40 protein-coding genes, 1 tRNA gene and 3 pseudogenes (1 of these 44 running past the window's edge) are annotated in these 57,671 nt (G+C 58.4%); 15 read left to right on the plus strand and 29 right to left on the minus strand.

What is annotated here, in order from left to right:
• The first annotated feature begins 137 nt into the window (after positions 1 to 137).
• The 4 genes from IPK32_05505 to IPK32_05520 all read left to right on the plus strand — a co-directional run bounded on the left by IPK32_05505 (position 138) and on the right by IPK32_05520 (position 1,935).
• Positions 138 to 938 (plus strand): DUF1670 domain-containing protein, encoded by an 801-nt coding sequence (locus tag IPK32_05505; protein MBK8091449.1) that lies wholly within the window; start codon positions 138 to 140, stop codon positions 936 to 938.
• Positions 935 to 1,306 carry a DUF1670 domain-containing protein gene (locus IPK32_05510; protein ID MBK8091450.1) on the plus strand — a complete coding sequence of 124 codons (372 nt, stop codon included), beginning with the start codon at positions 935 to 937 and terminating at the stop codon, positions 1,304 to 1,306. Before IPK32_05505 ends, IPK32_05510 begins: the two co-directional genes overlap by 4 nt.
• A gap of 94 nt (positions 1,307 to 1,400) precedes the next feature.
• Positions 1,401 to 1,625: a DUF1670 domain-containing protein gene (locus tag IPK32_05515; protein ID MBK8091451.1), complete on the plus strand. Its 225-nt coding sequence runs from the start codon at positions 1,401 to 1,403 to the stop codon at positions 1,623 to 1,625.
• Between the two features lie 61 nt (positions 1,626 to 1,686).
• Positions 1,687 to 1,935, plus strand: coding sequence for a hypothetical protein (locus tag IPK32_05520; protein ID MBK8091452.1), 249 nt, complete (start codon positions 1,687 to 1,689; stop codon positions 1,933 to 1,935).
• Between the two features lie 80 nt (positions 1,936 to 2,015).
• On the opposite strand, the gene IPK32_05525 is transcribed toward IPK32_05520, so the two are convergent.
• The 5 genes and pseudogenes from IPK32_05525 to IPK32_05545 all read right to left on the minus strand — a co-directional run bounded on the left by IPK32_05525 (position 2,016) and on the right by IPK32_05545 (position 10,346).
• The gene (locus IPK32_05525) at positions 2,016 to 3,494 is read right to left on the minus strand and encodes a glutamate synthase subunit beta (protein MBK8091453.1); all 1,479 of its coding nucleotides are present in this window, start codon (positions 3,492 to 3,494) and stop codon (positions 2,016 to 2,018) included.
• A 68-nt stretch (positions 3,495 to 3,562) separates the two neighbouring features.
• Positions 3,563 to 8,149 (minus strand): glutamate synthase large subunit, encoded by a 4,587-nt coding sequence (gene gltB, locus IPK32_05530; protein ID MBK8091454.1) that lies wholly within the window; start codon positions 8,147 to 8,149, stop codon positions 3,563 to 3,565.
• Positions 8,150 to 8,313: 164 nt separating this feature from the next.
• On the minus strand, positions 8,314 to 8,937 hold the full coding sequence (locus tag IPK32_05535; protein ID MBK8091455.1) for a redox-sensing transcriptional repressor Rex: 624 nt from the start codon (positions 8,935 to 8,937) through the stop codon (positions 8,314 to 8,316).
• Between the two features lie 64 nt (positions 8,938 to 9,001).
• Positions 9,002 to 9,078 (minus strand) — tRNA-Pro (locus tag IPK32_05540).
• A gap of 116 nt (positions 9,079 to 9,194) precedes the next feature.
• A pseudogene (locus IPK32_05545) lies at positions 9,195 to 10,346 on the minus strand (ISAs1 family transposase).
• Positions 10,347 to 11,018: 672 nt separating this feature from the next.
• Here IPK32_05545 and IPK32_05550 point away from each other — a divergent pair.
• The gene (locus tag IPK32_05550; GenBank protein MBK8091456.1) at positions 11,019 to 11,471 is read left to right on the plus strand and encodes a transposase; all 453 of its coding nucleotides are present in this window, start codon (positions 11,019 to 11,021) and stop codon (positions 11,469 to 11,471) included.
• 208 nt (positions 11,472 to 11,679) lie between these two features.
• Here IPK32_05550 and IPK32_05555 read toward each other — a convergent pair whose 3' ends face one another.
• From IPK32_05555 to IPK32_05595, 9 genes are all read right to left on the minus strand, one after another.
• Entirely contained in the window at positions 11,680 to 12,114 is a 435-nt protein-coding gene (locus IPK32_05555) for a hypothetical protein (GenBank protein MBK8091457.1), read from the minus strand.
• Positions 12,011 to 12,367 (minus strand): hypothetical protein, encoded by a 357-nt coding sequence (locus tag IPK32_05560; GenBank protein MBK8091458.1) that lies wholly within the window; start codon positions 12,365 to 12,367, stop codon positions 12,011 to 12,013. Before IPK32_05560 ends, IPK32_05555 begins: the two co-directional genes overlap by 104 nt.
• The gene (locus tag IPK32_05565; GenBank protein MBK8091459.1) at positions 12,261 to 12,857 is read right to left on the minus strand and encodes a transposase; all 597 of its coding nucleotides are present in this window, start codon (positions 12,855 to 12,857) and stop codon (positions 12,261 to 12,263) included. The genes IPK32_05560 and IPK32_05565 overlap by 107 nt, the downstream gene beginning before the upstream one ends.
• A gap of 519 nt (positions 12,858 to 13,376) precedes the next feature.
• Positions 13,377 to 15,932 carry a tetratricopeptide repeat protein gene (locus tag IPK32_05570; GenBank protein MBK8091460.1) on the minus strand — a complete coding sequence of 852 codons (2,556 nt, stop codon included), beginning with the start codon at positions 15,930 to 15,932 and terminating at the stop codon, positions 13,377 to 13,379.
• Positions 15,933 to 16,103: 171 nt separating this feature from the next.
• Positions 16,104 to 17,021, minus strand: a complete 918-nt coding sequence (locus tag IPK32_05575; GenBank protein ID MBK8091461.1) for a hypothetical protein — start codon at positions 17,019 to 17,021, stop codon at positions 16,104 to 16,106.
• 139 nt (positions 17,022 to 17,160) lie between these two features.
• Positions 17,161 to 18,216 carry a hypothetical protein gene (locus IPK32_05580; protein ID MBK8091462.1) on the minus strand — a complete coding sequence of 352 codons (1,056 nt, stop codon included), beginning with the start codon at positions 18,214 to 18,216 and terminating at the stop codon, positions 17,161 to 17,163.
• Between the two features lie 8 nt (positions 18,217 to 18,224).
• Positions 18,225 to 19,997 carry a type IV pilus assembly protein PilM gene (gene pilM, locus IPK32_05585; protein MBK8091463.1) on the minus strand — a complete coding sequence of 591 codons (1,773 nt, stop codon included), beginning with the start codon at positions 19,995 to 19,997 and terminating at the stop codon, positions 18,225 to 18,227.
• Positions 19,998 to 20,079: 82 nt separating this feature from the next.
• On the minus strand, positions 20,080 to 20,721 hold the full coding sequence (locus tag IPK32_05590) for a hypothetical protein (GenBank protein ID MBK8091464.1): 642 nt from the start codon (positions 20,719 to 20,721) through the stop codon (positions 20,080 to 20,082).
• 54 nt (positions 20,722 to 20,775) lie between these two features.
• Complete coding sequence (locus IPK32_05595) at positions 20,776 to 21,732, minus strand: SDR family oxidoreductase (GenBank protein MBK8091465.1); 957 nt, start codon at positions 21,730 to 21,732, stop codon at positions 20,776 to 20,778.
• A gap of 273 nt (positions 21,733 to 22,005) precedes the next feature.
• Here IPK32_05595 and IPK32_05600 point away from each other — a divergent pair, with 273 nt between their 5' ends.
• Positions 22,006 to 22,578, plus strand: a complete 573-nt coding sequence (locus IPK32_05600) for a hypothetical protein (protein MBK8091466.1) — start codon at positions 22,006 to 22,008, stop codon at positions 22,576 to 22,578.
• Between the two features lie 270 nt (positions 22,579 to 22,848).
• Here IPK32_05600 and IPK32_05605 read toward each other — a convergent pair.
• The 6 genes and pseudogenes from IPK32_05605 to IPK32_05630 form a co-directional block, all read right to left on the minus strand.
• A pseudogene (locus tag IPK32_05605) lies at positions 22,849 to 24,113 on the minus strand (MFS transporter).
• A gap of 48 nt (positions 24,114 to 24,161) precedes the next feature.
• Complete coding sequence (locus IPK32_05610) at positions 24,162 to 25,433, minus strand: Gfo/Idh/MocA family oxidoreductase (GenBank protein ID MBK8091467.1); 1,272 nt, start codon at positions 25,431 to 25,433, stop codon at positions 24,162 to 24,164.
• Positions 25,434 to 25,601: 168 nt separating this feature from the next.
• Positions 25,602 to 26,534, minus strand: a complete 933-nt coding sequence (gene nadA, locus IPK32_05615) for a quinolinate synthase NadA (protein ID MBK8091468.1) — start codon at positions 26,532 to 26,534, stop codon at positions 25,602 to 25,604.
• A gap of 26 nt (positions 26,535 to 26,560) precedes the next feature.
• Positions 26,561 to 27,805, minus strand: a complete 1,245-nt coding sequence (locus tag IPK32_05620; protein MBK8091469.1) for a 2-oxo acid dehydrogenase subunit E2 — start codon at positions 27,803 to 27,805, stop codon at positions 26,561 to 26,563.
• 1,165 nt (positions 27,806 to 28,970) lie between these two features.
• Positions 28,971 to 29,687, minus strand: a pseudogene (locus IPK32_05625) (alpha-ketoacid dehydrogenase subunit beta).
• The gene (locus tag IPK32_05630; GenBank protein MBK8091470.1) at positions 29,684 to 30,640 is read right to left on the minus strand and encodes a thiamine pyrophosphate-dependent dehydrogenase E1 component subunit alpha; all 957 of its coding nucleotides are present in this window, start codon (positions 30,638 to 30,640) and stop codon (positions 29,684 to 29,686) included. The pseudogene IPK32_05625 and the gene IPK32_05630 overlap by 4 nt, the downstream one beginning before the upstream one ends.
• A 414-nt stretch (positions 30,641 to 31,054) precedes the next feature.
• Between IPK32_05630 and IPK32_05635 the strand changes: the two genes are divergently transcribed.
• Together IPK32_05635 and rfaD are read left to right on the plus strand one after the other, a co-directional pair.
• Positions 31,055 to 31,633, plus strand: coding sequence for a hypothetical protein (locus IPK32_05635; protein MBK8091471.1), 579 nt, complete (start codon positions 31,055 to 31,057; stop codon positions 31,631 to 31,633).
• 37 nt (positions 31,634 to 31,670) lie between these two features.
• Positions 31,671 to 32,675 carry an ADP-glyceromanno-heptose 6-epimerase gene (rfaD, locus tag IPK32_05640; protein ID MBK8091472.1) on the plus strand — a complete coding sequence of 335 codons (1,005 nt, stop codon included), beginning with the start codon at positions 31,671 to 31,673 and terminating at the stop codon, positions 32,673 to 32,675.
• Between the two features lie 33 nt (positions 32,676 to 32,708).
• Here the strand turns inward: rfaD and IPK32_05645 are convergent, their stop codons facing one another.
• From IPK32_05645 to IPK32_05660, 4 genes are read right to left on the minus strand one after another with little or no spacing between them, the layout of a single operon-like run.
• A complete protein-coding gene (locus tag IPK32_05645) occupies positions 32,709 to 35,396 on the minus strand; it encodes a hypothetical protein (protein ID MBK8091473.1) in 2,688 nt (895 codons plus the stop codon).
• A gap of 38 nt (positions 35,397 to 35,434) precedes the next feature.
• Positions 35,435 to 36,292 carry a hypothetical protein gene (locus tag IPK32_05650; protein MBK8091474.1) on the minus strand — a complete coding sequence of 286 codons (858 nt, stop codon included), beginning with the start codon at positions 36,290 to 36,292 and terminating at the stop codon, positions 35,435 to 35,437.
• Between the two features lie 57 nt (positions 36,293 to 36,349).
• Positions 36,350 to 36,919, minus strand: a complete 570-nt coding sequence (locus tag IPK32_05655) for a hypothetical protein (protein MBK8091475.1) — start codon at positions 36,917 to 36,919, stop codon at positions 36,350 to 36,352.
• A 1-nt stretch (position 36,920) separates the two neighbouring features.
• A complete protein-coding gene (locus IPK32_05660; GenBank protein MBK8091476.1) occupies positions 36,921 to 38,132 on the minus strand; it encodes a hypothetical protein in 1,212 nt (403 codons plus the stop codon).
• A 230-nt stretch (positions 38,133 to 38,362) separates the two neighbouring features.
• On the opposite strand from IPK32_05660, the gene IPK32_05665 reads away from it, so the two are divergent.
• Positions 38,363 to 39,223, plus strand: coding sequence for an alpha/beta hydrolase (locus IPK32_05665; GenBank protein MBK8091477.1), 861 nt, complete (start codon positions 38,363 to 38,365; stop codon positions 39,221 to 39,223).
• Positions 39,224 to 39,451: 228 nt separating this feature from the next.
• On the opposite strand, the gene IPK32_05670 is transcribed toward IPK32_05665, so the two are convergent.
• The 3 genes from IPK32_05670 to IPK32_05680 form a co-directional block, all read right to left on the minus strand.
• On the minus strand, positions 39,452 to 42,862 hold the full coding sequence (locus IPK32_05670; GenBank protein ID MBK8091478.1) for a hypothetical protein: 3,411 nt from the start codon (positions 42,860 to 42,862) through the stop codon (positions 39,452 to 39,454).
• 61 nt (positions 42,863 to 42,923) lie between these two features.
• The gene (locus IPK32_05675) at positions 42,924 to 46,334 is read right to left on the minus strand and encodes a hypothetical protein (GenBank protein MBK8091479.1); all 3,411 of its coding nucleotides are present in this window, start codon (positions 46,332 to 46,334) and stop codon (positions 42,924 to 42,926) included.
• Between the two features lie 134 nt (positions 46,335 to 46,468).
• Positions 46,469 to 46,855 (minus strand): BlaI/MecI/CopY family transcriptional regulator, encoded by a 387-nt coding sequence (locus tag IPK32_05680; protein ID MBK8091480.1) that lies wholly within the window; start codon positions 46,853 to 46,855, stop codon positions 46,469 to 46,471.
• Positions 46,856 to 47,320: 465 nt separating this feature from the next.
• On the opposite strand from IPK32_05680, the gene hisA reads away from it, so the two are divergent.
• The gene (gene hisA, locus IPK32_05685) at positions 47,321 to 48,106 is read left to right on the plus strand and encodes a phosphoribosylformimino-5-aminoimidazole carboxamide ribotide isomerase (GenBank protein ID MBK8091481.1); all 786 of its coding nucleotides are present in this window, start codon (positions 47,321 to 47,323) and stop codon (positions 48,104 to 48,106) included.
• Here hisA and IPK32_05690 read toward each other — a convergent pair whose 3' ends face one another.
• Positions 48,107 to 49,309 carry a right-handed parallel beta-helix repeat-containing protein gene (locus tag IPK32_05690; protein ID MBK8091482.1) on the minus strand — a complete coding sequence of 401 codons (1,203 nt, stop codon included), beginning with the start codon at positions 49,307 to 49,309 and terminating at the stop codon, positions 48,107 to 48,109. It abuts the gene before it with no gap.
• Between the two features lie 228 nt (positions 49,310 to 49,537).
• On the opposite strand from IPK32_05690, the gene IPK32_05695 reads away from it, so the two are divergent.
• Entirely contained in the window at positions 49,538 to 53,092 is a 3,555-nt protein-coding gene (locus IPK32_05695; GenBank protein MBK8091483.1) for an NPCBM/NEW2 domain-containing protein, read from the plus strand.
• A gap of 68 nt (positions 53,093 to 53,160) precedes the next feature.
• On the opposite strand, the gene IPK32_05700 is transcribed toward IPK32_05695, so the two are convergent.
• Positions 53,161 to 53,394: a hypothetical protein gene (locus IPK32_05700; protein MBK8091484.1), complete on the minus strand. Its 234-nt coding sequence runs from the start codon at positions 53,392 to 53,394 to the stop codon at positions 53,161 to 53,163.
• Between IPK32_05700 and IPK32_05705 the strand changes: the two genes are divergently transcribed.
• The 4 genes from IPK32_05705 to rpoN all read left to right on the plus strand — a co-directional run.
• Positions 53,393 to 54,292: a cation transporter gene (locus tag IPK32_05705; protein MBK8091485.1), complete on the plus strand. Its 900-nt coding sequence runs from the start codon at positions 53,393 to 53,395 to the stop codon at positions 54,290 to 54,292. The two genes, IPK32_05700 and IPK32_05705, sit on opposite strands and share 2 nt — an antisense overlap.
• Positions 54,289 to 55,062 carry a biotin--[acetyl-CoA-carboxylase] ligase gene (locus tag IPK32_05710; protein ID MBK8091486.1) on the plus strand — a complete coding sequence of 258 codons (774 nt, stop codon included), beginning with the start codon at positions 54,289 to 54,291 and terminating at the stop codon, positions 55,060 to 55,062. The genes IPK32_05705 and IPK32_05710 overlap by 4 nt, the downstream gene beginning before the upstream one ends.
• A gap of 118 nt (positions 55,063 to 55,180) precedes the next feature.
• Entirely contained in the window at positions 55,181 to 56,224 is a 1,044-nt protein-coding gene (locus IPK32_05715; GenBank protein ID MBK8091487.1) for a hypothetical protein, read from the plus strand.
• A gap of 127 nt (positions 56,225 to 56,351) precedes the next feature.
• A protein-coding gene (rpoN, locus tag IPK32_05720) for an RNA polymerase factor sigma-54 (GenBank protein MBK8091488.1) crosses the window boundary here: on the plus strand, positions 56,352 to 57,671 show its 5' portion. Its footprint extends 99 nt past the window's final position; 1,320 of the gene's 1,419 nt are visible here — the first part of the coding sequence; its start codon is at positions 56,352 to 56,354; its stop codon lies off the right edge, out of view.

The following is a 57,671-nucleotide window of genomic DNA, read 5'->3' on the forward strand; positions in this document are numbered from 1 at the left end:
GGTGAACCGGCAGACGATCCGGCTCATGGTGTGTTGGTCAACAAAACCAAAAACATACCACCACCATGAAGATCACTACCCAAGAAAGCCAGACGTAACAAGCCCGCAGACTGGCCGCCAAAACCCAGGACCAGCGCATGCTCAACGAAGTCACCTCCGGCACTGGCATGAGTCCGTGGGAGGCCCAAGTCGTCATTGAGGTCATCCGCGAGGTCTATTTCGCCACCCCGGGCAATGCCCCACTGCGCCACGGCCAGCTTCTTTATACCTGCGTCAAAGTCGAGGCCGGGGCGGGTGTCGCGCTCAAAGACTGCCCGGTGCAAAGCGTCACCCTCAGCATCCTGGGCGAAGGCGACGACCAAGTCCACGGCGCGGAGATGCTGCGCCGCCACCGCATCGGCCGCCTCTGCGAGGAGGCACGCGACCAGGGCGGCTTGCTCACGCAGGAAGACCTCGCGCAGATCCTCTCCTGCGATGCACGAACCGTGCGCCGCGACATCAAGGCGCTCAAAGACCTCGGCATCCACATCCCCACGCGTGGACAGCAAAAAGACATCGGCCCGACACTCACCCACAAAGGTGTAGCCATCCGCCACTGGCTCGAGGGCAAGGAGCCGAAGGAAGTCGCCCGCGCCATCAACCACTCCCTGCGCGCCGTCGAGCGCTACCTCAACCACTTCGCCCGCGTCATCTACTGCGTCCTCCACGGCTTCAGCGTACTGCAAACCGCCTTCGCGCTGGGCATCAGCAACGTTTCCGTCCACGCCTACCTCGACATCTACCAAGAGTTCAAAAGCAAAGAAGGATTCAAGCTGCGAGTCGCAGAACTCGAGGCCATCGGCACGGCGCACCACGAAAGTGGTGATACCAAAACGGGGGCGCTTTTGGCACCCACAAAGTGTATCAACTCATCGCCGAAAGGAGCCACGCAGCCATGAGCGACCGACTCCAACACGCCCGCGACACCTTCGGCCCACAGTGCTACAAAACCTTCGAAGGAGCCCTCAGCGCCTTCATCGCCGCCGAATGCCCCCAGCTCGGAGGACTCCTCACGCGCAAAGCCCTGGCGCAAGCCATCGCCCAGCTCGTCACCGCGCACTATCCCAGCACCACCCACATGGCCCAAGGCCAAGTGCGCTGGACCGCCGTGCATAAAGACGAGACCAGTAGCTACGGTAAAACCATCGCCCAGAGCCAGCTCACCCCCGTCGTGCTCGATCTGCTGCCAAACAGCGAAGTGCAGGCCCGCGCCGAAGGCACCAAGCTACGCAAAGTGAAAAAAGAAGCCGTCGCCCGCCTCTTTTGACTCGCTCCCGCCGCCCATCCCGCTCGCCCTGCGGGCGCTCCTTCGTCGCGTCTGTCTCACTCCGTTCGGCTCCTAAGCCTACGAGCAACACGGCGTGCTCACCAACGCCGAAGTCTCGCAGCTGCTCAAACTCTCACCCAGCACCGTTGGTATCTACCGGCGCGAATGGGAAGACGAGCACCAGCGCATGCTGCCCACCCGCGGCAGCATCCACGACATGGGCACCACGCTCACGCACAAGAAGATCATCCTGCAAAAGCTCATCTTCGAGGGCAAGAACGTGCAGACCGTATGCCGCGAACCGACCGAAGGGAGATAGCCAGCCGCAGGCTGCCCGCAGGGCGAGCGCAGCAAGGCAAACCGACCACAGCCCAGAAGCCGTGCTGCGCTACACCACCAACTTCAAACAAGTGCTCATGTGCAAAAGCAAAGGGCTCGACGTAGCGCAAACCAACTTTGCCACCAAGCTCAGCCCGAGGCTCATCGAAGAGCACCGCGCTCTCATCGAAGAGCACCGCGCCCGTTACTCCAATCTCCCCAACGGAGAGTCCTCCCGTCTGGAGGGCATCATCAAAAAACTCGACCAAAGCACCAACCCCAGCCATCCTATGCCCCAACCAACCCCATGAGCCGCTGACCGCCAGCACTCACAGGACACACACCCACAGCCGGACAGGTGCCCTTATTTAGAATCGACTTTTTCAGCACATCACGGCAAGCTCGTCGCGCCCATGAGGAAGCGGTCGCACTCTCTGGCGGCACCGCGGCCTTCGTTGAAGGCCCAGACGACGAGACTCTGACCGCGGCGGCAGTCGCCGGCGGCGAAGACGCCGGGGATGCTGGTGGTGTATTTCTCGTGCTCGGCTTTGATGTTGCTGCGGGGATCGGTTTCGAGCTTGAGGGCTTCGACGAGGGGCTGCTCGGGGCCGAGGAAGCCCATGGCGAGCATGACGAGCTGCGCGGGGAGGACTTTTTCGGTGCCGGCGACCTTCTGAGGGCCGAAGTTGCCTTTGTCGTCCTTCTTCCACTCGACATCGACGACATGAACGGCTTTCACGTTGCCATCGGCGTCGCCTTCGAAGTGCGTGGCGGTGGTCAGATAGACGCGGGGATCGTCGCCGAACTTCGCGGCGGCTTCTTCCTGGCCGTAGTCCATCTTGTAGGTCTTGGGCCATTCGGGCCACGGATTGTTCGCGGCGCGGGTCATGGGCGGTTTGGCCATGATTTCGAGCTGCGTGACGGTGGTGCAGCCGTGACGGACGCTGGTGCCGACGCAGTCGGTGCCGGTATCGCCGCCGCCGATGATGACGACGTCTTTGCCGTCGGCGGTGATGTATTTGCCGCTCGGGTCGAGCACGGCCTTGGTGTTCGCCGTGAGGAAGTCCATGGCGAAGTGGATGCCCTTCAATTCGCGGCCGGGAATCGGCAGATCGCGCGGCTTGGTGGCTCCGGTGGCGACGATGATGGCGTCGAAGTCTTTGCGGAGCTGCTCGGCGGTGATGTCGGTGCCGACGTTGACGTTGCACTTGAGGGTGACGCCTTCGTCTTCGAGCAGCTTCACGCGGCGGAGGACGACTTCGTTCTTGTCGAGCTTCATGTTGGGGATGCCATACATGAGGAGGCCGCCGGGACGGTCGGCACGCTCAAAGACGGTGACGGTGTGGCCGGCTTTGTTGAGCTGCGCGGCGGCGCTGAGGCCGGCGGGGCCGGAGCCGATGACGGCGACTTTTTTGCCAGTGCGCTTTTCAGGCGGCTGGGGCTTCATCCAGCCTTCTTCCCAGCCTTTGTCGATGATCGAGACTTCGATGTTCTTGATCGTGACGGGCGGGTTGTTGATACCGAGCACGCAGGAGCCTTCGCACGGGGCGGGGCAGACGCGGCCAGTGAACTCGGGGAAGTTGTTCGTCTTGAGGAGGCGGTCGAGCGCTTCTTTCCAAAGGCCGCGATAGACGAGGTCATTCCACTCAGGGATGAGGTTGTTGATCGGGCAGCCGCTGGCCATGCCGCTGATGAGGGTGCCGCTGTGGCAGAACGGGATGCCGCAGTCCATGCAGCGTGCGCCCTGCTTTTTGAGGTTCTCTTCGGGCAGGTGGAGATGAAATTCCTTCCAGTCCTTGATACGCTCGAGCGGATCGCGGTCAGCGGGGAGTTCGCGGGTGAATTCGATGAAGCCGGTTGGTTTTCCCATGGTCTAATAAGTGATGCGTGAGGAGTGATGCGTGAGTCGGTGTCCGTGTTCCAGTTTCAGACTGTGGATTAACCCCCACCCACACGGGCGGCGTCCTTGGAGTTGCTCTCAAAGGCGGCGATGAGGGCGTCGTCGCCGACGAGGCCGTCGTCTTTGGCTTTCTTGAGGGCTTTGAGCACGCGGGCGTAGTCGCGAGGCAGCACTTTGACGAACTGCGGCACGCTCTGCTCCCAGAGGGCGATGACTTTGAAGGCCTTCTGGCTCTTGGTGAGGTCGGCGTGCTTCTTGATGAGTTCGTAGAGGCTGTCGATCTCCTCTTTGTCCTCCAGCTTGAGCAGATCGACCATGCCGGCGTTGCAGCGGGTGGCAAAGTCGCCCTTCTCGTCGAGCACGTAGGCGATACCGCCGGACATGCCTGCGGCGAAGTTGCGGCCCGTGGTGCCGAGCACGACGACGCGGCCACCGGTCATGTATTCGCAGCCGTGGTCACCCACGCCTTCGACGACGGTATCCACACCGCTGTTACGCACGGCGAAGCGTTCACCGGCCATGCCGCGCAGGAAGAGCTCGCCACTGGTGGCGCCATACAGCGCGGTGTTGCCCGCGATGATGTTTTCCTCGGCAACAAAGGTGCTGGCCGCAGGCGGATAGACGAGGAGGCGTCCGCCGCTGAGGCCTTTGCCGATGTAGTCGTTCGTATCGCCTTCGATTTCGAGCGTGACGCCTTTCGGAACGAACGCGCCGAAGCTCTGACCGGCGCTGCCCTGGAAGTGCAGGTGCACGGTGTCGTCCGGCAGGCCCTGCCAGTGACGCTTGGTGATCTCGTTGCCGAGGATGGTGCCGACGGTGCGGTTGACATTGCGGATGGGGAGCGTGGCCTTGACCTTCTCGCCCTTCTCGATGGCGTCTTTGCAAAGCGGCAGCAGCGTGGTGATGTCCATGCTCTTGTCGATGCCGTGGTCCTGGGACTCGGAGCAGAATTTGCCAACTTCGGGACCCACTTTCGGGCTGTAAAGCAAGTTGCTGAGGTCGATGCCGCGAGCTTTCCAATGATCGACGGCGTGACGTGCTTCGAGCATGTCGGTGCGGCCCACCATGTCCTCCAGCTTGCGGAAGCCGAGCTGCGCCATGAGTTCGCGCACTTCCATGGCGATGAACTTCATGAAGTTCACGGCGTATTCGGGATCGCCGCTGAATTTCGCACGGAGCTGCGGGTCCTGCGTGGCGACGCCGACGGGGCAGGTATTTAGATGGCAGACACGCATCATGATACAGCCCATGGTGACGAGCGGCGCGGTGGCAAAGCCAAACTCCTCAGCACCGAGCAGCGCGGCGATGACGATGTCGCGGCCGGTCTTCATCTGGCCATCGGCCTCGACGACGATTTTCGAGCGCAGGTTGTTCAGGAGCAACGTCTGATGCGTTTCAGCGAGACCAAGTTCCCACGGCAGGCCCGCGTGCTTCACCGAGGTTTGCGGCGAGGCGCCCGTGCCGCCGTCGTATCCGGAGATCAGGACGACATCGGCGTGGGCCTTGGCGACGCCCGCGGCGATGGTGCCGACACCGACCTCGGAGACCAGTTTGACGCTGATGCGTGCGGCGCGGTTCGCGTTCTTCAAATCGTGGATGAGCTGAGCCAAATCCTCGATGGAGTAGATGTCATGATGCGGAGGCGGCGAGATGAGGCCCACGCCCGGCGTCGAGTGACGCACCTTCGCGATCCAGGGATACACTTTGCCGCCAGGAAGCTGGCCGCCTTCACCGGGCTTCGCACCCTGGGCCATCTTGATCTGGATTTCCTTTGCCTGGCTCAAGTAGAGGCTGGTGACGCCAAAGCGACCCGAGGCGACCTGCTTGATCGCGGAGTTCTTCGAATCGCCCTTTTCATTGGTCCAAGTGTAGCGCTCGGGGTCTTCGCCACCTTCACCGGTGTTCGATTTACCGCCGATGCGGTTCATGGCGATGGCCAGGGACTCATGCGCTTCGCTGGAGATGGAGCCGTAGCTCATCGCGCCGGTTTTGAAGCGCTTCATGATACTCTCGACGCTCTCGACTTCATCGAGCGGCACCGGAGTCTGCGCCTTGAAATCCAGCAGGCCACGCAGCGTGTAGATCTGCTTCACCTGCGTGTTCACCAGCGAAGAGTATTGCTTGAAGGTCTCGTAGTTACCCGTGCGGACGGCTTTTTGCAGCGTGTGGATCGTCAGCGGGTTGAAGAGGTGAGCTTCACCTACTTTACGCCACTGGTAGTCACCGCCCACATCGAGCGCATGCACCTGCGAATCGCGATCCGGGAAGCCGCGCTGATGACGCTGGATGCACTCCTCGGCGATCACCTTGATGTCGCTGCCTTCCACACGGGTGGCAGTCCAGGTGAAGTATTTTTCCACCACGCTCTTGCAGAGGCCCACGGCTTCAAAAATTTGAGCACCGCGATAACTCTGCATCGTGCTGATGCCGATCTTCGACGCCACTTTGATGACGCCCTTCGTGGCGGCCTTGATGAAGTTATAAACCGCCTTCTTGTGATCGACATTAACGAGCAGACCCTGGCGGATCATGTCGTCGAGCGTTTCAAAGGCGAGGTAAGGATTGATCGCTCCGCAGCCGTAACCGATCAGCGTGCAGAAGTGATGCACTTCACGCGGCTCGCCGGATTCCAGCACGATGTCGCACTGCGTGCGGGTGCCTTGGCGGATCAAATGATGATGCAGACCGCCCACAGCCAGCAAAGCCGGGATCGGAGCCTTCGAGGCCGAAACGGCGCGATCTGTCAAAATGAGGATGTTGCGGCCTTTTTTGATCAAATCGTCTGCTTGGGCGCAAATCGCGTCCATGGCGGCTTCGAGGCCTTTTTCGCCCAATTTCGGGTCAAAGGTGATGTCGAGCGTCGCGGAGGCAAATTCGCCGCTGGCGATGCCTTTGAGCTTCGCGAGCTCCTCGTTGCTGAGGATCGGCGTCTTCAGCTCGATCAAATGGCAGCTTTCCGGCTTCGGATCGAGCAGGTTGCCCTCGCGACCGATGGTCGTGATGGGCGACGTGACGATTTCCTCGCGGATGCAGTCGATGGGCGGATTCGTGACCTGAGCGAAGAGCTGCTTGAAGTAATCGTAGAGCAGCTTGGCCTTGTTCGAGAGCACGGCGATGGGGATGTCCGTTCCCATCGAGCCAATCGCCTCCACGCCATCGCGGGCCATCGGCGTCATCAACATGCGGAGGTCTTCCCAGGTGTAACCAAAGGCCTGCTGGCGCTTCAGCATCGTCTCATGGTCCGGCAGCGGTGCAGGAGCACCTTCGGCGATGTCCGCCAGCTTCACGAGGTTCTTGTCGAGCCACTCGCGGTAGGGCTTCTCGGCGGCGATCTTCTCTTTGATCTCGTCGTCCGGCACGATGCGGCCTTCTTCCATGTTCACGATGAACATTTTCCCGGGCTGCAGACGGCCTTTGAGCTTCACATTGGCCGGATCGACCGGCAGCACGCCCGCTTCCGAACCCATGATGACCAGATCGTCATGCGTCACATAATAACGGGAAGGACGCAGACCATTGCGATCCAGCGTGGCTCCCATCATCGTACCATCGGTGAAGGCCACGGAGGCAGGGCCGTCCCAGGGCTCAATGAGGCAGGAATGATACTCGTAGAAGGCCTTTTTCGCCTCGCTCATCGACTCATGGCCGCTCCACGGCTCAGGAATCATCATCATCATCGAGTGCGGCAGGCTACGACCGCTCAGCACGAGGAGTTCGAGGCAGTTGTCAAAGATGGTCGAGTCCGAGCCGTCCACATTGATGACCGGCTTGATCTTCTGGATGTCATCGCCAAACAGCTCCGACGCAAACAGCGACTGACGAGCCAGCATCCAGCTAATGTTCCCACGCAGCGTGTTGATTTCGCCATTGTGAGCGATGTAGCGGTAAGGGTGCGAGCGCTCCCAGTTCGGGAAGGTATTCGTCGAGAAACGGCTATGAACCAGCGCCAGCGCCGATTCCATAGCCTCATCACTCAGATCGAGGAAATAGCCACCGACCTGATGCGGTGTAAGCATGCCTTTATAGACCAGCGTGCGGCAGGAAAAGCTCGGTGCATACCACACCGGGTCCACTTTGGACACGCGGATGGCATTGTGAGCCACCTTGCGCAGCACATAGAGCTTCCGCTCAAAGGAAAGATCATCCAGCGCCGCCGCATGGCGCTTCACAAACACCTGGCGCACCAGCGGCTCGCTCGCCTTCGCGGATTTGCCCAGCGTCGAGTTATCCACCGGCAGCTCACGCCAGCCGATGACGGGCATACCTTCCGCAGCGGCCACTTTTTCAAATTCCGCCTTCGTTTTCGCCCACGAATCGCCACCACGCGTGGTGAACACATTCGCCACGCCATACTGACCCTGGGCCGGAAGCTCAAAACCCGCCGCATTGGCGACTTTCACGAGGAACTTGTGCGGCGTCTGGATCAGAATGCCAGCGCCGTCACCCGTGTTCTCTTCCACACAAGCGCCACGGTGGTAGAGATTCTCAAGAATCTGCAGAGCATCCGCCACGATCTTGTGAGATTTTTTCCCCTTCATATGACAGACAAAGCCGACGCCGCATGCGTCATGCTCGTTTCGCGGATCGTAGAGACCTTGAGCGGGGGGAAGACCAGGGTTGTTCATCGTTAAATAAGAGGGGAGAAAGTATCGCGACACCCCACCCGCCGACTCTGGGCCAGACGGGAAAGGGGGCGGCATTTAGGCCAGCCGCAAAACCCATGCAACAGCATTCTAGGGGCCAAAAACACCTCGATTTTTTGCGAAATCGGAATTGTCGCCCTCCCCCGTCAGCGGATGAAGTAACTCAGATTCTCGAGTTCCACGGCGAGGTCCACACTATTGACGACCACATTCTCGGGTGTCTCCAGCACAGTGGGGGAGAAATTTAGGATGGCCTGGATGCCGTGGGCGACGAGTTCATTGCACACCGATTGGCCCTGCACAGCAGGCACGGTGAGGATGGCCATTTTGACGCTATTTTTGGTAATATAGTCGGCCAGCCCCGTCATCGGCAGCACCGGCACGGAGAATTGACCACCAGACTTCGGCAGCACATCAAAAGCGGCCGTGATCTCAAAGCCCTCCTTGCGGAAGCCGCCGTAGCGCAGCAGAGCCGAGCCCAGATTCCCCACGCCAATGAGGATCACTGGCTGGAGGCGGTTCTGGCCGAGCACATCACCGATCATTTTGCGCAGTGACTCGACATTATAACCGAGCCCCCGCGTGCCGAGCTGGCCGAAGTAGGCCAAATCCTTTCGCAACTGTGTGGACTTCACTCCGGCAGCCTTTGCCAAGGCCGCAGAGGACACCGTGTCCACGCGATTTTCCTGCAGCTTCTGCAAGCAGCGCAGGTAAATGGAAAGCCGGTAAATGGCCTTCCGTGGCGGCGATGGGGGCTTCGATCCTGGCACGTTTTTTAATTCAAGGAACGACAGATGGCTGGGCAGGGCCCAGAAGTCAATGCGTCAACAACAGTGGTCGGGCTGGCGAGATTCGAACTCACGACCTCTTGCACCCCATGCAAGCGTTCTACCAGGCTGAACTACAGCCCGACCTTGTTGACGCTCCACCACAGGGCTTGCGCCTCGGGCTTTGCGGACGGCGATTCTGGACGCGAGCCGCCGGAATGCAACCGGGAAGATGCGAGAGATTGCACATTGAAAAGGTCTTACGCACCAAAACCGTGGAAATTGGAACGAGTGACTTCGGAGCGGAAGGTTGGGTCAAGGGCGCAGCGCTTGCGCTTGCTGCGCACTGAGCCTTCCAGCGGGCTGGTCTTGAGCACCTTGGCTGATATTTCGCACAGCAAGGTGAGGTTGTGTGCGGCGGTTTTGTCCCGCACTTGGCAGTGATCCTCGTTGTAGGTCACGTCCAGCAGGTGATGGCACTGATTCTCCACCGACCAATGGTTGCGGATGAGTCGGCCCAGTTCGGCAGCAGCGGCCTCCGAGCTGCTGAGGTAATAATGCATTTCGACGGTTGGTTTCTCTGCACTGTGGCGCTGGCGTATCGTCTCGCGCCGCACGCAGATGATGCTTTGAAGTCCCGTCCATTTCCATGACTTGGGCCACCAGCTCATGTCCCGGATAACGACGACTTCACGCTTCTCGTAGCGTCCTCGGTTTTGCTCGCTGGTGGTGATCACTTCGCATCCGGGCTGCCATCCGCCTTGCGTATGGGTTTCGTCCTCCGGCAGGCGCAGGCTTTCAAAATGGGCGACGACGGCTTGGTGCGCATCTTTTTCATTGGCTTTGAGGGCGAGGATATAGTCGGCTCCGCGCTCTTAGATTTGCTTGGCGATGTCGGGGTGGCCGCCCATAGCGTCGATGGTCACGGTGGCTCCGTGGAGTTGGAGCCGGGCGAGTAACCGTGGCAGGACTTCGATCTCATTGCTATTCTCGGCGCAGACTTCGTGGCCGACGCTCAAGGAGGCTTCGCTGACCCAGGCGCGCAGGATGTGCAGGGTGCTTTTTCCTGTGACGGTGTCCTTGGCTCCACGGCTGACTTTGCCGTCGATGGCGACGTGTTTGCCATCGAGTCCGCCGACCCACAGTTCCATGATTTCGAGCAGAAGCTCGGGTTGCAGGGCGAGGAAGACGTTGCGGAACACGTCATGAGAGGGTGGGCCGTGGCGCAGCGGGGTGAACTGACGCAACCACTGAAGCTGGGAGCGGGCGAAGTGCCCCATGTCGGTGAAGTCCTCGCAGTCACTGAGCATGGCGCAAAGGGCGACGAGCAGCACCTCGGGCAGTGGATGCAGCACGCGACCGATGACTCGTGGATCGGGCAGGCTGGCGAAGAGTTGCCGTAGCCGCAGGATGTCTGGCTGCTCGAAGGCTTGCGTGGTGGGGGACAATGAGGAGGTGGGAGTGTGTTCCATCCATATTCTCATCAGTGGTTATGGTAATTTGTACAGCGGTTTCTTCACGACCTTACTTTCCACAACCACTTGCTTATTTCATGCGTAAGCCCTGCACATTGAAAAGGGCTTACGCACCAAAACCGTGGAAATTGGACGAGTAATCTCGGAACGGAAGGCGTGGCCGAGAGCGCAACGCTTTCGCTTGCTGCGAACGGATCCTCTAAGTGGACTCGACTTGAGCGCATTGGCTTTTATTTCGTGCATCAGCTCAAGCTGTGCGCGACGTTTTTCTTTGACCTTGGATTTTGAGGTATAACAGACGACTTCCAGTCTTTATGTCTGCAAACCTGAAGAGCACCTCTTGAAACTTCCTTTCCCCAGGCAATTCATTGATCGAGAGCAAACATAGGCCATAAAAGGGGCCATGAAGCGCTACCGCAAGACAGAACGAGGCGGCGGACTGTTCTCCGCCATTGAACATGAGCAGGCCGTCGCCGCCAAAACCTCGGCATCCTCAAGCTGCGCGACGTTATCTCTTGGGAAAGTTTCCGCCCGCTGCTCGAAGATCTCACTGGCTACGCCACCCGCGACTGGACCAAGGGCGGCAAGCCCCCGTTCGACCCGGTGCTGATGTTCAAAGTCCTTGTGCTACAGAAGTTCCACGGCCTCAGCGACGACGCCAAAACACTCTGGGACTTCAAGCAACGCATCGAAGAGGACGGTCGCGAAGGCGGTCGCAAACTCTTCGACACCTTCGGCCAGATGCTCGAAAGCAAAGGCATCGTCGCGCGAGAAGGCAGCATCGTGGACGCCAGCTTCACGGAAGCCCCACGCCAGCGCAACAGCCGCGAGGCGAACCAGCGCATCAGGCAGGGCGAACGCCCTGAAGAGTTCGACGAGAACCCCGCCGTGGGCCGCCAGAAAGACAGCGAAGCACGCTGGACGAAGAAGAACAACGAGTCGCACTACGGCTGGAAGAACCATGTGAAGGCCGACTTGAAAACCAAGATCATCCTGAACTCCACCACCACGCCCGCCAGCGTGCACGACAGCCAGGTGTTTGAACCCGGATTATGCAATTGAGTAAGCGAACGGCGGTGGGCGAGCCTCGATTTGGCGGAAGATAGCGTCCATCCAGGGACGTTTTTTGCCAGGCAGTGAGAGCTTGAGCACTCGCTTTCGAGCGTGTTGTCTGACCCAACCGCCTATTGCAAAGTAATAGGATCGCAGCGTCGCCAAGGTGGCTTGATTGTGACTATTGAGTCCAAAACGCCGGAACAGACTCATCAGATTATAGGCTACCATGATGAAGCGGAACGAGGCCTCCGTGGCCCAAAGCCGAGCTGCCCGGCGGGCAGCGAGACAGACTGCACGCAGTGCAGCCCGCAGGGCGAGGGAGCCGTGAGGCGGCGACCGAGTCAACTCCTGCAGGCAGAACGCGTCGAGGCCGAAGTCTTGCTGCAACTCTTTGATCCTGTTCTCGCAGTCGGCCCGGAGTGTTGTAGATGTACCATATCTGATCGAGCGGCAGGTCGAGATTGGTCACATACAGGCTAAAGCGGTAGTCGGGCAGGTCGTCGAAGAGCAACTTGCCTCCGGCCTGTGAACGGCGACTGATCTGCTTACGCACCACAATGTGCCGACGCGCCTTGGTCTTCGGATCGGCTGACTGATGCCGCCACTCTTTGACTGCGATGCCGGGGCAGATTTCCACCCAGTCCTTCATGCCGTGGACCTCGTTCTTGATGTTGGAGTAGGCCCGCGCGGCGATGATGTAGTGTGAGGCTGCGCTCTTCCAACGCGCTCAGGATTTCGTCAGTATAAAAACCGCTGTCGCCACGCACGAGGCCCACCTTCACTCCCGCGAGCGCCTCATCGAAAGTCTCGCGCATGAACTCGACGCAATTGGAGCACGCTGCCGTGTTGCCCGGGCGCAGCCATGCGTTGGCTACCATGCGTGTCTGGCTGATGAAGGCCATGAGCGGATGGTGCGAGTTGCGCCCCTTTGCGGTTGGGGTTGCAGCCCTTGGCAGCGCCTTCCTGGCTGCCATCGCGCGTGATGACCGTGCTGTCGAAGTCCACCGTCACTGCTCCCACGTTGATTTGCGCAAAGAACCACTTCTGTAATGCTGGGAACACCACCGTGTTGCGTGCCTGAGAGAACTTGCCGAAGAATCGGCTGTAGGTGCTTTGGCTCGGCAGGCTCTCATAGCCAAAAATGGCTGCGAGCGTTTGATCCTGGCGCAACCAATCGCAGTGGATGTAGCGACTGGCTCCCGTCCAGATGCTGAGCCAAAAGCTTTCGATGATCTGCACCGGATCATACGCTCGATTCGACCCGCCTTGAGGCAGATCCAAGGTGGCCAGATGTTCGCGGATACCAGTCTGATCCACAAAACGCTTCATCAACGCCATGCCGCCAAAGGGCGTCACAGGCTTGTCGGAGTATTCAATCGGTAGATTCACCATCACGGTGATTCTGCCACACGCGTCAATCCTCGTAGTAACACCCCTTCGCTTCACTCCAGCTACTCTATTGCATTATCCAGGTTTAACTCCGTCTTCACACTCGATGAAGACCGTCACTCGCTTCAAAGCTAGCTCCAGCTGCACTTCACGAACCAGCCAGGACTTGCTCAGGCCCAGCACCTGCTGATAGAAATCGGTGTCTTTCACCTCTCTGTTCTACCCAGATACTTCGCCCTTTCCAATCCCAGTCTTTTGCCCCAAGAACCAAGAAAAAAGAGCTGCCTCGTAGAGCCGAAGAGAACCTCCGTGTGCAAAGACTGTGAAAGAGGGGGATAAGGGCGAAAACCATACCGGTGTATATGCAGCCATCGAGCACACCGGGCGGCAAATTCAGTTACCGCCCCCAAATAAACATCCCACCGCCGTGTCAACACAGGAGAACACAGCAGTTTTTCTCATTGGTCGGCACAGTTCACAGTGCCAGGACTAATTTAAAAACGCACTCCTTGCCTCTTCAAATCAAGGGGGAGATACGGAGGGAAGCAGTAGTGATGCTCCAACAGCGGGCGCTGTGGATTGGGTTTGTGGCTTAATTCGTTGCCCTGAGGGATCGATAAGGTTTGCAGTAACAAAAATCATCAAATTTCTTTTGTAATGCTGCTCGGACTCAGATCGAAATAGTCTTCCGACAAATGGTAAGTCTCCAAGGATTGGCAGCTTATCTTCCACATCTTGAACATCTTCGCGTATTAATCCTCCCAGCGCTACAGTTTGCCCATCCCAGACAGTCACTCCAGTTGTGACTTTGCGAACTGAAAAAATTGGCTGATTGATTACGTTTGGAGTAATCAAACGCTCAGGTTGGGATAGAGGAACGTATGCTGTTCCATAATTAAATTCGGTTGTCGTAACCGGGATCTCAACTCGCAAATACGCGAAACTTGATGGCGAATAGATAGGTGAGCCGTAGTTTATAAACCCATCAAATTCCACTACCTCCGGAGATAAGTTAAGTTCGATTGCGTTGCCATCCGGGCCCACCGTTGGCTCTGCTTCTAACTTTACCCCGGTTCCACGCATTTCAAATGCTGTTGGCGTAGTAGGTGTGGCAATCAAAGTCGTTCCACCACCACCAAGCAACCCCCCCCCACCGGAACTATTACCCTGAGGCAGTTGTGGCGGGTCAAATTCGGTAGGATAAATAAATTCGCGAGTAACTTCCATTGTAGCTCTTGTTCCACCTTTTGTTGTGACACTTGGGGCACTCATCAAGTCTACACCTTTTTTCTGACTGAGACCCCTCATCACCATTTGAAACTGTGGATCACTAAAAACACCTGCAACAGATAACAAACCAGGCGCTACCGACGTTGTCCCCAATGCTGTCCCTGTAGAGAGAAGGTTGTCTATGCTGTTGTTATTTAAAGCATAGCCACCTGATCGTAATCCCGCTGTCATCAAGCCGCCGCCTCCTGGACTTGTTGGCGGCACTCCTAAAGGAACTGGCCCCCCTAATACCGAAGCGACGTTTTGGGCTGGGAAAACTTCGGATGTGTTACCTGACTGAGTTATTGAAATCGGAGGAATTGTTGCGGAATTTCCAAATGGAAAATTTGCACTACTAAGAGGGACGCCATTTCCTGAAGAGCCACCTCCTGCAAAAACGTTATTACCGTTCATTCCTACTCCTCCCAAAATCCAATCAAAGCCCAACTCCTCAGTATTTTTTTGTGTAACTTCGACAAACTTGGAAGTTATCACCACCTGTTTAGGTCCTTGTTTGTTCAGCTCTTCAACGTAGGATTCGATGAGGTCTAGGTTGGGCTGGGTGTTGCGAACGACTAAGGTTGAAGTAGAAGCGGTATAGGAGGCTGATGCGCCATCTGGGAAGGTGATACCCTGGGCTGAAAGAACATCTTTCGCAGTGGGTTTCGCGGCTAGGCCAGAACCACCCGCAGCACCACCGGGTGCGGCAAATGGATCTGCGGCAGCAACTGGAGCAGCGGCACCGCCGCCAGCAGCACCGGCATTGAGGAAATCTGGCGGCACACGGTAGGTGCGGTTGAACATTTCTGTGTTGTTATCTGAAAGAGGAACAACAACCACGGCATAGGCTTCCACTTTATACTTCATCTGAGCAAGGTCGCAGATGTAACGAAGAGCCTCAGACATTGGGACGTTGCGCAGATCGAGACTGATTGAAGCTCCGCCGGGAGTTTCGCCTGTGCGGATGATGATATTGACACCTTTGCGTGTTGTATCGGTCTCAAAAACGTCGAGGTCTTTACTCTTGAGACGTAAGTATTCAATAGCTTCATCGACCGTGGCATTTTGAAACTGCACGGTGGGGAAAATGATTTTGTCCATTTTCTCCGTGAGGTAACCGCTTTGACTGCGGTTCGTGGTGGTGGCCACCTGTTGCTGAGGCAGCGCCGAAGGGACTTTATCTTCCCACATTTCATCGACCTGAGCGAGGAGCTTGGCACGCTGGTGGTCGTAGGCAGTCTTGAAATACTGCATGCGTTTGCGCTCAGCGTTTTCCATGCCACGGCGGGCAGCTGAGTTGTAAGGATCCACACGAAGAACGTCCTGGAAGTTGGCGATGCCTTGATCGTAATTGCCAATTTCGACAGCGCTGTGACCAAGAAGGAGACCTTTTTCGACTTTGCCGACGTTTTCGACGTGCTGTGAGGTGAGTGCAGGCGGCCAGCGATCTGGATCGTCTAGCTCTTTGAGGAGGAGTCTGGCACCCTTATGATTAGGGAAGTAGCCCAGTGCTTCATTGAGAAGTTGGCGAGCTTCTTCGTAACGTCCGTTTTTGGCACGCTCCTTGGCGACTACGACGGCGCAGTCTGCGTACTTCAGACGGGCATATTCGAGCCACTCTTGGGTGTATGGCGCATCCGGGATGGCGGAGAGTGCTGCTTTATAAGAGGCAAGAGCTCCCTCATAGTCACCTTCCAGGAAGAGGCTATCGCCACGGGCGATGGCAGCTTTCGCGTCTTCGATGCGTGCGTAGCGGCGCATGATTTCACGGCCAGCTAAACCAGAAACACTCGAGCCGTCACCGGCCATAGCCAGTTGCGGTGCAAAAGCGGTTAAGCAGGCGAGGGAGATTCGGGATACCAGGCTGATCTTGCGGGTCATAGAGTGGTTTTCAGGCATTTTAGGGACAAAAAAGGTTATTAACAGATGTTAGGGGGATTTGGCGAGTTTTTTTTACCTTTGTGGCAGAAAATGTTGGGATCAGTTTTGAATAATTTCGAAAGTTTTCGTGGTCGGTTGCCCACCTTTGTCCACAGGACTGATGACGGCTTTATTCTCTTCGATTTCGCGAACGTAGTAGGTTTCGCCTACGCGGGGGAGCTGGAAGGTTTTGCCTTTTTTGACGCCAGCAATGATGTCGATCTGTTTCCAACGGAATTCGAATTGAGCCTCGTATTCTGCGAGGTTTTTTTCGATTCTTTGAACGAGCTCAACTTCGGCTTGAGTAGCGTTGTCGCGCACTTTGACCACATAGGCATCGATTTCACCCAGAGTCGCATGTTTGACTTTCTGCTTGGTGAAAGAGAGGATCACGAAGCGATTGACTCCTTTGTCGAAACCAAATTCCGTGCCGACGGTGGTGAAAATGCTACGTGCGGGCTCTGGTTTGATGCGACGGATTTGGAACGTGCCACTGTCTTCTCCGCTGTTGAGCATGAGAATGTAATCGTTGGCGATGCGTTGCTTGAGGAAGAGTTTATTGGTGTAAGGAGGAAGGGATTTATCATCGCGGGGATTGGTGCCGCCGTTGAATTCCTCTAGATTGCTAAAGCCATCATCATCTGCATCTAAGTCACCAATATTTGGGGAATAGATGTTTGGCAGGGTTTCTTCTGCAGGATCTTTTGTTTTGTCACCAAGGATGAATTTATTGGTCATGGGTGAGCGGAACAGCGGCTTTTCGACCATGAGGTCAAAAATCTGGTTGCCGTTGCTCACGAGGAGAATGGACTTGTTCAAGGAAACTGCTTTGCCGTTGATGTTGGGGGACACCCAAGCGTAGCGCTTGCTAATGGTTTCGATGGATTTGGCGATGCTTTGCGTGTCCGGCGGATTGAGATTGTTCTTTGGTACGGCGGTTGGGAGAACGAGTCCCTCTTCAAAGCTTTGGGAGGCCATCACCAGGTACCCAGCGGTTCCTAGCGCGGCGAGGGCCGCGATGATGAGGAGGACTTTTTCGTAGTTGCCTGAACTTTTCTGCATATCCGGTGGATGTGAGGAGGCTGGGTTGGTTAGGGAAAAGGGTCGAAGAATGGCCTTATGGACGTGCTGCGTTTCCTGTGGAAGCCGTCTGAGGTGAAAGGAATTTTACCAGGTCGATCTCCAATTGCAGTTTGAGTTTTTCCTGGCCGATGACGGGCATCGAATCTGGCTGCGCGGGGGCTGGTGGCACGATAGCGACGGGGCCAGTTGGTTCCGTCTTTTTATCTTTATCGCTTGATGGAGCTGGTGCGGCTTCTGGCGTTGCAGCTGCCTCTGGTTGCGCGGGAGCGATACGATTGGCAGCAGATCGGGGCGGACCGACGCGAGCTTGGTTCTCAACACGTAAGAGTCGGATGCTGGTGAAGTGTGATTTGGCAGGATCCGACTCACTTTTCATATCTGCGGGATTGGCCAGCCGACTCATGAAAGTCTGGAGTGCTGCCTGATCAAGTGTGGCAACAATGGAGACGGTGTTTTTCTCAGAGATGGCGCGAGAGGCTGCGACAGCAGCCTTGGGAGCGGCTTTCGAGGCGCTTTTTTTGCCAGCGGCAGGAGCTGGAGCCCCTTCGTTTTCGGATGGGAGCTTGGTGCGGTCCAAGAGATCAATGGAAACGACTTTCGAGGCAATGGCGAGCTTTACGATGGCTTCCACGCCATCCAAATAGCCGGAAAGCTCCGTGGCGATCGCATCTGATTTGGGCAGGGAGCCGAGGTATTCACTAAAACCAAAGCCAAAATCGGGCGGAAGGCGGACTTTGAGAGCATCGGCCATCTCTTTGATTTTCTTGATGCGCTCGAGCAATTTTTTCTGAAAGTCCGCATCCGTGATGGGAGCGGGGGTGGGCTGGAGGAAAAGGAGGGCCGTGCTGAGCTGATTTACTTTGGCTCCATATTCATCGACGGCAGCTTGCTTCTGCTGAAGATTTTCTGGGGTAGGTGCCAAAGCCATGCCTTTGATGCTGGCGACACGGGCACCTAGAGCGATGTATTCATCCTTTTTCACGACGTAGGCATCCCACGCGTTGTAAAGCATGTAGCCGAGGCCGAGTACTCCAGCGATGATGACGCCGAGGATACTGGCGAGAGTCTTATTTTCACGAATCCAGTCCATGCGAGGGCTTATTTAAATTGGGGATGATTTTTGAGAGGCAGTTTGATCTCGAAGGGGTAGGCGAAGAGGTTTTCCGCAGCGCTGGTTTCGAGTTTTACGAGATAGGCGTCCTTGTTCGTATTGAAGTCCGTGACGCCGAAGTGCTCTAATTTGGCGATTTTGGCTGCATAATCGGTAACGACCTGCTGATCGCCCTCGCTATTCATGCGATAGAGGCCGCGGATACGCAGTTCATACTTCGGTTCAGTTGGAGCAGCGCCTTTGGATTTGCTTTTCGTTTCGGAGGCTGCGCTACCGGAGCTGGATTCTTCTTCGGAACCACCCCAGAGTGGCTGTGTGAGGGGTTTCCCGTCCTTCAATGGCTCGATGACGGTGAGCCATAGCACATCGTTGGAGAAAGACTGATTGAGATCATTGAGGAGACGAACCCACCAGGAGCGCTCATTGACGAGGGACTGGAGCTGACCACCACGCTGCACGAGTTCGGCTTGCTTGGCATCCAGGGCCTGGATTTGCAGACCGATCTGGATGAGACCGCCAGCCTCTGAATTGAGCTTTTGCTGACGTGCCTCGACGGCTTCCGTAGCTTTTTGATTCCAGAAAATCCCAGCTCCGAGGGCTCCGAAAAGGCAAAGACCAGCAACAATGAGCGCGGGAGCACGGCGTGAGGCATCACGGGCTGTGGCGATGGCATCAGGGACGAGATCGAGCTCGCATGGACAGCCTCCACCTGAGCGCAAGGCGAGTCCGACTAGCTCACCCATGCTCGCGGAGGCGGCGCGGGCGGCTGCTTCGTTGGTTCCGCGATCAATTTGGACGCCACGCAAGCTGTCAAAGATCTCTACGGGTAGCTTGAGCTTCTCAGCGAAGAATTCGTTTACGTATCCGGCTGCGGCACCACCACCTGCGAGGAGTACACGGCGGGGAGCTGATCCGCCCTGTTGGGCTTTGTAGTAGTTGATGGTGCGCATCACTTCGCTGTGCAGGCGAGTCATGGAGTTGCGCATGACCTTGGACATGGCGTTGATCGCCTCGTCTGGATGGTCCTCGACTGCTCCACCGAGGGCGACAAAGCCCTGAGAGCATTTCTGGGACTCGGCCTCATGAAAGGAGACACCGAATTCCTTGGCGATCGCGTTGGTGACAGCAGCCCCACCTACGAGGAGGTTGCGAGTGAAGAAGCGGCCTTCTTCGGCAAAGATCAGGTTGGTGGAGCGTGCTCCGAGGTCGATGATGAGCACGGGCTCATCGGCATCAGGGTAGTTGTAGCGGAAGGCATTGTAGAGGGCGGCAGGCGCCAGATCGACCCCGACGGGCTTCACGCCACTATCGACGACTTGCTCATGGATTTCATTGAGCGCATCAGTCTTCATGGCGACGAGCACGACTTCCGTTTCGATAGAGCCGGGTTCGCTGATGAATTCGTAATCCCAAGTGACCTCGTCGATGGGGAAAGGCACATTCTGTTTGGCCTCAAATTCGACGATTTGACCGACTTTATCGGCCGCGACGGGAGGCAGCTTCACAAAGCGAGTGAAGACGGTGTGTCCCGCCACGGTATACCAGGATGTTTGCCCTTTAATCTTCAGTTTCGCGACAAGCTCCTGCACGGCGATGCGGAGCTGTGGCATACGACTGACATCGACACTAGGGTCGCCGTCCATATCGACTATGTCCTGACGCTTGAGGATTAGGTCTCCGCCGCCGGTCCTGCCGAAGACGGCCCCGCTGACGCGCTGGGAGCCTAAGTTGATGACTGCGATGCTTTTGGAGTCTGCCATGCTGAAGATGGAAAGAGGGTAGGCTAGGAGGAGGCGGGTGAAAGGACGCCAATAGAAGGGCGACGATGGGATTCGGGTAATTTTACTTCGTTTTTGCCTGCACGTCGTAATCACCAAAAAGGATGCCAAAAGGAGTCTCGGATTTCGCTTTGATCACATCGCTGCGGAAGGCGAAGTTGTCGGTTTTTTCCCACCAGATATTCCCAGAGGAGGGTTTCGGATTGCCGTCACCCGCGATGGTTTTGCCATCGGCGATGAATTCCACGCCCCAGCCGCTAATGTCTGCGGAGGTGAAATTATCTTTCTGCAAAATGGAACGGAGGTCAGCGGGAGCGATGTAGGCCAGAGCGTGGCAAGTTTCGCCGGCCGGGACATTGGTGAGCGTTAGGGTGCTTTTGGCGGCTTCATATTTATTGTCCTTCGTGCGGGCATTGAAGACGAGATACAGATTCATTTGAAGGCCGCTGTAGCTGCCATTCCGACCACCCGCGTCTTGCGGAACCTTGATGTCGAATTCCACATCGACTTCGATCCACTTTTTCGGACGCCAGCGCTTCATGTTGACGTTTCCGGCAGAGAAGTCTGGCGTCCCCTGCTCACCGACGACCACACGCTTGAGATCAACTTTGACCTGTGGGGACGTGGCAGGAGCCTGAGCTGCGGCTGGGATGGCCGATGCGATCAAGGAGAACGTAAGGAGGGCGCTTGCGAGGTGACGTTTCATTTTCGGGATTTAAGAAAGGATTAAATTTGTTTTATCAGCAAAGCATGATGCTCATCAAGACTTGATTCGCAAAAAATCACGGAAGTAGTCCACCGTTTTTGTGATTCCCTCCTCAAATGACACTTTTGGCTCCCATCCGAGCAGCTTCCGAGCGAGGGTGATGTCCGGTTGGCGCACTTTCGGATCATCCTGGGGGAGTGGCTTTTCTACGATGGGCTGATTGCTGCCTGTGATGCGCAAAATCGCCTCGCCGAACTGCCGGATGGTCATTTCCGCCGGATTTCCTATATTCACAGGCTCGTGGTATTTACTCTGCGAGAGGCGGTAGATGCCGTCGATGAGGTCTGAGACGTAACAAAAGCTGCGTGTCTGGCTACCATCCCCGAATACGGTCAAGGGCCGCCCTTCCAGTGCCTGCCCGATGAAGGCTGGCACGACGCGTCCGTCATCGAGGCGCATGCGCGGTCCATAGGTATTGAAAATTCGCACAATCTTCGTGTCCATGTGATGAGCGCGGTGGTAGCCCATCGTCATTGCCTCAGCAAAGCGTTTCGCTTCATCATACACGCCGCGTGGGCCGATCGGGTTCACATTCCCCCAATAAGTCTCCTTCTGCGGATGCTCCAGCGGGTCACCATACGTCTCAGAAGTACTCGCGATCAAAAAGGTCGCTCCTTTTTCCTTCGCCAAGCCCAGCGTATTATGCGTGCCGAGAGAGCCCACTTTGAGAGTCTGGATCGGCAGTTTCAGGTAATCGATCGGGCTGGCTGGCGAGGCAAAATGGAAGACCAGATGCACATCTCCAGGCAGATAGATGAAATTCGTCACGTCATGCTTGATGAAGTGAAAGTCTGGATTGCCCGCCAAATGGTCGATATTACGCGTATTTCCGGTCAATAAATTATCGATGCCTACCACACGGTAGCCTTCACCAAGTAAGCGGTCGGAGAGATGGGAACCCAGGAATCCGGCTGCACCGGTAACGACGGCTGTTTTCTTTTTGGAACTCATGTAGATAGGGGAAATAAAAATAGGGTGGGAGGCGGCGTAAATTCTGGAGCCATTCACCATTTGCGCAACCTCTCATCCTTCCCTCATCGCAGGAAAAGTGCAGCTAAAGCACAACCAAAGAGCCTTCTAAGCGTTTGATGAATCGAAGCGCCTGTCCACGGCCTCCATATCCATCACCATCCTCCATCAGAACCATGAGAACAAAGCCGCTCACTCTGCATCTCCTATTGCCGGGCCTCTGTGCCCTCAGCCTAGCCACACTAGGCGCACAGGATGCCCCACGCCCGCCTGAAGCCCCCCAACCTCCTCGTCAAGAAGGAGCCGAACGCGGACGCCCAACAGCCGAGCCACGCCGAGCTCCCCCTCCAGCACCTGAGACTCGCCGTGAGGAAGCCCGTCCAGCGCCAGCACCGCAACCACGCTGTGGAAGCGAATCGCCGCACCCTCAGCCAAATGCCCGACCTGAAGGCGAGCACAACCGTCATCAAAGCCCACGTGAAGAACATCGCCCAGAAGCACGCCGCGATGGTGATCGCGATCATCATCAGAGCCCACGCGAAGAACATCGCCCAGATGCACGCCGCGATGGCGACCACGGCCGTCATCAAGGCCCGCGTGATGGCCAGATGCACCCGCAAAACGGCCCGCGCGGCCCTCAGCCCCCGCAGAATGGCCCACAACGCCATGATGAACTCCGCCACCATCGCGGTGACGGCCCAGATATGCGCTCTTCAGGCCCACGCCAGGGCTTCATGCATCGCGGAGGTCGGCGGGGTGGCCATGCGCAGCGTTTCGGACATCATCGCGGCGGACCACGTCGCCCCTTTGCAGGTCGTCCACCGATGATGAGGGGCCGCCCCGGTCCCTTTGGCCCCCCTGCCCCGCGTTTTGGCCCTCGTGGCATGCAGCCTCCACATGCGATGGGCGGGCCAGACGGCCAGCCACATCGTCCGATGCCGCCCAAAGGCCCCAAAGGGCCACAAAGCGGCCAAAATCACCCCAAACACGGTCCTCGTGATTCTGGGCGTCCAGGCCCTGGTGGAGCCTAAAATTGGCTTTTTGACACGGCAGGCAGCGGAAACGCTGCCTGCCTCTTTTTTTGCCCCGCGACGCGGTTTACTCCGGCAGCTCTTCACCCTGCGTTTCTGGCAAAAAGGCTAAAAACAGCAACCCTAGCAAGAAAAAGGCCCCCAGGCAGGTAATCGCTACCCGCAGATCCAGCGTGGATTTCATCCAGGCCGAGAGCCAGATCAGCACGGGTGCGGCTAGCAGCCTCCCCGTATTGAAGCAAAAACCAGAGCCCGTCGCACGCAGATGCGTGGGAAAAAGGGCCGGGAAATACGCGGCATAGCCTGCATGGATACCCTGGGCGAAAAAGCCAAACACTGGCAGTAGCACCAGCAGCAGCCCATAACTACCCACATACGATGGCAGCCAGCAGACCACTGGCGTCATCACCAGTGCCGCCAGATGCATGACTAAAAGGTGCGCTTGCAGCCCCAGCGAGCACTCAGTGGCCCAAAGGCCAACATCCCAGCCCCTGCCCCCGCTGTTTGGATGAACCCAAAGGCGATTTTGGACTTACTCGCCCAGTCAGGATCACCGGCACGCTTCAGATAATCCGCAGCGATGTCCTGCCCAGCCACTACCACTCCCCAAAACGTCGCTAGGCCCACCATGGCCAGCAAGGCCCCGAAAACCGCCCGTGAGCGCCAGCGCGGCGATCCCAGCAGCTCCGTAAAACTCCCCATTTGTCCTGCTTTCACCGCACGGGCAGCCTTCCAGCTCTCTGGCTCCTTGATGCTCAAGCGCACCCACAGCACGAGCAGCGCGGGCAACACACCGAGTAGGTAAGCCGTGCGCCATTGCGCCCCGACCCAGAGCCCAGCGGCAGCGGCCAGCCACAGACCAGCCACACTCGTCGCGTGAAAGATGCCACCGGCACGCTCGCGGGCCTCCTTCGGAAAAACTTCCGCTACCAGTGCGGCACCCACAGCCCACTCACCACCCACACCCATCGCGACGAGGAACCGAAGCAGCCCGACCTGCCAGATCGCCTCCGCGTAGGCTGTGATCCCGGAGAAAACCGAGTAAAACAAAATCGTCAGCGCCATGACCGGATTACGCCCCCACTTATCCGCCAGTGAGCTAAAGAGCAGGCCTCCAAAAGTCCCCCCCAGGAGGAAAATGCCCAGGAAACGCTCTCCCCACACCTTCACCTGTGGATCATCTGCTGGCACCTTCAGTAGATCAGGCAGCATGTCCGCACGCGTCAGGTTATAGATCTGTCCTTCAAAAGCATCAAAGACCCAGCCCAGCGATGCCACGAGGAGCACCAGCCATTGGTAGCGAGTGACGGAAGTGTACCATTTGTTATGCATGGAGTTTTGTTCGCGGTTCTTGGTGAATCAAAGCGCTCTATCTCCTGCTCACACAGGCATCGTCGTCCCTGGTTTTGCCACAGGATACCAACCGTCCGCATCTGGTTTCACAGGCGGCTCTGTCGCCCAGGTGAGGTTATCTGGCACTAGGTTTTCCTGTGAGTTCATCACCTGCTCCCAGGTGATGACTTGGCCCGTGTAGGTGGCCATGCGGCCCATGATGCCCATCAGCGTCGAGTGTGCAGCGTACTCTGCATCATTGCGCACCTTGCCCGTGCGGATGTTTTCAAAAAAGGCGTCGTGCTCAAGCTGGTGACCGATTTCCTTATTCCGCACACGCTTCCCCCCAGGTGGCTGACCATGGATCAGGAAGCGTCCGCCATCCCCCAGGTCCGCACGCCCCTTCACGCCATGAAAGTGCTCACTGACCTGCCGCTGACACTTCCCACCGATCTGACAGCACTGACTCAGCAGGCGAAAGCCACTCTCATACTCAAACTCCACCGTGTGGTGATCAAAGATCGTCCCATTCTCCCGCCCACGCCGCTCCTGCCGTCCCCCCTGCCCTGTCGCACGCAGCGGCATCTTCCCATCGAGCACCCAGTTCGCCACATCGAGATTATGACAATGCTGCTCTAGGATGTGATCCCCACTCATCCAGGTAAAGAAATACCAATTCCGAATCTGGTAATGCAGCTCGCTCTCACCCGCCTCCCGCGTCAGTCCTGGACGCGAGGTGCCATTCCAATACACGCGACCATACACCAGCTCACCGATCTCACCGCCTTGAAGACGCTGGACCATATCCTGATAGCTCGGCTGATAGCGGCGCTGGAAGCCCACACAGACGTTTAGGCTTCTCTTTTTCGCCTCCTGAGCAGCTGCGATCACACGCCGCGCCCCTTTCGCATCCACCGCCACGGGTTTCTCCATGAACACATGCTTCCCAGCCTTCACCGCCTGCTCAAAGAGGAACGGGCGCGGCCCCGGTGGGGTCGTGATCAGCACCACATCCGCCAGCGCATACGCCTTCGCGTAATCCTCGAACTGCGTGAAGACCTGATCCTGCGGCACATCGACCTGTCCCTCATGTTTTCCCTTCAGAATATCCAGCGCAGTCTGCGCCTTACCCTCCAGCGGATCGACCAGCGCCACCAGCTTGATCGTCGAGCCCGCACTCAGTGCCTGTGAGCAGGCCCCCGTGCCGCGTCCCCCGCAGCCGATCAGTGCGATCTTGATCTCCCCTTCCCCCGAGGCAGCGAATGCATGCGTCGCAGCCGTCATGGCCGTCGAGGTAATGAAAGTGCGACGTGTGGTCATAGAGATCAAAGAATGCCAGGAGCATGACGTGCCGGAAGCAGAAATGTTTCCACAGCGAGCCCCCAACCTCAAAGAAACCCTCCACAGCATTTTTTACCATGGCTGAGTTTGATAGCCGCCTGCGATGAGTGTGCAGAAGGGAGAAAACCTGTAACCTGGAAAGGCGGTTTAGGATTTGCTCAACTCAAGCATCCGCAGAATCGGCTTTTCAGCGCGGGATCGGAGCTCCTCGGGCATTTCGACGGTGGGGGAGAGGTCGCGGAGGGCGTCGTGGAGCTTTTGGAGGGTGTTGAGCTTCATGTAACGGCAGTCAGCGCAGGCGCAGTGGCCGGTGGGACCAGGGATGAAGGTCTTTTCTGGCACTTCACGCTCTAAGCGGTGCAGCATGCCACTCTCGGTGACGATGATGAAGGTGCTAGCAGGGCTGCTTCGGCAGTAGTGGACCATTTTTTCGGTGCTGCACACTTCATCGGCGAGGATGCGCACGGCGTAGGTACATTCAGGGTGAGCGACGACTTTGGCATCCGGGTGCTGGTCTTTGATGGCCTGGATGCTGTCACGAGTGAATTCGACATGGACATAGCAGGAGCCCTTCCAGAGGTCCATTTTGCGTCCGGTCTGCTCCATGACCCAGGAGCCAAGATTTTGATCTGGGACGAAGAGGATGGGCCGATCCTGCGGTGCGGCCTGGACGATTTTGACTGCGTTGCCACTGGTGCAGATGCAGTCGCTGAGGGCTTTCACATGACCGCTGCAGTTGATGTAGGCGATGACGTAGTAGTTTTTGGCGGCGTTGGCCTTCAGGAAGGCTTCGAGCTGCGGTCCTGGGCAGCTCTGCTCCAGGGAGCAGCCTGCATCACGGTCAGGTAAAATGACGGTTTTGCTCGGGTTGACGATTTTGGCTGTTTCGGCCATGAAATGCACGCCACAGAAGGCGATGACGTCTGCGGCGGTGTCTTTGGCTTTGTAGGCGAGACCGAGTGAGTCGCCCACGAAGTCGGCGATTTCCTGGATGGCCTTGTCCTGGTAGTTGTGGGCGAGGATGACGGCGTTGCGCTCTTTTTTGAGGCGGAGGATTTCGGTGCGGAGGTCAGCAGGCATACGATGATGGTCGTGGAGGTCGAGGGTCAGAGGGCTTCGGGCTTTTGGAGCAGCTCAGCGACGCGTTTGAGGAGACGCCCGGCACCGCCGCCATCGAGGACACGGTGGTCAAAACTGAGGGTGAGCTCGGCTTCGGTGACAGGGATGAATTGATTCACCTCATCGCTCCAGTGCGGGACTTTGCTACCTGCGCCGAGGCCGAGGACGAGATTCTGCTCCGGGAGAGGAATGGGTGTGGCCCAGACGATGCCGAAGGTGCCGAAATTCGTCACCGTGGCGATGCCGGGGCGATTGATGTCGCTGGGGAGGCGGCGGGCGCGGGCTTGCTCGACGAGTTTGTTATAAACAGGCACGAGTTTGACGAGCGGTGTTTTTTCGACCTCTCGGAGCGTGGGGACCATGACGCCGTCATCGACTTCCACGGCGAATCCGATGTCAATGGCCTGCGGATGGACGATGCGGTTGCCGATGAGCCGCCCGGCGATGGCGGTGTTTTCTGCGAGGGCGAGGGCGAGGGCACGGATGACGTAGAGAGCGGGGCCGGGCTTCGGATCGGTCTTTTTGCGATGGGCGAGCATGGCATCGAGCATGACCGGGCTGCCGACGGTGGCGAGCGGGCGTGTCCAGCTACGGCGCATGCTGTCCGCGACGGCGATGCGCATGGGCGATGCGGGGGTGAGCTTATGCTGCTCCAGATTGCGCAGGAAGGACTCGAAGTCTTCGACGGTGACGCGGCCACCAGAGCCTGTGCCAGGTATGCCGGCGAGGTCTGAGGCATTGAGCCCGAGCTCATGCATGCGAGCCCGCATGCGCGGTGAGATGTAGCTGGCACCCGTGGCTCCAGCTGGCACAGGCAGGCCACCAGCGACGATGGGCTCGACGGTGGGCTGTTTGCCACTGCCGATGACGTCTTCTTCGTGAATCTGGAAGTGCAGATTTTCGACGACGTCGGCCACTCTGTCGGCGCTGCGTGTGGCGGAGGGTGGGGGCTTCGGAGCCTCGCTGAAGCCCAGGTTTTGAGCCTCTTCTTCACTGATCTCGAAGGCGGCGAGCGTGGCCCCGACTGCGTAGCTGGTCTGTACCTGGGCGATGATCTGGGTGACTCGCCCTGCGCATGGGGCGGGGACGGTCATGGTGGCCTTGTTCGTCTCCACCTCAAAGAGTCCGCCGGAGGAGTCCACGCTGGTGCCCGGCTCCGCCAAAATGCGCACAATGGTGGCCTCGGCGATGGATTCGCCGAGCTGGGGCATGAGGATGGGGATGGTGGGCATGTGAAGAAATGACGAAATCCAAAGGACGACGGTCGAATATGGAATTAGGCCGCGCAGCGCTTAGTGGCAATGGGAAAACCAGCACGAGTCGAGGGAAAGCGAGTCATTCTGATCCATTTTGGCAACCATCATTTTGGCATCATGGCTGATGAAAAGGATTTGATAGATGGCCCCTTTAGAATCTCCTTCAGGCTGACTCTTTGAAAGCTATGTCAGAGCCTCATTCACCCGATTTGAACTGCTGCGAGCTCGCAGGATGCTCTGAAGCTCCCGGCTCCCCTTTATTTCTCCTTGGGGGGGCTGCCGCCCTGCGATCTTGATGAGGAAAGGAGCGCCGTTCAAGCAGGCATACGAGATGCTGGATGCGAAGCTCCGTGGAGCCGAAGTAGAGAAAAGTGGCAGCAAAAAGTCGCTGATCCTTTTGGGCACGCTGGCGGCATTCGTGCTATGGCTCTTTCTGAGTGGATCGAGTGCTGGCACGGGATGGATTGCGAACGGGGCACTCGTCATTGGGGTTCTTTTGCTACATGAACTGGGCCATCTTCTAGCGATGAAATTCTGGCGGTGATGTTTTCTTTCGCGAGAGCAGTAAGGGGGAGAAGGGATGTGCAGCCATGGCGAGGCTGTTCGGGATGCCATTCAGGCATGTGCGTTGGGGACTGCTTTTTTTGCTGTTGCCCATGCGGGGATCATTGCTCTTGGATGCTGCCCGCGCCTCGGGGGGATGCGCTGAATTTGCCCGGGCACCTGGAGGGGAGGCTTCTTTGAAATCCTGATTTTTTGCCGATGGCGATGGTTATCCGTGGTCTTTGGCGCTTTTTCAATCGTGGCATTTGCTTGGTTCCTCATCAAGATCGTAGGACTTTCGCCACTGTTTGTTATCATACTGACTTCCTTTCAGGTGAGCACACTTTGGCGCAGATGGCGCGGGGGAGGTGGGGTGGTGGAGCGGAGGGGGGGGGGGGGAAAGGCGGGAGGCGAGCCACCGAGCATGCAGTCGCCCGGGCTGCGGGCGACGGAGGCTAGGATGGTGTCGGTGTCCAGATGGGATTGGTGATAAGGATGGGCGTGTCTTTGCTGTTGGGCGGGGGGGCGCGGGGGGGGGGGCCCCCGCGGGGGGGGGGGGGGGGGGGGGGGGGGGGGGGGCAGGGGGCGGTGCCCGGGCTTGGGCGCTGCGCAGATCGACGACTTCGATCTGATAACCGTCGAGCTGGAGCTCATCGGCAGCACGCAGGGCCTCATGCACCATGGCGCTGTAAGTGACGACAGTGGCGTGGCGACCAGGCCGTGCGACGCGAGCTTTCCCGATAGGAGCCACGCGGTCGCCGATCTCATCGGCTTTCAGGTGGTAGTAGAGGAATTTATGCTCGCAGTAGATGACGGGGTCATTGAGCGTGATGCTTTCCAGCAGCATCCAGTAGGCGTCCTCCACGGTGGCGGGCGTGACGATGACCAGACCGGGATAGTGCGCATAGAGTGCCTCCATGCTCTGGCTGTGAAAGGGGCCGCTGCCGGGTGTGCCGCCACTGGGCAGACGCACGGTGATGGGGCAAGGCGTCTGCGTGCGCCAGTAGAGCGTGGCGGCTTGGTTCACGATCTGATTGAAGCCGATGCTGGAGAAGTCCGCGAACTGCATCTCGACGATGGGCCGCGCCCCTTCGATGGCGGCTCCGATGGCGAGGCCGATCATGGCATCTTCACTGATGGGACTGTCAAAAACACGGCCTGGGAATTCTTTGCCGAGGTTTTTGGTCGCTTTGAAGGCTCCGCCGAAGGTGTCGATGTCCTGTCCGTAGAGAAAGACGGAGGGATGAGCACGCAGGGCTTCGTATTGAGCCTCGCGGATGGCTTCGAGATAGGTGATGCTGCCTTTGCTGCTCATGCTGCGCCACCCTCCACGAGATCGGCGCTGCTGAGGGCCTGCCAGTTTTCTTTGAAGGGATCAGGGAGGGGTTCTTTGGACACTTTGGAGATGGTTTGATCGACGAGGCGGCGTGCCTCATTGAGCTGATCGAGAAATTCATCCGCACTGAGCCAGCCCTGCGCGATGGCGTGCTCGCGGGCGACATCCAGGCAATCGCGGCCTTCATGCTGATGGCGGAGAGTATTGGGGATGTAGCTGGCGTCATCGTGCTCGCCGTGCCCGGAGAGGCGCAGGAGCTTGCCGACGATGATCTGCGGCCCCTGCCCTGCCCGCGCACGCTGCGCAGCACTGCGGAAGGCCGTGAGGCATGCCGCTAGATCCGTGCCATCGACCGCCTCGCCATGCACGCCGTAGCCGGCAGCTCGATCGACGAGGTTTTCGCAGGCGTATTGCCGTGTGGTGGGTGTGGAGTAGGCGAATTGATTGTTCGCGATGCTGACGAGGAGTGGCAGCTTCTCTACGGCAGCCAGATTGATGCCTTCATGAAAGGCACCCGTCGAGGTGCCTCCATCGCCGATACTCGTCGCGCCGATGGTGTCACCCAGCGTCCCGAGCTGCCGCCGTGCGAATAAAGCGCCTGCGACCACTGCCAGCAGGCTACCCAGATGGCTGATCATCGCCATGTAGCCTTCCTGCGGGCGTCCGCGGTGGATATTGCCGTCGCGGCCACGCATGGGGCCTGTGGCGGCACCGAGATAGGTCCTCACGGTATCGATCAGTGGCTCGCCAAAAGCCATACGGCCAGCCTGGTCACGGATCAGTGGGCCGAATACATCACGCCCGATTTTGAGCTGCACCCCCTGCGCTGCGGAAAAGGCCTCCTGTCCGCGTCCGAGATACACGCCGCCCAAAATACGTCCACCGCGGTAGAGAGAGCCCAGTTTCTCCTCCAGGACGCGAGAGAGGACCATGTGGTGAAAGGCTCGCAGGTATTGCTCACGGAAGTCCTCCGCAGCGGGCAATGGAGCGGCGGCGGAAGGCTTGGTCAGGGGTGAGGACGATGCGGGAGCAGCGGGCACAGTCTCTCTTTTAGCGAAAATGGCCTCCTACGTCAATAGAAGTGGCGTGTACATCCCTGGAAAGACCCGCTTTTGACATGGCAATGCCACCAGCGAGGGCTTTACCAGCCCTCCATCCTTAAAATGGGAGGATTCGCTGCCAAGGCAGGCCGCCAGCATGGGACGCAGACTGGGAAAGACCCTCCTTTAAAAAGAACAGCTCAAAATTTATAAATAGTCTCAAATATTTGTAATTTGACGATATTTTTTATAAAATGTGTAAATTATGGTAGAATTATCGTGATTAATACCCAAATTATCAAAATCATGGACCAATCCACCTGCTCCACTCCTTCTGACAGCCTCTTTGCTGGATTTACGCTGCAAAGCCTCGGCCACCTCATCGTGCCGGACTTTCCAGCTCGTTTTCAGTTCCAGGTCGATATTGTTCCTTCGGAATGCCCTGAGCAGCTCATTTTTGGCCTGATCGCCCGCGATGCCGTGAACTCCAGCCAAGGGCGCACCTCCGGCTTCGCCATCCGTTTGGAGCTCGATACGCAAGAGATCTGGGATGCCCTGCACCAGACCGGTGTACTCGGTGCCCTTGAGCCAGAGGGTGGTCTCGCTGCTTTCACCGATGAGGAGCCCATGCTCATCGCGTGGGAAGTGGAGCTACATGGGAAGGCGATGCTTCCCCGTCTGCACATCGCAGGCCAGCAGTTCCTCTATCCCGCCATTCATTGTCCCCAGCCGACCATGCTGGAGGCCATCGTCGGCTGTGCAGGCCCGTGGAACAGTGATGTGCGCAATATTTTCCTGCACCCAGCCCTGTGGCGTGAGCAAATCGCTATCCCAGCGCCGCAAGAGATCGCGGAAGCGAATATGGCCGGATTAGCTGCGGCTTGAATCCTGCTTATCCCGCCCTTATCGGACGCGGACACTCATGAAATACACCGACAGTCGTATCCTCGTCACCGGCGGAGCCGGATTCATCGGCAGCGCTCTCGTTTGGGAGCTGAATCGTCGTGGCTGCGAGAATATCGTCATCTGTGACCGACTCAGCACGGATGAAAAATGGAAGAATCTGGTGCCACTGCGTTACGCGGACTACATCGACGGCAATGATTTGCTCCAAGCGGTGACGGCAGCACCGGAGAAGCTCGGTCGCTTTGATGTGATCCTCCACCTCGGGGCGAACTCTGCCACAACAGAGCGTGATGCAGACCACCTCATGCGCAATAACTTCGAGTTCACCAAGCAGCTCTGCCTGTGGGCTCTGGCCAAGGACAGCCGCTTCGTCTATGCCTCCTCCGCAGCTACTTACGGTGATGGTGCCCACGGCATGGAAGACCGCGATCCAGACATCCATAAGCTGCGCCCGCTGAACATGTATGGCTACTCAAAGCACTTCTTTGATCTGCATGCGCAGCGCCAGGGCTGGCTCTCGAAAGTCGTCGGGATGAAGTACTTCAACGTCTATGGGCCGAATGAGGACCATAAGGCAGACATGCGCAGCCTCGTGCACAAAGCCTGCGGCCAGATCCTCGCCACGGGGAAGGTGCAGCTCTTCAAATCCCACCGCCCTGATTACCAGCATGGTGAGCAGAAGCGTGACTTTCTGTATGTCAAAGACGCTATTCGGATGACCCTACACCTAGCGGAGCAAAAAGACGCCAATGGGCTCTTCAATCTCGGCTCTGGCGAGGCTCATACCTGGATCGAACTGACCACAGCCATCTTCACCGCACTGGGCAAGCAACCCGTGATCGACTTCATCGACATGCCTGAGCATCTGCGTGGGAAATACCAATACTACACCTGCGCCGACATCGCGAAGCTGCGTGAAAGTGGCTTCACCACCGCGATCACCCCACTGGAGGAAGCCGTGCGTGATTATGTGCAGGGCTATCTGGTGCCAGATCGCCGTCTAGGGGACGAAGTCGCCTGATCCAGCACTCAAAGAACTCCCAAAAAGGCCAAATCAGGGCTTCTGATTTGGAAGATGGAAGAGGCCTTTGAACTTATCGAGTAAGCCTTTTTTCTCGATGGGTTGAGCCTCGAATTCGGGATATGAAGCTTTCTTCGGCAGCTCAAAATCAGCCTTGGTGCTTGGATTGGGGGTGGTCACTGGTTGATTGGATAACCGCATCACATCTTCGATCACGGGGCTTTCATTGAGCAAGCGCCGTTGTTCTTCGATCTGCCTAGCTCCATCGTCCAAGATAGCAGGCTGCACGAAAATCATGATCTCCTTACGGTTCTTCTTGTTCTGCGTTCTGCCAAACAAGTATTTGATGAGCGGTAGGCGGACGAGGAAAGGCACGCCTGAGGAGTCATTCCGGTTATCTTCAGAGATAAGCCCGCCCAACATGGCGACAGTGCGATCCGGCACTATTAAGCTATTACTCATGCCTTGCTCCCGAATGCCTGGGACACTCACGCCTGGGCTTACGGTGACTTTATCACCTTGGGAGTTATTCTGCTGGTTGAACTCCAGCATCACTTCCCGGTCGTTGTAAATGTGCGGCGTAATGTCGAGCTGAATGCGAATTGGAATAAACTGTGTCGAAGTGGTGAAACCGCCCACGCCGCCATTGGTAAAGCTATTGCCAGCGATGGGTATCTGCTCCCCGACGTAAATCTGAGCCTTCTGATGATTCAAGGTGGTCAAAATCGGTTTTTGCAGTGCTTTGAAGCGCCCAGTGCCTTCGACCGTATTCATGAAGACATGCAGATTCCGAGCGACGTGGCCGTAGGCGGACAAACCACCCAACGAGGCCGCGGCACTGCCTACGAAACTAGCAGGATTAGCGAGCGTGCTCGGGTCGAAGAAAGTCCCTTGGGTGCTGATGGCACCACCAGCCTTGCGCCCACTTTCGTTGCCGATTCCTTGTAGTGAATTGAGCCAATCGAGACCGAAGCTGAAATCATCACTCAAACTAAATTCTCCAATGACTGCGGACAGCATTATCTGCCGCGGTCTCACATCCAGCTCATCGGCGAGGTCTTCGAGCATCTGAAGCTGCTCGGGGGGGCCGCTGGCGAAGAATTTGCTGCTGCCGGGGTCGATCAGGACGAGGGTGCGACCGATGAGCACGCTGCTGGCTTTGGTGGTGACATCGAGCTTCGCACCACCACCGCTTAATCCGCCGCCCATCCCACCGCCACCGAAGCCGCCTCCTCCGAGTCCACCACCGAAGCTGCTACCGCCGAAGCCGCTGTTGCCAAAACCACTGTTGCCGAAATTGCTGCCAAAGTTGCTATTGGTGTTGTTGGTGCTGGAGCTATTGCTGCCGGTGGTGGTGCCTAGGGCGCTGCTGCTACTGCCTTGGGCGTTTTTATCCCAGCGCATCAGCGCTTTTTCGGCGAGCTGGAGAAAGGTGGTGAGGTCGATGTAATTGAGCCTGCGAGAGACAAAGCGGGCGGAGCGGGCCTCTGCATCGATCTCTTGCACCAGCTTCTCGATCCGCAGGATGTCATGCGGACGGGCGATGACCAGCAGGCTGCTGGTGCGTGGCATGGGCATGATCATGGGCTGTGGGCCCTCGGCCGTCATGCCGCCACCGCTGGCACTGACCACGGCAGAAGCGGGCTGCTGGGCAGGCTGGCCACCAGCCTGCTGGGGGATGCCTGGAATGGCAGGTGCACGCGGTGCTGTGGGCGTGGCGGGGCGTGGGCTGCTGCCACTGCTGCTACTGCTTCCGCCTTTGTTATCGAGATCGAGCAGGCTTTCGAGCATCTTCGCGACTTCCTCGGGGTCGGTGCGCTCTAGTTTGATGGTTTTTTGCTCCGTGAGGCTGGGCGGGAGGTCGATCTGCTTCAGTAGCTCCAGATAGGCACGGATGGTCTGTGAGGCCTCCGTGATGACCAGGGAGCGAGCATTCGGTACCGCGACGATTTTGCCATAGGGATGCGGTGCGATGGCGTTTTGCAGCGTGGTGGCGGCATCTTCGGAGCTGACGTATTGCAACTGCGCCACATGCATGACGACTTGGTCGGTTTTTGGCAATTCCTCACTGCGCAGGATCATGGGCAGGTTCTGGGCTCCTGGTGAGGAGCCGGTCTCTGCGGCGACGAGCTTGTACAAACTATCTCCACTCGGCACCAAGGCGTATCCATGCATGAGGAGGCCTTTTTCGATGACGTCGATGTATTCGATATCCGTGAATTCACCGGTAGCCTTGATGGTGACGGTGGCGTTTTCCATGCCGCGGTCATTTAGCACGCGGCGCTTGGAGACACGGCTGTATTCAGCCAGCACCTCATCAATCGAGGCGGCATCAAAATCGACCATATTGGGCCCGTTTTCGCCACTGGAGGCCTTCGGGGGCGTGGTTGGGCCGTTTTTTGGGGCGCTGGGATTGCTAGCACCTGCGGGCGTGGCAGTGCCCACTGCGGAGGGGACGGCTCCAGGGACATTTGTGGGACCTGTGGGCGGAAAAGCGGCTCCAGGCCGTATCTGGCCAGGGGCGGCACCGGGAGCACCTGCGGCCCCTGGACGCTGAAAGCCTGGTGGCAGCGTAGGACGCGGGATATTCGGCAAATTAGGCCGCTGGATGCCTTTCGGAGGTGTGCTGGGCTGCTGCGTGGGCGCTGTGGGGGCCTGCGCGGCGGCGAATCCGTGCGCCATGAGGCTGATCACGAGGAGGCGCTGTAAGTGAATGTGCATGGCGTGGAGGGTGGGGCGTGCTCTCGCGTGTTTTTTCGTTACTGAGTGACTTGGCCTTGGCTGTTGCCATCGAGGTAAATGGAGGGCGGTGGCCGCACGATGGGCGGGGAAACGTTTGGAGCACCAGGTGTGCCGCTTGGGGCACTGGTGCCGGGTGTGGTGCCTGCTCCTGTGCCGAGCTGGATGGTAGGATTGCCGCCAGCTGCTACCGTAGCATTCGATGGGATGAGTGTGCGGCGACGCGGTGTCGTATCTGTCGCTGCTGCAGTCGCATTCCCCGCGACGCTGCCGATACCAGCTCCACCGCCACCGACGACGACGGGAGAGTTCGGCATTGCGCGATTGGTGTTGTTCATCGTCGCCTGATTCTGTGTCGCAGGAGTCACCATGCCTCGTGGCATGGTGGCGGTGGTGGTCATGCCCGTGGTCATTCCGGGCCTGGGGATGACGCCGCCGGGGATGGGTGGACGGCCATTGATGCCCTGCTGTGGCGCAGCTCCTCCCGCCGCAGGGGAGACATAGTCCGCAGCGTAGGTGAGCGTGGCTGTTTCGCTGCCTTTTTGCACTTCCACGGTGATGTCTTTGCGGCTTTCTCCGAGTTTAAAGCTCTTCACCTCAAAGCCATCTTTGGGCTTCTCCATCGAAAGGGGGAACCGCTCGTGCGTGCGGGTGTTCACGATGGAGAAAGTGGGGCTATTTTTGGGCCCATAAGCAGATTTGACCGCTAGGTCTTTGAAGATGGACTCCACTGGAGCAGCGACTTTCGGCGCAGCCGGGATGGCGAAAGGGATTCCGCTCCCAGCCAGCGGCGTAGCGATCCATGCCATACTTACGCGGTGGCTCGAACGGCGTGGCCCACGGCTGCGCGGTGCCACCTTCAGCCACTCCAGCAGCATGCACCGCCGGTTGATGGCCGAGGATGAGTAGCAGCAGAGAAATGAAGCGATACTGGGTCATGGTCTGGTGGTCGGGGTAGGACTCGCAGCGGCCTCCACGGTGCTTTTATCCGCTGGGGCATAAAGCCGGGTGACGTGCAGCTCAGCGCTGACCTTGGCATTGTCCTCCGGCATCGGAGTGAGAGTGAATTTCGAGATGAAGTAAAAGGAATCCGGTGCCAGCAGCTCATGCATCCAGTTGAGTAGGGGCTTGATCTCCGAATTCACACGCACGGTGACGCCGACTTGATGAAAATGGTCCGACTTCACATCCTCCACGAACTCGCGCACATCGGTTTGCAGACCGTGTTTGCGCAGGGACTCGTTGAGCAGCAAATCGAGCTCGCTGTTGGCCGTGTTCACGTTTTTCATCGGCGGCTGCACCTTGCGCAGCCACTGGAGCTTCTGTTCCCACATGGGGGCCTCTGCTAGGAGCTGCTGCGTCTCCTCACGGCGCATGGTCTGGGAGCGCTCGCGCTTCTCCAGCCCGCGCTGCCAGGCCAGCATGCGCATGGTGGTGAATCCCGTGGCGAAAAGGGCCACCAAGACCAGCAGCAGCATGATGAGGCGTTTTTCACTCGGCTTCATCTTACTGCGCACCTCCCGTGGTGAGTGTCCCTGTCATGTCAAAGCTCAGATTCTGGTCGGCCTTCCCCACCCACTCGAAGCGGGCCAGCGCAAGATTGCTCGTCAAAGCATCGCGGAACTCAAAGAACGCCGTGTTGTCAGAAACCACGCCCGTGAGCTTCACCGTCGCTTCTTCGATGTCGAAGCTATTGAGCCGCAGGCCGTTCGGCTTGATGACGCTGAGCACCTGGTGATAGACCTCCATCGGGTAAAAATCCGGGTTCACCGCCGGTTCCAGTGCCTGCCAGGCATTCTGCGCCTCGGATACGGCCAAGACTTGGGGGGCGATGGTGCGCAGCTCGGCCTCACCCGCATTCAGCCGCGCCTCACGGCGGAAGAGCAGCGCCGCCCAGGCGGAAAAAAAGATCACAAACACCGCAGCCACCGCCGTGGCGATCTGCACCATCCGCAGCCGCTGCCGCTGCTCCTTGCGCTGCTGCGCCACCTCCATGGGCACCAGTGCGGCCAGCTTCTGCGGCATGCTCGGAGCCGGACGTGGCTCTGCCCGCACCTCCTGCGCCCCCAGGGCCTGTGCCAGCTCCTGAGTGAAAGTTTCATCACAGTTCATCCACACCCGCACCTCCGTCATCCGGTCCAGGAACTCCTGTGCATCCAGCGCCAGCATCACGCAGCGCAGCTCATCCACCGCCTCCACATCCAGATGCGGCGCGGACAGCACCGTCACATGTAGCAGGCCACCCGCACGGGTAAAAGCAGCCACCGTGCGGCCCAGCTCACGCCACAGCGCCACACCATCATGGGGCAGCGGCAGCATGCGTGCACTGATGTCATACTGCTCCGCCTTCGCTGAGAGACTCTCATGCTCCGTCATGTCCGCAGAAATGGCTGCTGATCCCATCAGCGCACGGTGCGGCTGCTCTGCCACCATCCAGAGTGCAGATTGGCATGATCCATCGGCATCACTCACACCCACACCCTCCCAGCGCAGCAGTGCCACATCCGCCGCCCCCGCTGCCGCCGCAGAAATCCCCGCCTCACCCGCCGCCTGCCAGAAAGGGCTGCTATCCACACACAACGCCTGGATGCCATGCAGCGTCACTTTTTCTGCCCCATCGGCCCCAGGGCACAGCTCCAGCACACCGGCGCGATTGCAGCGCCAGATTTCCCAGGTGCTCTCACCAGGAAAACGTAGGGATGTGATGGATCGGCTCATGCGGCGTGGCAGGCGTGCACGGAACGGGAAATGGGTTTTAGGGACCGCAACGGCAGCTTTATACCCGGTAAAACGCCGCAAGCCCACTAAAAAAATGTGTCAGACAGAAGGGAAAAAGTGCCCGAATCGTCACCTCCACGGCCAGACGCACTCCACCAGCACGATGCGCATTGCATTCATGCCGTGAAAAGTCCATCTCAGCCAGCGGACGACTCGATCCACCTCCCCACATGAAAGCCTCCTCCATCCTTTTTGTTACCCTACTCACTGCCAGTGCCGCTTTCGCCGCCGAGCTGCCGAAAGACCTCCCCCCTGCCCTGCCCCTCTGGCCACAGGCCGCTCCCGGCTCTGAGTCCCGCAGCACCGAGCCCGAAAAAGTCGAAGGCACCAACATCTGCAACGTCCACCGCCCCACCCTCACGCCCTACGTCCCCACAGCAGAAAAAAGCACCGGCACCGCCGTCATCATCTGCCCAGGCGGTGGCCACTCGAAGCTCTGCCTCGGCCATGAAGGCTACGCCCTCGCCGAGTGGTTCCGCGACCACGGCATCGCTGCCTTTGTGCTGAAATACCGCCTCGCCCGTGAGCCCGGCAGCACCTACACCATCCAGGAGCACGCCATGGCAGATGCACGCCGCGCCATCCGCACCGTCCGAGCCCGCGCTACCGAGTGGCACCTGCGGACAGACCGCATCGGCATCCTCGGCTTCTCCGCCGGGGGCGAGCTCGCCGCCTTTGCCGCCATGAAAAGCGATCCCGGCCAAATAGACGCCGCAGACACCATCGAGCAGCACTCCAGCCGCCCAGACTTCCAGGCACTCATCTATCCAGGCACCTCCGGCCTCTTTTCCGCAGCCAAAGACATGCCCCCGCTCTTCATCGCCGCCGGATACAACGACCGCCCAGACATATCCGAAGGCATGGCCACCCTTTACCTCAAATACAAAGCCGCCAAAGTCCCCGCCGAGCTCCACCTCTACTCCAATGCCGGTCACGGCTTCGGCTACAAACCCGACGCCAAGCCCACCGCCGCCTCCCGCTGGCCCCAGCGCCTCACCGAATGGCTCACCGACACGGGACTGCTCGAGTAGCGCTTTAAAACCTGCCAGCAAAGATCATGCGAAGCAAAGTAGCCATCTCGCTCCGTCGAGATGAGCGGAAGGCTTTCGCCATCATCCACGATGCGCGGAGATCGTAAACCGCTGAGTCTGCCACACGTACAGCTCATCTCGCGGAGCGAGATGGCTACTTTGCCGGTGCCTCTTTCGTTACCTGGGGGCGATTTTCAAACACCACCTAGAGTAAAGCCCCGCCTCCACTCACTTCACGATCAGCGAGCGATCTCCGCGAAGGATACGTTGACGCATCGCGATCGCATCATCGTCGTCTTTTGGTGGTAGCGGATCGTCCTCCACCACACGGTAAAACAGAGTTTGGTTATCAAAGAACGACTGACTTGGTTTGATCACTTCAGGTCGTTGAGTCGATGACGGACTCTCGAATTCCAAAAGCATTTCCGGCAATGCACTCTTCGGCAGATTCAGCGCCAAGCGGTCATTCAATGGCTTCCTCTCCTCTGGCAGGTTTTTTGGGATGGTGGGGCCTTCAGGTGCTCTGGGGCTGGTTGGGTAAGGATGAGGAAGGTAAAAAATCCGCTCGAATCTGAACAACTCATCGATCTTGGCAGTGAGCCACACACTGGCCCATTTGCCGTCTTTGCAGACACAGCGCACATGGCAGGTTTTGATCATGCCTCCCCACTCAAAGGCAACTGGAGCAAGCGGCCACCCGGAAGCATATTCAGCAGCCTGCCCCAGAGACTCCGCCAACCACGCCACCATCACGTCACGTGGTGCACTGAAGCTGATCTCAACTTCATTCGATAAAAAAATGCGGCGACTCATCCCTTCCGTTGGAAGGACAGCCTCCAGTGGCAGCTTTGCCAGCTTGGCCGAATTCTTGAACAAACTCCACCAGGGAGGTGAAGAGGCGGCATTGGATTGGGGCTTTTCTAGAGAAGCTTGTATTAGCACACGCTGTAGTAGAATCCACTTGGGCTCTCCCCGGATCGTGAACCGGACACGCTGCCCATCCGCCAGCGTTTCTGGCACTGGAAAGGTCCAATCCAGATCATGCCGCTGACCTATTTGAATGACCTTATCACGAAATGCCAAAGCCTGGATCATCCCAGATGCCTCTCCCTCGATCTCAACCCAATGATTGAGCGAACTCGCATGAAGCTTGCTGAGAGAAAAGCCTTCGCTCATGCGCTCCGCAGCTTGCTTCAGCTCAGCCTTGATCGCCTCCTCATCCATATTTTGAATAGGCCCCACGATTTTCGCGGTCTTCTTTTCCAATGCTTTCTTCTCCAATGCTTTCACCTCCCCACTCCCATCCGCAGGCAGTACCAGCGCTTCTTCGACGATGATCTTGGCGATGGGGGCGCAGTCGGCGCCGCCGCTTTTGCCACCGTTTTTCAGGATGGCGAAGGCCAGCGTTGGCTTGTCATACGGGGCGAAGCCGATGAACCAAGTGTGGTTGTCCTCGACGTTTTTGCCGTCGATGCGTCGCCAATTCTGCGCGGTGCCGGTTTTCCCAGCGATGATGGCTTTGTCGCTCTGGGCGGCCTTTCCGGTGCCTTTTTCACTGTGAACGACTTGGCGCATGCCTGCACGAAGTTGCTCGATTTGGACCTCAGGCAGCCCCTCGGCAGTCAAATCGGCCCTCCAAGTGTTTTTGCCGTTTTTCGGCTGCAAACTCGGCTCCGGCACCCTGCCGCCGTTCGCAATCGTGGCGGCCAAGACAGCCATTTGCAGTGGTGTGACCAAAACCATGCCCTGTCCGATAGCGGTGTTCGCCGTGTAGCCTTCCGACCACTTTTCGTTGGGTCGGTATTCCTTCATCCAGGCCGGAGTGGGGAGTATTCCGTCGCTTTCACCTTCACAAATGCCGTAACGACTACCCAAGCCGATCTTTTTGCCCATTTTCTCGATCTGGTCGATGCCTGCGGCATTGCCGTATTGGTAGAAGAAGCAGCTACAGCTCGTCGTCAAAGCATCCGCTAAATTCAGCTCGCCATGGCCGCCGCCGCTTTGCCTTTTGATCCAGCACTGCATTTCCGAGGAACCATACTTCACCGAGCCATTGCAGGTGAACTTCTGGTCTCCGACACCCGCAGCGATCCCTGCTAGTCCAGTGAACGGTTTGTAGATTGAACCAGGCGCAAATCGAGAAACACCGCGATTGAGGAGCGGATTGTCTTTGTCTTCATTTATTATTTCCCAGTCAGAATGGCTGATACCTGGAATGAAATCATTCGGATCATAGTTCGGAAGCGAAACCATCGCCAAAATCTCGCCGGTGCGAGGATCGAGCACGACGGCGGCTCCACGGTTGTAGCCACTGTCGAGCATCGCGCGTGTGGTGATCGCTTGCAGACGGGCATCGAGGCTGAGGGTAATGTCTTTTCCAGCATTCAAATCGGCGTCATATTGCTTTTCCAGGCCCGTGCAGCCTATGGGAGTTGGGTCGTTCCATTTCGTTTTGCCGGTGTAGCCTAGCACCTGCGCGGCGAGCGCTTTGAGCGGATAGTTCCGCACTTTTTCCTGCGTCGTCTCTGCGAGCACTTTGCCATGACGGTCGAGGATGCGGCCACGCAGCTTGGCTCCCTCGATGGCGTGCAGCATGGCCACCGGGAGCAGGAAGAGCAGTGCGAGCAGAGCTACTGCGAGAAGCCAGCGGGCGGTGAGGGGTTCGCGTGAGCGATGGGTGTCGAGGATGGCTTTGACCCGGTTCTCCACGGGGGCGCATCGGGTGATAGTGAGTGCACAGAGAGCTAAGCCGGGTGCAAGGCGGCTGTGGTGGCTGAGATCCAGCAAGGACTGTGCGTAATCGCTGGCGCGGATGCCCCGGCGTAGCACCGCGTCGTCGCAGGCACGCTCCTGGTCGGCGCGGAGCTGGCTCAGGGTGAGCCAGGCGAGGGGATTGAACCAGTGGAGGGCCTTCACCCATTGCGCGAGCCACAGAGCGAGTGGATCGCGCCGCCGGAGATGCTCTAGCTCATGCAGCAGCACGCCGCGCAGGCGCTCGGTGCTCCAGTTTTGGAATCCAGCGGGCAGCAGCAGACGCGGGTGCAGCACACCCCAGACCATCGGTACGCTCTCTGCGGTGCCGAGGAGCACTTGCGGGGTTCGTTTGAGGCCGAGTTCGCGTGCGATGGCGCTGACTTGTGGGCAATGAATAGTCTGCAAACGCCGTTGGAGTCGCCACAGGCTGAAAGCGGCCCCGGCGAGGCGTAGGAGCAGCAAAACGCAGATCGTGAGCCAAAGCTGCGGCAGGTAAGCGATGAGCTTTTTCCAATCGAATGGCGCTGGAGCAGCTGAAAGGACTGTGGTGTTGATTGCAGGCTGCGTCGGCGCTTTTTCGAATACCGGCGGCTTGATCGGAGTGAGCTTGAAAACGGGTTCGGCGGGAGATGAGTCGGCGATTGGCTCTTCGATGGTGTTTTGCTGCCAGCGTGGCTGCGGGGAGTCTTTCGGCAGTACTCGCCACGCGGGCAGCGAGAGGATGGCGAGTGGCAAAAGGGCCAGTGTGCTCACAGCGGTGATCCACAGTGCATAGCGCCGTGCGGCGGCGGCGCGGTGCAGGGCGAAACCGATGAGCAGCGTGGCGAGCAGCACGGCGGAGCCTTTGAGCGCTGTGTGTGCGAGGAGATCGAGCGTGGGCGTCATGGTGGTGAAGGGGAGAGGGCGGCAGGAGGGAGGTCAGTGGCCATTCCAGGGACCTGTAGAATCAGTACAGAGCGCGATACATGTTTTGCAGTCGCTTCCATTTTGAGAGTGGGTCATCAAACGGCTCATCTTCGTCCCCGTACGGCTTCGGTGGCAGCTCTGAGACTACACGTCGAGGAATGGACAACGAGCCGAAGAAGGAAGTCTGCCGTGTCATCATTCTAGGAATCGAAGCGACCTCCATATTGGGTTTCAAGTCATCCGGCACCGCAATCAGGCTCGGGGGCGACTTAACGATCCAAACCGCGTCTTGCGGTGAGGTTGCCAACTCGCCGTAATGAGCTGCCTGCACGATGCGGTTATCCTTCGGCTTTTTCTCTTCTGGCAGGTTTTTCGGGATTGTCGGGCCTTCTGGTGGCGGACGGTACTTCGGGATGGAGCGGAAGAAAGGGATATCCGCTTTGTCCGATCTCGGCACGCTGATCCGAACGGTGGCTGAGATGCCGTCTTTGGATGTGCAGTTGATGATGTTGCCCTGCACGCTGCAATCAAAGGTGAATGGCCCGGTGGGGCCTGGCCAGCTTGGCTCGTGCTCCAGGTTCTCTTTCAAAAAGTCCTTGAGCCATTGGATCGACTTTTCGCGTGTCGTTGTGAATGAGTAGATGCGGCGTTTTTCCTCGATGACTGCTGTATGATATTTCGCTTCCGCAGGTGGATCTGGAAAATCCCATTTTATCCTGAGTAGGCTCCAACCGAGCTTCCCTATATCAGAAATGGGGTTTCGATACAATTTCTCGATTCTCTTCTTTTCGCTCTCAGCAAAAGCCGACAGGGTTTCGCCTTTGATGTAAAAACGCACACGCTGACCATCCGGCATGGTTTCTGGCACTGGGTGCGTCCAGGCCAAGCGATGTGGCTTTCCAAAGAATATGACCTTGTTGCGAAAGGCTAGTGCCTGGATCATGCCTGAGGCGACCCCGCGAATCTCGATACCTCGGGGACTGTTGAGGTTCGGACTCAATTCTGTCACCGTGAAGCCGTCGCCCATTTCGGAAGCGATCTTTTTGATGGCTGAGCGAATGGTCTCTGCGTCGGGCGCTTCGTTTGAAGCGGTTTTGGCTGGCGTTGCTTTGATTGGCTTCACCTCGCCACTACCGTCTGCGGGGAGTGAGAGCGTTTCTTCGACGATGCGCTCCACAATGGGGCCGCAGCTTGTGCCGCCAGACAGGTTTTGTTTCGGTTGGCCTTCGTAAAAGACTGCAAAAGCTAGCGTGGGCTTATCGAAAGGCGCGAAGCCCATCATGATGGCAAGGTTTTGGTCTTTTTCGATTTTCCACTGTGCGGTGCCAGTTTTGGCAGCGATTTGGAATCGAGTGCTGTGTGTGGCACGCCCCGTAGCGGTGTCACCATTCACGACTTGGCGCATGGCTTCGCGGATCGGCGCTATGCGCTCGGCGGTGAGGCCATGTTGAGCCAAATCCGTTCTGAATGCAGAGGGCGAGTTCTGCTGGATCAATCTTGGAATGGGAACCTTGCCGCCATTGGCTAGGGTAGCAGCCAGCACGGCTGTTTGGAGCGGCGTGACGAGCATGGAACCCTGTCCGACGGATAGATTCGCGACGTCACCCATATGCCATCCGCCAGCAGCCCGGCGATTGATGGACTCCGTGGTGGGAAAATAACCTTCCGAGGTTTGGATCGGCAGATTGGCGCTTTCCCCTAGGCCCAGGAATTTCGCCATTTGCTCCAAGCCGGGGCCTCCGACATTGATGCCGAGTTGATACCAGTAGCAGTTGCAGGAGTGCTCCATGGCTCCGGCTAAGTTCAGCTCACCGTGGCCGTCGTTTTTCCAACAGCGGAATATTCTCCCATTGATCACCATTGAACCTTTGCAGGTTTGAACGGCGTCCTCTTGACCTGCTAAAACTCCCGCTAGAGCAGTTAGACCGCCGAAGGCTCCTGCGGGCGGGTATTCCCCACGCAGAGAGCGGAAGAAAAGTGGGTGCCCGGAGTTCTTGCTGAGTGTTTCCCAATTCTCTGTCGAGATGGATGGCACGAATTGGTTGTTGTCATAAACAGGAAGCGAGACTGCGGCGAGGATGTCGCCTGTTCGGGGATCGAGCACGACGGCGGAGCCTTGCTCGATATCACCATCCTGCATGGCTTGTAGCACGATGGATTGAATGCGGGCATCCAAGGTGAGGCGAACATCGTCGCCATGCCGCAGAAGTTCTTCTTGAGATTTTTCGATGTCAGAGCGGCCCACGGGAGTCAGGTCATCATTCTTTGTCCTGCCGACATACCCAGTGACATGCGCGGTGAGTGCTCCGAGTGGGTAGTGGCGCATTTTTTCTTGGGTGGTCTCTGCGAGCACTTTGCCATGACGGTCGAGGATGCGGCCACGCAGCTTCGCTCCCTCGATGGCATGCAGCATGGCCACCGGGAGCAGCAACAGAAGCGCCACACCACATAGAGCGATGAGCCAGCGGCGGGTGAGTGGCTCACGGTGGCGCTGCGGGTCGAGGATAGATTTCACACGGGACTCCACCTCGGCGCGGCGTGTGATGGTCAAGGCACACAGCGCCAAACCCGGTGCCGTGCGGCTGTGGCGGCTGAGATCGAGCAAGGACTGCGCATAATCACTGGCACGGATGCCGTGGCGCAGCGCAGTGTCATCACAGGCACGCTCTTGATCGGCACGAAGCTGGCGCAGCGTCAGCCACGCGAGCGGATTGAACCAATGCAGCGCCTTCATCCACTGTGCGGCCCACAGCGCTAGCGGATCGCCCCGGCGCAAATGAGCCAGCTCATGCAGTAGCACACCACGGAGCATCTCAGGGCTCCATCGCTCAAAACCACGCGGCAGCAGCAGGTGCGGCCTACACACGCCCCAGACCATCGGCACTGCATCCGCCGCGCCAATCAGCAATCGCGGCACACGCCGCAGACCGACCTCGCGGGCGATAGCGGCGATCTCGGTACATTCGCCCAGAGGCAGAGCCTGCTGCAAACGCCGCAGCCTCCAAGCACTCCATCCCAGCCGCAGCAGGAGCAAAACGGCAACGGTGAGCCAAAGATTCGGCAAGTAAGCCACGAGCTGATTCCAGTTGAAACGGGGCTTTTCGGCCACAGGGGCCGCCTCGACCACGAAAACCGGCTTCGGAGCCAAAACAGGTGCTGGAGTCACCTGCGGACTCGGCGTGAAGTTGGGCGCCGGAATCGTCGGTAAAGGCAACGGGGCTTCGATCTGCATCCAAGCAGGCTCTTCGACCTTTTTGGGCAACACACGCCACGCTGGCAGCAGCGACATCGCGACCGGCAGCACAGCCAAAACACCCACCGCAGTAATCCAAATGGCATAGCGCCGTGCCGCCGCCGTTTTTCGCAACAGCAATCCCGCCACGAGGGCGACAAAGAGCACCGCAGCACCTTTCAGCGCCGAGTGGGAGAGGAGTTCGAGCAGCGGAGTCATGGCTTACATGGAAAAGGCTGTTTTAGTTCACCCCAGAGGTCACAGAGGAACACAGAGCCTCAGAATTCAGAACTCTGCGCCTCTCTGTGATCTCTGTGGTGAATTCGGAAGGCATGGAAAAGGAGAGTGATGGGTTACCGGCCTTGCTTCTTAGCGTCGTCGATGAGCTGCTGGATGCGCTTTGCCTGCTCAGAGGTCAGAGCGGCATCCTTACGCGTGAGATGAGCCGCCAGCGCCTCATCCACCGCGCCACCGAAGAAGGTGTCCAACACACTGCGCAGGGCATGCAGCCCCGCGCGGGCCCTGGACTGCGCAGGCGCATAGATCACCTCACGCCCCTCTTTGCCTAGGCGCTTCACATGGCCCTTTTCCTCCAGGATGTGCATCAGGCGCCGCACGGCCATATCCGTAGGCGGGTCTGGCAGTCCCGCCTGCACCGTAGCGACGCTCGCACTGCCCTCCGTGTGCAGGACATTCATGATCTGGCGCTCACGCCGCGAAAGATTTGCTGAATCAGACATTTCGTTACTTTTTTAACGTGTCGGCCACTTTTAGGCAAGTCCAAACGTGAATTTTTTAACGCATCACCGGAAAGGCAAACGCCGAATCATCCATGGGAGGTCGGGCAAGGCTTACGGGTGAAATGGCGAAGTGAACCAGGGGCCGATCAAACAGGTGACAGGATTTACAAGATTACAGGACTATACAGGATTTATCCTGGGTAACACGGTGTGGTCGCGGCAATTTCAAAGCTCTGCCCTTGCTGATGTTAAGCCGCCATCAAGTTACATGCCGTTAATCCTGCATAATCCTGAAAATCTTGTTAATCCTGTCCACATTTCCAACCGTACAATTGCATCATTTTGGTGCATAGGCTCTGGAGATCGATCAACCGCCTGCGGTGGAGCCTTGAAATGAGATAAGGATTGGGTGTAGGAGGGTGGGACCGTTTCATCACCTCCACGACAGCTCTCCGACTTTATTCCATGACGCTTTTTCGACCCTGCATTGATCTCCATGATGGCTGCGTGAAGCAGATCGTCGGCTCCTCCCTGCGGGATGATGGATCTGGGCTGCGGACGAATTTCGTGAGCGACCGTGATGCCGCGTGGTATGCGCAGCTCTATCAGCGAGATGGGCTACGTGGCGGGCATGTGATCCTGCTGGGCAAAGGCAATGATGCAGCAGCGCAGGCTGCGCTGGAGGCGTATCCCGGCGGGCTCCAAGTAGGCGGCGGCATGCGGCCAGAGAATGCCGCGTCTTACCTGGAGGCCGGGGCCAGCCATGTGATCGTGACGAGCTATCTTTTTGATTCACAGGGCATTTTTGAGCCGAGTCGCCTCGATGAAATGGTCCGCGCAGTGGGCCGTGAGCGGCTGGTGATCGATCTGAGCTGCAAGACGACTGCTACCGGCTGGACGGTGGCCATGAATCGCTGGCAGACACTCACCACGCTGGAGGTGACGCCAGAGTCGCTGCGCTGGCTAGGCGGGCAATGCGCGGAGTTTCTGATCCATGCAGTGGATGTGGAGGGAAAGTGTGAAGGCATCGACGAGGCGCTAGTGAGCTACCTCGGGGAGCACTCTCCCGTGCCGATGACCTATGCGGGCGGCATCCGCCATCTGGCCGATCTCTGCCGCATCCAGGAACTCAGCGGCGGCCGTGTGGATGGCACGGTGGGCAGTGCGCTGGACCTCTTCGGCGGCAGTGGCGCACGCTATGAGGAGCTAGTGGCATGGAATCGGCGTGCCGCAGACGTGGCTACGGCTTGATCACTCCTGGCCGAGGTTGTCTTTGATGATGGAGCCCGCTGCATCACTGAGGTTCAGCGGCTTGCTGCCGGGCGGGAGCTTTTTGCAGCAGTCACGCAGGAGATTGTTCGCGATGAGGAGGCCTTTGCTGCCAGGAGTGGCCTTGACCGCCTCTGTATCCAGCCCGGCAAAGGTATTGCCTGTGATGGTGACATCGGTGGCAGCCTCTAGCAGCACGCCGCCACCGGCGTCGATCTGCATCGGGTTCTGGTGCTCACGCAGCGGGCGCTTCAGCTGACCGCCACCCATGTAGGAGTTGGTGAAGGTGTTTCCCGTGATGCTATCCCGCTCACTGGCGGCAGCTAGCCGCACGCCAAAACCATGGCAGAGCACAAAGGTATTCGCACTGACAGCGCAGCCGCAGGCATCACGCAGGTCGATCCCGCCCTGGAGGTGATGGGCGATGACATTGGCACTGAGCGTGATGCCGTAGCAATCACGGTCGAGGATGATGGCGGTGCCATTGCACTCCTCGATCATGTTCCCAGAGCAAACGCTGCCGTAGGTGTTTTCGATGACGATGCCGTGGCGCAAATGGTCGTCGATATTATTGCCCGTGGCGCAGAGATTGAAGGCATCGACACAGCGCAGGGCGTCTTGGTTTTCCTCAAAGTGATTGCCACTGACCACGATGTCATGACAGCCCGTGATCTGGAGACCCGCGAGCTTGTTGTAGGTGAGGATGCAGTCATTGATGCGTGGATCTTCAAAGCAGTTGTTGAGGTGGATGCCATTGCCGCCGTGGTGGTCGATGGACACGCCTTGGAGGAAGATTTCCTGGATCTTTTCCGCGTAGATGCCGTCACCGCTTTTTTCATTGCCACTGATGCGCAGATTCCCGATCTGCACGCGCCAAAGCTCGGCCTTTTTATCCTTGTCGAGCGTGGGCGGGCGGATGGAGAGCGCAGGCTGGCCCTCGGTGTTTTGATTGATGAGATGCGTGGCGGCACCACTGCCCTCTAGGCGTGTCTCCGCATTGCGCAGGATGAGTGGCTGGCTCAGTGCATAATCCCCCGGCGGAATGACGACGATACCGCCCTTCGCGGGCAGAGCATCCAGCGCGGCCTGGAGCGTCGGATAAGCCGCTGCGTCGATGCGGATGGCATTTTCTGCACGGAGCCCCGCGATGAGGCCGAGGAAGAGTAGAGCAAGCGTGGATTTCATGAGCATGATTTGGAGATGATCCATACGCGGTGAAATGGCCAACCTCCGCCCCACAGGCCACTTTTTCATCACGGGATCACGAGCAGGCACCAAAGACCCGCCGTCCCTCGGGCGTAAAAGGAGCCCCCATCTGCTTTCTTGATCTATCCACGGCTTCGTTGCACCTCTGCACCATATTTGCCCCAGCTATTGGCCGTTCTTCGTTTCCATTTTTTCGCCCACTACACCATGCGCCTCGCTCTCAGCCTCCTTTTCCTCCCCACACTCGTTTTTGCGGCCCCAAAGCCACTTTTCCAATCCAAAGTCATCGATACGAAAACGCCGAACCACAGCGTGGACATCGACGTCTCGCTCGAGGGCGCGAAGGAGCTCTTCCTCGTCGTCACCGATGGCGGCAATGGCTTCACCGCCGATTGGGCGGATTGGGCAGAGCCGCGTCTCATCCTCGCGGATGGCAGTGAGAAAAAACTCACCGAGATCGAGTGGAAGTCGGCGCAGTCTGGTTTTGGCCAAGTCAGCGTCAATGCAAACGCGGGCGGCAAAGAACTCCGCAGCGCGGGCAAGCTCATCGACTACGGCATCGGCACGCATGCCAATAGCGTCATCGCATTCAATCTACCCACAGGCGCAAAGCGCTTCAAAGCACGCGGCGCTCTCGATGAAGGCGGCACGAAGCAGGGAAACAGCAGCAGCGTCACCTTTGCCGTTTACGCCGAAAACCCCGGCCCCATCACCGCCAGCGACACCAACACCGCTGCGCACGAGCCGGAAAACGCCACGCAGCAGCTCGATGTGCACCCCGAGTGCGTCGTGCAGCTCTTCGCCAGCGAGCCCATGATGGCCTCGCCCGCCAGCATCGACATCGACCACCGCGGCCGCGTGTGGGTCTGCGAGGTCGTGAACTACCGCAAGCACAACGGCGAACGCGCCGAGGGCGACCGCATCCTCATCCTCGAAGACACCGATGGCGACGCGAAGGCCGACAAATCCACCGTCTTCCACCAGGGCCGCGATGTGGACAGCGCCCACGGCATCTGCGTCCTCGGCAACAAAGCCCTCATCTCCTGCGGCGACGACGTATTCTGGCTCATCGACGACAACGGCGACGACAAAGCCGACCACAAAGAGCTCATGTTCACGAAGATCGGCGGCGCACAGCACGACCACGGCATCCACGCCTTCCACTTCGGCCCCGATGGCCGCCTCTACTTTAATTTTGGCAACGCCGGCAAACAGCTCTGCGACAAGGACGGCAACCTCATCACCGACATCCACGGCGTGAAGTGCACCAATCAAAACAACCGCCCCTACCAGCAAGGCATGGTCTTCCGCTGCGAGCTCGATGGCAGCAACGTCGAGGTGCTCGCCTGGAACTTCCGCAACAACTGGGAAGTCGCCGTCGATAGCTTCGGCACGATGTGGCAGTCCGACAACGACGACGACGGCAACAAAGGCGTGCGCATCAACTACGTCATGGAGTTCGGCAACTACGGCTACTCCGACGAAATGACCGGCGAAGGCTGGCAGGTCCCGCGCATCGGCTGGGAAAGCGAGATCCCGCAGCGTCACTGGCATCAAAACGACCCCGGCGTCGTCCCGAACATGCTTCTCACCGGCGCAGGCAGCCCCACCGGCATGCAAGTCTATGAAGGCGATCTGCTCCCCAGCATCTTCCACGGCCAGCCCATCCATTGCGACGCCGGACCCAACGTCGTCCGCGGCTACATCACCCAGCCCGACGGCGCCGGCTACAAGGCTGAGATCGTCAACATCCTCGAAGGCACCCAGAACCGCTGGTTCCGCCCCAGCGATGTCGCCGTCGCCCCCGATGGCTCTTTAATTGTCGCCGACTGGTATGACCCCGGAGTCGGCGGTCACGGCATGGGCGATGTGACGCGTGGGAGGTTGTTTCGGGTGACGACGAAGGCGGCGGAAAGATATGTGATGCCAAAGATCAAGTTCATGAGTGATTTGAAGAAGGCTGCTCGCACGCAGTTCACTTCCCCCAATGAGTCTGCCCGCTTTGAAGGATGGCAGATGGTGAAAAACATGGGGGAAACGGGACAGAAGGTAGTGGAAGAGCTATGGGGAGACAGCAGAGCGATTCCGCAGCACCGAGCGCGTGCGCTGTGGGCTTTACAATGTGCTCCAGGGCTTCAGCCCGTGAACCCGACCAAAGTCCAAAATGCTATCGAATCAGCCATATCACCCGCCGACGAGCTAAAGCTCTCAAGTACATTGGCCACCGCCTTCTCCGACCCCAATCCAAATATTCGCATCACCGCCCTCCGCGCCGCCCGCCAGCTCTGGCAGCAAAAACAGCCGGAGAAGCTCCGCGAAGTCATCGCGAAGGTCGTGAACGACAAATCGCCCGCCGTGCGTCGCGAAGCGGCGATTGCGTTGAGGTTTGACCAGAACACTGATGCACCAGCTCTGTGGGCAAGTATTGCTCTCAATTCCTGGAACTACGATCGTTGGATCGTCGAGGCATTGGGAGTCAGCAATGAGGGACGGGAAGAATCGAGGACGGCTTTTATCGGAGACATCGAAAAACAAAATGATGATGGAATCTCCGCTGAACTAATCTTGCGGCAGCGTGATCGCGGCATCCCCGGCTTCATCGCAGACCAACTTGTGGCTGCCGCCGACTCCCAGTCCCAGCATTTTCAGAAACAACCACTTCGGTGTCTCCGCTCCCTCCAACTCCTCCAATACCACCACCGCGAAGAAGTCGCCAAAGCCGCACTGACCATCTTCCTCAAAGCCGACGCCGAAACGGCTCTCGCGGCCACGGCGTTGCTCGACCGCAATGCCATCGCTTCGAATCCGGAGGCCAAGACGCGGCTGGAGGCGCTTTTGAAGCCGGTGATCGGCAAGGCGGACTTTGTGGCCTTGGTCGAAAGGCTCAACCTGACGGGTTTTGAGAAGGAACTGCTCGATTTCATCAGCGCGAACCCGAACGCGCCGGAGTCGGTGAACGCGGCGCGGCTCATCGCGGCGAATCGCGAGGGTGCGCTGCGCTTTTTGAAGGATGCGGACGCGAAATCGGCCAAGGCGCTCATCGCCTCGCTGGGTCGCGTGAGCGATCGCGCGGCGGTGGCGGTCATGAACCAGCATTTCTGGCCGGAAAAGCGCGAGGACGTGCGCCGCGTGCTCATCGACGCCCTCGCGCTCAGCGGCGAAGGCGGTCGCGCGATCCTCAAATGGCAGTCCGAAGGCAAATTGCCGCCTGAACTCAAAGATCAGGCCGCTCTGGCCCTCAGCCGCAGCACCGATGCCGGTGTGCGCAACGAAGCCGCGAAGGCCCTGCCACTGCCCGCCGCGCAAGGGCTCGCCAACTTCCCCAAACTGCCCGAACTCATGCAGTTGAAGGGCGATGCCGCCAAAGGCCAAACCATGTTCACGCAAGCCGGCTGCGTGGCCTGCCATCGCGTCAAAGGCCAGTTCATCGACTTCGGCCCCGATTTGACGCAGATCGGTGCGAAGCTCAGCAAAGACGGCCTTTTCACCGCCATCCTCTACCCCAGCGCCGCCGTGGAGCACAGCTTCGTGGGCCTGAATGTGACCACGAAGGACGGACAGTCACTCACCGGTTATGTGGTGAGTGAAACCGACAGCGAGCTGACCCTGCGCATCGCTGGTGGAGCCTCCACCACCGTCAAAAAGGCCAATCTGGTCAAAAAAGACGAGCTGAAGGACTCACTGATGCCTCCAGGCCTCGCGGCCCCCATCGGCCCCCAAGGCCTTGCTGATCTCGTCGCATGGTTACAAGGCCTGCGCTGATGTGATGGCGAATCTCGGTCTTGATCCAGGGCTTACGCATGAAATCGAGAACAGAATCTAGAGGCTCTTCATTTTCCAACAGATTCAGGGAGGCCAACAGATTGATTAATGAAGGAAATCTGCTGGCCTCCCTGAATCTGCTGGAGATCATCTGTTCTCTGTCTTGAAATGGAGCGCAGAGTTTTGGTGCGAAAGCCCTGGTCTTGATCACACACAATTGCGGCCACGCTGGACATCTGTTCTGGGGAATGGTAGCGGCGCAGAATGTCCACCCCACTTGCAGCCTCATCCACGCGTGCCATGCGCCTCTCACTAGCGGTGGGTTTTCTCATGTTGGTGCTCAAAGTCGGTGCGTATGTGCTGACGGGCTCTGCGGCGATCCTGGGTGATGCAGCGGAGTCTGTCGTGCATGTCGCGGCAGTGATGTTCGCCACCTTCAGCCTGAGTTTACTGCAAAAGCCTGCGGATGACGATCATCCCTACGGCCATAGCAAGATCGCGTTTTTTTCCGCCGGCATCGAGGGGGCACTGATCATCCTGGCAGCGCTATTCATCATCTACGAGTCCGTACGGCGCTTGATCATGCATCTGCCACCGTCGAATCTGGACGCGGGCCTGCTGCTCACCACGCTGACTATCGCCATCAATGCGGCGCTGGGCTGGTATTTGATCCGCATGGGCAAAAAGGCCGGATCACTCATCCTCCAGGCCAATGGCAAACACGTACTCACCGATGTGTGGACCAGCCTCGGGGCGATCATCGGCCTGGGACTGGTGGCACTGACGGGGTGGTCTGGCTGGGACTCGGTCTGCGGCCTCATCATGGCGGGGAACATCATCTGGACTGGATACGGACTCATGCGGGAGAGCGTGGGAGGGCTGATGGACACGGCCGATCCACAGCTCAATGCCGCCCTGGATGCCGCACTGCGCCGCGAGACACAGAAGCATGGAGTAGAGTTCCACGCCCTACGCCACCGTGATGCAGGGGCCATGCACTACGTCGAGGTGCATCTGCTCTTTGATGATGCCATGCTGCTGCGTGATGCCCACCGCACCGCCACCCAGATCGAGCATGCGGTGCAAGCCAGCGTGGATCACCCGGTGCTCATCACCACGCATCTCGAATGCCTAGGCGATCACGATGAGCTGCATGAGAATGGGGAATCCAGTGACCCAAACCGCAAACTCGCTCCATGATCCCCCTCTCTGCGGATGCGCTGAATGTCCCCGAGTTGCCCTGGAATGTCTGTGTGCTCGATGAGGTGGGCTCCACCAGTGATTGGCTGAAGCAGCAGGCCGCGCAGCTGCCCACGGGCACGGTGGTCTTTGCCGAATCACAGACCGCCGGGCGTGGCAGGCGGGAGAATCGCTGGATCACGCCACCCGGCCGCGATTTGATGTTTTCCATGCTCCTACGGCCCGATGCAGAGCTCGAAAAATGGCCCCGCATCACCACCCTGGCGGCGCTAGCGCTCTGTCAGGCCGTGGAGGCGGAGCTACCACTCTCCCCACGTATCAAGTGGCCGAATGACATCTACCTCGATGGTGTAAAAATCGGCGGCTTGCTCGCAGAGACCGTCTCTGGACCAGCAGGCATGCTGCTGGTGCTAGGCATCGGCTTGAACGTCAATACGCTCGATTTCCCCCCAGAGATCGCCGCCACCTCTCTGCTCAAAAAGCTGGCTTCACCGACGCTGCGTGAGATCGACCGGAATTCACTCGCGGCGCAGGTCCTGAGTGCCTTGCACGCGGCTTTTCAGCGCATCGACAGCGGCTTCTGCGAGGCCGTGGCGGAGGTTCGTGAACGGAGCTGGCTGACCCAGCGCACCATCCGCGCCATGACGCCTACGGGAGAGATTTTTGGACGCGTGCTCGATCTGGATGAGGAAGGCCACCTCGTCCTCCAACTCGCGGATGGCAGCACGCATACACTCGCCAGCGCTGATCACGTCCGCGCCGTGTGCTGATGCAGTGCCGAGCCAATCCGGCGTGAATGGAATCCGCCCAGCCACGTCTGTGAAGGCGGTTTCAAGTAGGCAAAAACCGACTTGAAAGTGCCATAAACTTAAGAAATGTTAAATAACTATGAAAACTCACGCCATTTTTGGCTCTTCTCGTTCGGCTATCGCCACTGCCATGCTGTGTGTCAGCGGGGGCTGGGTTTCCGCGCAGTCGGCCTATTATCCGCAGACGCAGCCAGGCTATGGCACGCCGATGCCAGCCCCGAGCGGATACGCCAGTGGTTACTCCAGCAGCTACTCCCAGCCGCGCTCCGGTAGCTCATTAGACTTCATCCCACGCATGGGCCAGCGGGTAGGCCAGTGGTTCCGCAAAACCGTCAATAACATCCGCCATAGCAACACCTCGCAGCCGCAGTATTCGCATTCGCCGCAATACTCCCAACCGCAGTATTCGCAGCCCCAATACTCCCAACAGCCCCGCTACACACAGCCGCAGTATTCGCAGCCGCAATACTCCCGGCCTCAGTATTCGCAGCCGCAGTATTCACAGCCCAGCCCATCCTACCCCGCCGCCCCGTCGTATCCGCAGCCACAGTATCAGCGCCCACCTGCACCTACGCAGCCGCCTTCAGGGTATAAATATCCACCGACACCTGCACCGCAGACAAGGAGCCAGCCCCCTGCCCCAGTGTCGCCCACAAAAAACAGTCTGAGCTCTGCTAGCAAAAGCAGCACCAGCTCCAAAAAATACACTCCGCCCAAGGCTCCCACTTCCTCGAAAAAAACCGTCGCCAGCACACGCAGTAGCAGCAGCAGCAAAACCAGCACCACCAAGCCGAAATCCAGCACTCGGAGCACCACCACCCGCAGCTCGCCCCCGCCCACCAGCACTCGCAGCCGCGAGCCGGAGCTAGAGCGCGAGCCTGAAGTCGTCACCTCACGCCGCTCGGACTCCTCCACCAGTTCTTCGAGCACCTCCAGCTCCAAGAATGACTCCTCCAGCTTCGCCTCCTCATCCTCTAGCTCCTTCCTGAAAGGCAAGCGTGGCTCCAGATCTGGCCGAGTCGTCAGCCCCTATCCGCCATACAAGGAACTCGATGTCACAGGCCTCGAAAGCGGCTCCCTCGCGCTCGATCCCACCACGCAGAAGGTTTTCGAAGTGCCGTAACAATCGGCCACAGAACCCCAGGAGCAGATTTTCGCTCCTTTTGAAAAAAAGCCATCGAAGTTGGCCCGATTGCAGCTTTGGGTAATCTCGCAGCAGGTGACCCCGGTGCCTGCCGGCCTCCCAACCTATGTCCAGCCAGGGCTTTCAGCAGATTCAGACTCAAAAACTCGCCCTCGGGCCTCAGATGCAGCAAAGCCTGCAAATCCTGCAGGCTCCGACTCTGGAGCTACGCCAAATTATCCAGCAGGAGGTCGAGCAAAACCCTGTCATCGAGCTCGAGTCCCCCGAGACCTCTCTCGAAGACGCCATCCCTAATGACCCCGATGATCGCAGCGGCGATCAAGACGATCTCGCCAGTGCCAGCCAGATGGACGATGAATGGCGTGAGTACTGGCAGCAGAGCCGCCAGCAGAATCTCGCCCGCCGCAGTGATGACCAGGAGCGCTGGCAATTCATGATGGACAGCATTGTGGCCCCCACCACGCTGCAGGAGCACCTACTCTCCCAGCTCCACACCGCCGAGGTCAGCCATCCACACATCACCGAGCACGTGGAGTACCTCATCGGCAATCTCGATGACCGCGGCTTCCTCAATACCAAAATCGGTGACATCAGCCTCGCGCAGGGCATCCCCATCGCCGAGCTCGAGGAGGCCAAGCGCCTCCTCCAGAGCTTTGACCCCGTCGGCATCGGCTCCGAGGATCTGCGTGAGTGCCTACTGGCCCAGCTCGAGCGCATTGGCAAAAAAAACACCCTCGTTTGGCACGTCGTCGATCAGCACCTAGAGGAATTAGCCGCCAAGCATCATCCCCTCATCGCACGGAAGCTCAGCGTCCCGCTCGATCAGATCATCCGTGCCGCAGATTTCATCAGCACGCTCGATCCACGCCCCGCGCAGCGCTTTGCCACCTCTGACAATCACTACGTCACCCCCGATGTCGTGGTCGAGCGTCAAAACAACACCTGGGTCGCCGTCATGCGCAATGATGACCTGCCCCGCCTCCGCATCAGCAACACCTACAAAGACCTCATCAGTCAAGAAGGCTCCAGCAGCGAAGTGAAGGACTACGTGCGGGATAAAATCCGTGGCGGAAAATTCCTCATCCGCTGCATCCAGCAGCGCCAGCAGACCATTCATAAGATCGCCACAGAGATCCTCCGCCATCAGCGTGACTTCCTGGACAAAGGCGCAGGCCATCTCAAATCACTCAACATGGCCACCGTCGCGGCGGATGTCGGCGTGCATGAGACCACCGTCAGCCGCGCCATCGCGGGGAAATACATCGCCACACCTCACGGCGTCTTTGAGCTGCGCTACTTCTTCACCCACGGCGTGAAGACCGAGTCCGGTGAGGACATGAGCAGCACCAGCGTCAAAAATGCCATCACCGACCTCGTGAAGGCCGAATCGGGCAAAAAACCCCTCAGTGACGACAAGCTCACCAAG

Source organism: Verrucomicrobiaceae bacterium (genome assembly GCA_016713035.1).
In the GTDB taxonomy this organism is placed as follows: domain Bacteria; phylum Verrucomicrobiota; class Verrucomicrobiia; order Verrucomicrobiales; family Verrucomicrobiaceae; genus Prosthecobacter.

What these genes read in the sequence shown, in the direction of transcription:
- IPK32_05620 (MBK8091469.1), bottom strand. Translation starts at nt 27,805, where the DNA reads ATGCCCACCATCCCCATCCTCATGCCCCAGCTCGGCGAATCCATCGCC.
- IPK32_05525 (MBK8091453.1), bottom strand. Translation starts at nt 3,494, where the DNA reads ATGGGAAAACCAACCGGCTTCATCGAATTCACCCGCGAACTCCCCGCT.
- IPK32_05700 (MBK8091484.1), bottom strand. Translation starts at nt 53,394, where the DNA reads ATGGCACGCGTGGATGAGGCTGCAAGTGGGGTGGACATTCTGCGCCGC.
- IPK32_05690 (MBK8091482.1), bottom strand. Translation starts at nt 49,309, where the DNA reads ATGAAATCCACGCTTGCTCTACTCTTCCTCGGCCTCATCGCGGGGCTC.
- IPK32_05580 (MBK8091462.1), bottom strand. Translation starts at nt 18,216, where the DNA reads ATGGACTGGATTCGTGAAAATAAGACTCTCGCCAGTATCCTCGGCGTC.
- IPK32_05560 (MBK8091458.1), bottom strand. Translation starts at nt 12,367, where the DNA reads ATGGCCTTCATCAGCCAGACACGCATGGTAGCCAACGCATGGCTGCGC.
- pilM (MBK8091463.1), bottom strand. Translation starts at nt 19,997, where the DNA reads ATGGCAGACTCCAAAAGCATCGCAGTCATCAACTTAGGCTCCCAGCGC.
- IPK32_05610 (MBK8091467.1), bottom strand. Translation starts at nt 25,433, where the DNA reads ATGACCACACGTCGCACTTTCATTACCTCGACGGCCATGACGGCTGCG.
- rfaD (MBK8091472.1), top strand. Translation starts at nt 31,671, where the DNA reads ATGAAATACACCGACAGTCGTATCCTCGTCACCGGCGGAGCCGGATTC.
- IPK32_05630 (MBK8091470.1), bottom strand. Translation starts at nt 30,640, where the DNA reads ATGGTCCTCTCTCGCGTCCTGGAGGAGAAACTGGGCTCTCTCTACCGC.
- IPK32_05635 (MBK8091471.1), top strand. Translation starts at nt 31,055, where the DNA reads ATGGACCAATCCACCTGCTCCACTCCTTCTGACAGCCTCTTTGCTGGA.
- hisA (MBK8091481.1), top strand. Translation starts at nt 47,321, where the DNA reads ATGACGCTTTTTCGACCCTGCATTGATCTCCATGATGGCTGCGTGAAG.
- IPK32_05570 (MBK8091460.1), bottom strand. Translation starts at nt 15,932, where the DNA reads ATGGCCGGTGACGGCTCGAGTGTTTCTGGTTTAGCTGGCCGTGAAATC.
- IPK32_05655 (MBK8091475.1), bottom strand. Translation starts at nt 36,919, where the DNA reads ATGAAGCCGAGTGAAAAACGCCTCATCATGCTGCTGCTGGTCTTGGTG.
- IPK32_05600 (MBK8091466.1), top strand. Translation starts at nt 22,006, where the DNA reads ATGCCCCACGCCCGCCTGAAGCCCCCCAACCTCCTCGTCAAGAAGGAG.
- IPK32_05575 (MBK8091461.1), bottom strand. Translation starts at nt 17,021, where the DNA reads ATGGCCTCCCAAAGCTTTGAAGAGGGACTCGTTCTCCCAACCGCCGTA.
- IPK32_05510 (MBK8091450.1), top strand. Translation starts at nt 935, where the DNA reads ATGAGCGACCGACTCCAACACGCCCGCGACACCTTCGGCCCACAGTGC.
- IPK32_05695 (MBK8091483.1), top strand. Translation starts at nt 49,538, where the DNA reads ATGCGCCTCGCTCTCAGCCTCCTTTTCCTCCCCACACTCGTTTTTGCG.
- IPK32_05565 (MBK8091459.1), bottom strand. Translation starts at nt 12,857, where the DNA reads ATGGTGAATCTACCGATTGAATACTCCGACAAGCCTGTGACGCCCTTT.
- IPK32_05660 (MBK8091476.1), bottom strand. Translation starts at nt 38,132, where the DNA reads ATGAGCCGATCCATCACATCCCTACGTTTTCCTGGTGAGAGCACCTGG.
- IPK32_05670 (MBK8091478.1), bottom strand. Translation starts at nt 42,862, where the DNA reads ATGACGCCCACGCTCGATCTCCTCGCACACACAGCGCTCAAAGGCTCC.
- IPK32_05705 (MBK8091485.1), top strand. Translation starts at nt 53,393, where the DNA reads ATGCGCCTCTCACTAGCGGTGGGTTTTCTCATGTTGGTGCTCAAAGTC.
- IPK32_05715 (MBK8091487.1), top strand. Translation starts at nt 55,181, where the DNA reads ATGAAAACTCACGCCATTTTTGGCTCTTCTCGTTCGGCTATCGCCACT.
- nadA (MBK8091468.1), bottom strand. Translation starts at nt 26,534, where the DNA reads ATGCCTGCTGACCTCCGCACCGAAATCCTCCGCCTCAAAAAAGAGCGC.
- IPK32_05665 (MBK8091477.1), top strand. Translation starts at nt 38,363, where the DNA reads ATGAAAGCCTCCTCCATCCTTTTTGTTACCCTACTCACTGCCAGTGCC.
- IPK32_05650 (MBK8091474.1), bottom strand. Translation starts at nt 36,292, where the DNA reads ATGCTGCTGGAGTGGCTGAAGGTGGCACCGCGCAGCCGTGGGCCACGC.
- IPK32_05645 (MBK8091473.1), bottom strand. Translation starts at nt 35,396, where the DNA reads ATGCACATTCACTTACAGCGCCTCCTCGTGATCAGCCTCATGGCGCAC.
- IPK32_05505 (MBK8091449.1), top strand. Translation starts at nt 138, where the DNA reads ATGCTCAACGAAGTCACCTCCGGCACTGGCATGAGTCCGTGGGAGGCC.
- IPK32_05595 (MBK8091465.1), bottom strand. Translation starts at nt 21,732, where the DNA reads ATGAGTTCCAAAAAGAAAACAGCCGTCGTTACCGGTGCAGCCGGATTC.
- IPK32_05675 (MBK8091479.1), bottom strand. Translation starts at nt 46,334, where the DNA reads ATGACTCCGCTGCTCGAACTCCTCTCCCACTCGGCGCTGAAAGGTGCT.
- IPK32_05590 (MBK8091464.1), bottom strand. Translation starts at nt 20,721, where the DNA reads ATGAAACGTCACCTCGCAAGCGCCCTCCTTACGTTCTCCTTGATCGCA.
- IPK32_05555 (MBK8091457.1), bottom strand. Translation starts at nt 12,114, where the DNA reads ATGAAGGACTGGGTGGAAATCTGCCCCGGCATCGCAGTCAAAGAGTGG.
- IPK32_05680 (MBK8091480.1), bottom strand. Translation starts at nt 46,855, where the DNA reads ATGTCTGATTCAGCAAATCTTTCGCGGCGTGAGCGCCAGATCATGAAT.
- gltB (MBK8091454.1), bottom strand. Translation starts at nt 8,149, where the DNA reads ATGAACAACCCTGGTCTTCCCCCCGCTCAAGGTCTCTACGATCCGCGA.
- IPK32_05550 (MBK8091456.1), top strand. Translation starts at nt 11,019, where the DNA reads ATGTTCAAAGTCCTTGTGCTACAGAAGTTCCACGGCCTCAGCGACGAC.
- IPK32_05710 (MBK8091486.1), top strand. Translation starts at nt 54,289, where the DNA reads ATGATCCCCCTCTCTGCGGATGCGCTGAATGTCCCCGAGTTGCCCTGG.